This window comes from Clostridium sardiniense (assembly GCF_016907995.1).
Taxonomy (GTDB): domain Bacteria; phylum Bacillota; class Clostridia; order Clostridiales; family Clostridiaceae; genus Clostridium; species Clostridium sardiniense.
The window spans coordinates 1-57,671 of the sequence record NZ_JAFBDA010000020.1 but is presented as its reverse complement, the minus strand read 5'-3'; the positions used below and the strand labels follow the sequence as shown (position 1 = coordinate 57,671).

Sequence of the window (57,671 nt, the reverse complement as noted above, 5' to 3'; positions counted from 1 at the left end):
TTAAAGGGAAATATTAAATAAAGGATATAATACGACAATTTATAAACCTTTACATTAACTATTTTAAAAAATTAAAGAAATATTCTTTATTTTTTTCTTTTTGTAACTTATAATAATTGTATGTTTTTTTATAATAATGGGAAATAGAAACAGGAGAGATAATATGACACAAAAAGATTCATACATACTAGTTATAGGAGCATCAATTGTTGATATACTAGGCTTTACTAGAAACATATATAAAGGCAAAGATTCAAATCCGGGAAATATCAAAATTTCACTTGGAGGAGTTTGTAGAAATATTTCTGAAAACCTTGCAAGGGTTGGAGTAAATACTAAATTTATATCAATCATAGGAGATGATGAAAATGGTAGGAATATCTTATCACATTCAAAGATGGTTGGGTATGACATGGAGGAATCATTAATTCTTGAAGGTGGATGTACTCCAACTTATATGGCAATTTTAGATCATACAGGAGATATGGTATCAGCAGTTGTAGATATGGAAAGCTTAGATGAGATGGATACTGATTTTATTGATTCAAAGAAAGAAGCAATTTCTAATGCTGAATATACAATTCTTGATGCTGACGATGCGGAGATGCTTGAATATATACTTACTACATATAAGGGAAAAACAAGGTTCGTTTTAGATCCAGTATCAGCAGCCAAAGCAGAAAAAATTAAACATTTAATTAAATACTTCCATACTATAAAACCAAATAGATATGAAGCAGAAATTCTTTGTGGTTTTCCGATAAAGACTAAAGAGGATTTAGATAAGGCTGGAGATTATTTTTTATCTCAAGGAGTAGAGAATGTATTTATTAGTTTAGATGCTGATGGTATATATTATATGAATAATGAAGAAACAGGAAAAATTAAAGCTAAAAATGTAACTGTTAAAAATACTACAGGAGCAGGAGATTCATTTGTTGCAGGTGTAGGATATGGATATATGAATAATCTATCATTAAAAGATACAGTGAAATATGCAATTGCAATGTCAACTATAACTATTTCTCATGAGGATACTATAAATCCTAAGATGAGTGATGAATATGTAGAATTATATTTAAATAAGATTGAATGGGAAGAAGATACATATTAATTAATATATTACGGCTAAGGGCTATAAAGTCTTTGGCCTTTTTCTATAAATAAAGGATAAGGAGGAGTTATTTATGATGGTAATTAGTGCGTGCCTTTGTGGATGTAATTGTAAATATAGTGGGGGTAATAATGAAAATGAACAATGTGTTAAATTGTTCAAAGAAGGAAAAGCAGTTCTGATTTGTCCAGAACAATTGGGGGGGATGACTACACCGAGATTACCAGCAGAAATTTCAAAAATAGATAAAAAAATATTGGTAATTAATAAAATTGGCGAAAACGTTACTGAATTTTTTGAAAAAGGTGCAGAAGAATCATTAAAGATTGCAAAACTAGTGAATGCAAATATTGCGATTTTAAAAGAAGGGAGCCCCTCTTGCGGAAGTAGTTATATTTATGATGGTAAATTTTCTAAAAACAAGATAAAAGGAGAAGGACTTACTGCAAAATTATTTAGAAAAAATGGAATAAAAGTATTCTCAGAAGATAATATTCAAGATATTTTATTATAATATTATCATTTGATACATTTGTTTAATTAGGTTAAAGTTATTAACGAAATAAATATAAATTATTACTAGCATATAAAGTTTATTATATTTATATACTAGCGATAATAATTGCTATAGAAAAGATTTATAATAAAGGATTAATGATAAGAGGTATAAGTATATCTCTTATTTTTTGTTTGATAAGATCGAATTTTAAAAACGATGAATAAAATTCCATACTTTTAGGAATAATTAAAAAGAATTTGCAATGAAAGTAGGAGGAATTGTTATGGGCGAATTAACAATAAAAGAAAGAAATAAAGTTAGTAATAGTGGAAGAAAATCTAGAGCTAAGGGGTTAGTACCTGGAGTTATATATGGAAAAGGAATGAGTAATTTAATGTTTGAGGTTGGGTGTTTAGAACTTGGGAAAGAAATTTCAAACTCAGGAGAACACGGGATTTTAAATGTTAATTTCAATGGAGAAACTAAAAGTGCATTAATTAAAGAAGTACAAAGAGAACCAATTAATCATGATGTTATACATTTAGATTTAGAACTTTTAGATGGAAATTCACAAATAGAAACGGATATTCCTATACAATATGTAGGTGAAGGTTTCTTAACCCAAAAAGGTGCGGTACTACAAAAAGAAAAGGATTTAGTTAAAATTTCTTGTGAATCAAATAAGCTACCTAAATCTATAAAACTAGATGTGTCTAAAGGGGTAGATGGTTCAGTATATAAATTAGGCGATTTAGAATTTGGAGAAGAGATTACTTTATTAGAAAATTTAGATACTGTTATTGCAGCTATAGCAAACGAAAGAAAGTTAACTTCAGATTTAATGGCAGAAGAAAAATCAGAAGTAATAAATGATAAAGTCCATAAATAATATAATTAAAAAATAAGGGAGGTTCCTTGAGTTTGTCGAAACCTCTCTTGTTATTTTAATATAATTTGTAATAAAAAGGAAGTTATAATTGTTTGAATTTTTTTCCTTATGATGTATAATATATCTGTAAGAATAAAGGAGGTTCACAGATGAATTATAGAGAAAAATATGATAGATGGTTGACATCTGAGATAATAAATGAGGAAACAAAAGAAGAATTAAGAAATATTAAAGATGATAAGGAAATTGAAGATAGATTCTATAAAGATTTGGAATTTGGAACAGGTGGTTTAAGAGGAGTTATAGGTGCTGGAAGCAATAGAATGAATATATATACTGTTTCTAAAGCAACTCAAGGGTTTGCTAACTATTTAAATGATTCATTTGAGAATCCATCAGTTGCAATAGCATATGATTCAAGAAATATGTCAAAGGAATTTGCAAAGGCAACAGCTTTAACTCTTGCTGCTAATAATATAAAAGTTTATTTATTTGAAGATTTAAGACCAACTCCAATGTTATCATTTACAGTTAGACATTTAAATTGTACAGGCGGTGTTGTTATTACAGCTTCACATAATCCAAAAGAATATAATGGTTATAAAGTTTATGATGAATTTGGAGGTCAAGTAACAGACCTTAAAGCTGAAAAGATTATAAATTGTGCAAACGATATTAAAGATTTCTCAGAAATAAAAATGATAAGTGAAGAAAAAGCTTTAGAAGAAGGCTTATTAAATTATATTGGTGAAGAAGTAGACAAGGCTTATATTGAAAAAGTAAAAGGTCTTACAATTAGAAAAGAATTAGTAAAAGATAAAGCTAAAGATTTAAAAATAATATATACACCAATTCATGGATCAGGAAATATGCCAGTTAGAAGAGTTTTAGAAGAGCTTGGATATGAAAATTTATCAGTAGTAAAGGAGCAAGAACTTCCAGATGGAAATTTCCCAACAGCACCATATCCAAATCCAGAAGATCCTAAAGTATTTGAAATTGCTTTAGAAAGAGCTAAGAATGAAAATCCGGATATTATTTTTGGTACAGATCCAGATTGTGATAGAATTGGAGTAGTTGTTAAAGATTCAGATGGGGAATATAAAGTACTAACTGGAAATCAAACAGGACTATTATTAACAGATTATATATTAAGTTCATTAAAAGAAACTGGAAAGCTACCTAAAAATGGAACTGTAATCAAAACAATTGTTACTACAGAAGGTGCAAGAGAAATAGCAAATCACTATAATGTAGAGATACTAGATGTTTTAACTGGGTTTAAATATATAGGAGAAAAAATTAGAGAATTTAAGGAAAGTGGAAGCAATACTTATCTTTTCGGATTTGAAGAAAGTTATGGTTACCTAGCAGGAGATTTTGTACGTGATAAAGATGCTGTTATAGCAGGTATGTTAATATCAGAAATGACTCTTTACTACAAAGAAAAGGGATTAAGTTTAGCAGAAGGGCTAAATGAATTATATAAGAAATTTGGATTTTTTAAAGAAGAACTAGTTTCTATAGAACTAAAAGGAAAAGAAGGACAAGAAAAAATAGCTTCATGCATTGAATCATTAAGAAATACTGAAGTAACTGAAATTTCAGGAGTTAAAGTTAGGGTTAAATTAGATTATAAATTAAGTATTGAAGAAAATTTAGTTGAAAATACTAAAACTAACATTGAATTACCTAAGTCAAATGTGTTAAAATTTATACTTGAAAATGGTTCATCTTTTGTTGTAAGACCATCAGGTACTGAACCTAAGATGAAAGTATATCTTGCTGTTAAAGGTAGTAGTTTAGATGGAGCACAAGAAGATATGGTAAGATTTAAGGAAAATGTAATGAGCTTAATCGAAAGTAAGTTAAGTTAATTTATTATGCTACCATCTTTAAAAGATGGTAGCAATATTTTTTATAGGCGGTGAAATTGTATGGATTATAAAGCATTATTTAAAGAAAAGCTTAGTAAGCTTTTATTTTTAGAAATTGATCAAGAGGGATTTAAAAAATCAATAAACATACCTGAGTATATTTCTTTTAAAAATAAAGAATTATTTATACCAATAAGTTCAGAATACATAACAAGCAATATACAAGATAAAATAAAAATAGAAAACCTTCCAATATATTATTTTATAGAAGGTATGCTTTTGACGTTAGGAGCAGATAAGGATATAAGTTATAGTGAAGATTATAAGCTGTTATTAATGCAAATTCCTGAAAGTGAAGAGTGTGGAAAGAGTTTAGTTGCTAAAAGAGTTCGAGAGGATCGTTTAGAAGATGCGTATCTTATATTAAAAGGACTTATTCAAGTTGATGAGAATGAAGAGTATATGAAAAAGTTACTTTTAATTGGAATAAGCATTAGAGAAAAAGATAGTGGGTTTGAAGAAGTCTTATTAGAAGATATTGATGAAGCAAAAAAATTATTTAATAAAATGAAAGAGCCATATCTTTATAAAGGAATAATTTTAAAAGATAAAACAGACTATCAAGGAGCAAAAGTTGAAATTAATGAGTATTTAAGAAGAGGTGGAGAACAAACACCAGAGATTGAAATGCTTATGAATGATATAGAAAATGTAACGACTTATGAAAAGGCTGTTAAACTTATGGAAGAAGAACCTGAAAAGGCAATTGGATTGTTCTTATCATTATTAGATAAATTCCAAGAAAATCCTTTAATATACTATTACCTAGGTGTAAGCTATAGAAAGGTAGGGCAGTTTGAGAAGGCTATTTATTACCTACTTGAAAGTTTAAGAATAGAGAGTGGAATACTTGAAGTTGTTAATGAATTAGGACTAAATTATGCATGTATAGGAAATTATGAGGAAGCTATAAAATATTTTAAAAAGGCATTTGAAGCTTCTAGAGAAGTTGAAATTTGCACAAATATAATAATGTGCTATTTAAATTCTGGAAATTTAGAAGATGCAAAATTACACTTAAGAATTGCAAAAGAATTAAATAAAGATGATGAAATTGTACAAAAGATCGAAAAGCTAATAAATAAAAAAGAAAATAAATAATTATTTTCTATGATGGAATACTAATCATATAATTTATGATTAGGAGTGAATTAAATGGAATTCTTTGATGTAATAAAAAAAAGACAAAGTATTACTAAATACAAAGGTGATGAAATTTGCAAAGGTAGCTTGGATAATATGATTAATTCAGCAATGAGATCTCCATCTTGGAAGAATAGAACATCTTTTAAAATTATAATTATAGACGATTCTAAGATAAAAGAAAAATTAAGTGAGTATGTTCTTAATAAAGATAATAAAGCTGAAGAGGCTTTAATTGAAGCACCTATGGCTGTTGTTGTAATATCTCAACCGGAGAAGTCAGGAGAGATAGAAGGGAAAGAATTTTACATAGCAGATGGAGCTATAGCTATGGAACATTTTATTCTTGCCGCTACTGCTGAAGGGTATGGAACTATGTGGATTGGTGCTTTGGAGGAAGACAAGGTTAAGAGTTTATTGGGTATACCTAATGATTATAGAATAATTGGTATTTCTCCAGTTGGCGTCGCAGCTGAAGTTAAAGAACATAATGTAGAAAAAAACATAAGAGATTATGTATTTAAAAATAAATTTAATGATCCATATACAATGAATTAATAGGATAAAAGGCTCATATTTGAGTCTTTTCTTTTTAGAATATAAAATTAAATAGAAGTTAGAATGATAAGATGGTATAATTTAATATTATTATTAGGAGTGATTAATAAATGTTATTTAAAGATTATAAAATAGAAGAGTTTCTTAATGACTTATCTTCAAATTCACCATCACCAGGTGGTGGGAGTACGGCAGCTCTTGTAGCAGGACTTGCAGGATGTCTAAATAATATGGTATATTCATTAACTATAAATAAAAAGGCATTTAATAATTTAAGTGAAGAAAATAAGTGTAAAATGATATCTCTTGAAAAAGAATGTAAAAATTTTATCACAAATTGCATTGAATTTATGGAAGAAGATAGAACTTGTTTTAATGAACTTATGAATTGCTATAAGCTACCTAAAGATACTGAAGTAGAGAAGATACATAGAAAAGAAGAATTGAAAAGTAAAACATATGATGCTATGCTTTCTCCATTAAAAGTTTGTAGAGAGTGTATTAAGTTTTATGATAATATAGAATTTGCAACAGAATATGGAAACAAGATGCTTATATCTGATGCTGGAGTAGCTGCAAGTTTATTACATGCTGCAGTTGAAAGTTCAATTATAAATGTAAAAGTAAATTTAAATTCTTTAAGAGATGAGGAATTCTTTAATGAAGTAGAAACTGAAATGAATTCTTTGCTTAATGAATCTAAGACTAAAAAAGAAGATATACTTAATATAGTAAATGAATATATATATAAATAAAAAGGTGCAAGTTAACTTGCACCTTTTATTATCATTTCATCTGGAAGTTCATCTAAAGTCTTAAATTCATATCCTTCTTCTTTTAAAGAAAGAAGAACTTCTTTTAATATTTTTGTATTAGTATCAGATACAGCATGAAGTAACATGATACATCCAGGATGAACTCCTTTTTTAATTTTATCTATTGCATAACTAGGGGATGGCTGATTATCAACTAACCAGTCTTTGTATGCAAAACTCCAAAAAATAGTTTTATACCCTAAGTCCTTAGTTTTTTGCAAAGAAGCTTTTGAGTATTTACCCATTGGGGGTCTAAAATATTTTGGCATATCTTTACCAGTTAAGCTTTTGTATGCATCTTCAACTTCTTTAAATTCATTATTAAATTTTTGGGTATCCTGAATAGATGCCATGGATGGATGGTGTGAAGTATGATTGCATACAAGGTGGCCTTCTGCATCCATTCTTTTAACAGTTTCAGCTTGAGAAGTTATGTAAGGTTTAACAACAAAGAAAGCAGCTTTTACATTTACTTCTTTTAAGATATCTAAAATTGCTTCTGTGTTTCCTTTTTCGTATCCTTCGTCAAAAGTTAAATATAACTCTTTTTTTGAAGTATCTCCTAAGTAAAAGGAATAGCTATCTTTTAAAAAAGAAGCTGATTCTTTAGGTGCTTCTGGGGTTACATCCTTACCTCTGCCTACAAAATACCAATTAAGTTCTGTATTATCACCGATATTATCAGCAAATACTTTAACTCCTAAAATGCTTAAAACTATAAAAGAGGAAAACATTATTATTCTAAATAAATTTTTTTTCATAATAAAACCTCCTATCAGAACCTTCAGTATTATTATTAGAAGAATATTTTAAAATAAACATGGTAATATTTAAAGAAAATTTTCTTATCTTTGAATAAGTTGAAAATTAACAATATGTAGAGTATAATTTATTGGTATAGTTTAAATGAGAAAGGAATGTACATAATGAAGTTAGGAATCGTAGGTTTACCAAACGTAGGTAAGAGTACTTTATTTAATGCAATAACAAAGGCAGGAGCGGAATCAGCAAACTACCCATTCTGTACTATAGAACCAAATGTTGGAGTAGTTAGTGTGCCAGATAAAAGATTAGATGTATTAGAAAAAATGTATAATACTAAGAAAAAAGTATATACTTCAATAGAATTTTATGATATAGCTGGATTAGTTAAAGGAGCTTCAAAAGGAGAAGGTTTAGGAAATAAATTCTTATCACATATAAGAGAAGTTTCATCAATAGTTCATGTTGTAAGATGCTTTGATGATGGAAATGTAGTTCACGTTGAAGGTTCTGTTGATCCTATAAGAGATATAGAAACAATAAATTTAGAACTTATATTCTCAGATTTAGAAGTTTTAGAGAGAAGAATGGAAAAGTCAGTTAAACTTGCAAGATCAGGAGATAAAAATGCAAAAGCTGAATATGAGTTAATGGAAAGAGTTAAAGCACATTTAGAAAATAATTTACCTGTAAGAACTTTAGAAGTAACTGAAGATGAAGAAGCTTTTGTAAAGAGTCTATTCCTTATTACTTCAAAGCCAGTATTATATGCATGTAATGTTTCAGAGGATGATGTTGTAAGTGGAAATCCTCATAACGAATATGTTAAAAAAGTAGAAGAGTATGCTAAGAGCGAAAATTCAGGAATTGTTATAGTAAGTGCTAAGATAGAAGAGGAACTTTCAGGACTTGAAGATGAAGAAAAAGAAGAAATGCTTGGAGAATACGGTTTAACAGAATCAGGGTTAGATCAACTTATAAGAGAAGGATACAAATTATTAGGTCTTATTAGTTACTTAACAGCTGGGGTTCAAGAAGTAAGAGCATGGACTATAAAGCAAGGAACAAAGGCTCCTCAAGCTGCTGGAAAGATTCACTCAGATATAGAAAGAGGATTCATAAGAGCAGAGGTTGTTGGATATAATGATTTAGTAGAATGTGGTTCAGAAGCAGCCGCTAAAGAAAAAGGGCTTTACAGATTAGAAGGTAAAGAATATGTTATGAAAGACGGAGATGTAGTAAACTTTAGATTCAACGTTTAATATATTTAAAAAAGTGGAGAGAAATCTCCACTTTTTTTATTTCAAATTATAATGATTTAACTAAATAAAATTTAAATAACGCTTTAATTTTAAAATTTCTTAATTAAATTATTATAAATATAATAGAAAATTTATGTATAATTAGATTAATATTGGACTTCCGTTAATAATAGCTTTGTAAAGTTTTGGGTGGAATATTAAGTATATGCGAGATGAAATTAAAAAAACGATGCGAAAATTATTATACACATCGTTTGGGTTTGGCGGGAATATGTAGGAATCGAACCTACCAATGGCAGTATTAGCACCATAACACGGTTTTGAAGACCGGTAAGAACACCAGAACTTATCTATTCCCATAACTTAATATATTTTACATAACTATGAAGGAAAAGTCAAATAAAAGTAAAAAAGTCAACAAAAAAAGAAGGGAATTTATAATTATTATAGAATAGTATAAAATAAGTGGTTAAAAGTGGTGAATAGTGGTTGAAAGTAGAGTAAAATAACTGTAAAGTATAATAGGGGAGATTAATTATGTTTATAGGCGAATATCATCATAGTATTGACGGCAAAAACAGAATGATTGTTCCATCAAAACTTAGAGAAGGGTTAAATGGAAAATTCGTAATAACAAAGGGCCTTGATGGTTGTTTATATGCATACCCTATGGAAGAATGGGAAGTTTTAGAGAAAAAAATGAAATCACTACCACTTACGAATAAAGATGCAAGGGCATTTGTTAGATTTTTCTTTTCTGGGGCTTGTGAAGTAGAACTAGACAAGCAAGGAAGAGGACTGATTCCACAGAATTTAAAAGAATATGCTGGAATAGAAAAGGAAATAGTAAGTATAGGAGTATTAAGTAGAGTAGAAATTTGGAGTAGGGAAAAATGGCAAGAATACAATAATTCTGATGTTGACTTTGAATCTATTGCAGAAAAGATGAGCGACTTAGGGATTTGATGAGGAGAAAATGATATGGAATTTAAACACGTTTCAGTACTTTTAAATGAATGTTTAGAAGGTTTAAACATAAAAGCTGATGGTAAATATGTAGATTGTACATTAGGTGGTGCAGGACATTCATCACAAATATTAAAAAGATTATCAACTGATGGTTTATTAATTGGAATAGATCAAGATAAGGATGCTTTAAAGGCAGCAGGAAAAAGATTAGAAGGCTATGAGAATAAAATATTAGTTCATAATAATTTTTATAACATAGGAGAAATTATTGATACATTAGATATTGGAAATGTGGATGGGATATTAATGGATCTTGGAGTTTCATCTTATCAATTAGATGAGGGTGAAAGAGGATTTAGTTATATGCAAGATGCTCCACTTGATATGAGAATGAATAGAGAAAATGATTTCTCAGCTTATGAAGTTATAAATAATTATAGTGAGCAAGAATTATTTAAAGTAATAAAAGATTATGGAGAAGAGAGATTTGCAAAAAGAATTGCAGCTTTTATAGTTGAAAGAAGAGAAGAGAAGCCTATAGAAACTACTTTTGAACTAGTTGACATAATAAAAAGTGCAATACCTGCAAAGCTTAGAAGGGAAGGGCCACACCCTGCTAAGAGAACTTTTCAAGCTATAAGAATTGAAGTTAATGGAGAACTTAGAATATTAAATAAAGCTATTGAAGATGGTGTTAATAGATTGAATAAAGGTGGGAGAATGGCCATTATAACTTTCCACTCTTTAGAGGATAGAATAGTTAAGTTGAAATTTAGAGATTTAGCAAATCCATGTACTTGTCCAAAAGAGTTTCCAATATGTATATGCGGTAAAGAACCATTGGTTAAATTAGTAAGTAGAAAAGCTATAGATCCATCAAAAGAGGAAGTTCTAGAGAATCCAAGAAGTAGAAGTGCTAAACTTAGAGTTATTGAGAGAATATAAATTTTTTATTATTATGTTATAAATATAAGGGGATGTGAATAAAGTGATAGTGAAGGAATATGATTATGTACGAGGAAATACAGCTGTAACTCCACAGAGAAAATATGATGACATAAAGAAGGATAAAAGATACAAAAATCTTGAAGATGATAAAAAGAGAAAAAATAAATTAATTAGGCAAGAAAAAATTAAAAAAAGAAATGCAGCATTACAAATAGCATTAGTTATTTTTGTTCTTGGGGTTATAACTATATGGAGAGATACCAAAGTTTATAACTTACAAACGCAAGTTGGAAGTGTAAATGATGAAATTAAGGTAATTAATTCAAATAATGAAGCTCTAAGAGTAGAATTGTTAAAGCATGCTTCACTAATAAATATTGAATCTAATGCTAAGAATAAACTAAAAATGATTTCCCCAGTAGATGCTAAAAAGGTTGATATTGATTTATCAAAGGATTATCTTTCTGGATTAGGAAACAGAAATGAAGATAAGTAATTTTGAGTTATTAAAGTAATGGATGCACTTAATTAAATAAAGTGCATCCTAAGTGTTTTTAAGCAATTATACGGAGGAGTTAGTGTGAGAAAAAGAAGCTTCATAGATAGGGCATTATCTAGAAAGAGAATGAGATTAATTATTGGATTATTAACAGTAATTTTAGCAGTTTTAGCAGTTAGATTATCTTACATAATGATTGTTAAGAGGCAAGAATATGCAGCTAGGGCTGAAGAACAATGGACAAGTGAAGTTAAAATAGATGCTAGAAGAGGAAGGATATTAGACAGAAATGGTGAAGAACTTGCAGTTTCTGCCAATGTTTATAGAGTCGATTTTGACCTAAACTCTATAAGAGCATATCTTAATGATGGAGCTAAGAAAAATAAAGATGATAAGAGCAATGAAGATATAGCACCTAAAATAGCAGAAGCTGTTGGAATGAAACAGGAAGATGTTCTTAAGAAACTTAATACAAAACTTCCAAGTGGAGCTGATGCAGGCTCAGCTACATTAATTAGAAGAATAGAAAAAGATCAAGCTGATAAAGTTAAATCTTTAGGTATCCGTGGAGTTATAGTATCACCAGATACAAAAAGATATTATCCAAATAAAAATTTTGCAGCCCATCTTTTAGGTAGTACTAATATAGATGGTCAGGGGTTAACAGGTGTAGAACTTCAATATAACGATCAATTATCAGGTATACCAGGAATGAGAATAGCAGAATTAGATAGTAAAAGTAATGATTTACCTTATACTATCTCTAAGTTTGTTCCACCAGTTGAAGGTAAGGATGTAGTTTTAACAATAGATGAACATATTCAATTATTTGCTGAAAAAGCAGCGGAACAAGCACTTAAAGATAATAAGGCTAAGGCTGCATCAGTACTTGTAATGGATCCTAAAACAGGTGAAGTTTTAGCTATGGCAAATAAGCCTGATTTTGATCCAAATGAACCATTTAAAGGTGCAGATGAATTTACAGGAAAAACTGAATATGATAAAGTTCAAAAGATGTGGAGAAATAGATTAGTAAATGATACCTTTGAGCCAGGATCAATATTTAAGGTAATAACATCTATAGCGGCTATGGAAGAGAAAACTGTAAAGGCAACAGATAAGTTCGTATGTAATGGTTCATTAACTTTTGGAAATAGAAAAATAAAATGTTGGAAGACTAGTGGTCATGGAACATTAACTTTCCCAGAGATAATACAAAATTCTTGTAATGTAGGATTTATGGAACTTGGACAAAAGCTTGGAAAAGATAAGTTGTATGAATATATAAATAAATTTGGATTTGGTAAAAAGAGTGGAATAGACTTACCAGGAGAAGCTCCAGGTATAATAAAAAATCCTAAAAACATCTCAGCTACTGACCTTGCAACAATTTCATTTGGACAAACTAATACAGTAAACTCAGTGCAATTTATGGCAGCTTTTAATGCAGTAGCAAACGGAGGAGAATTAATACAGCCTCATGTTATGAAAGAAGTTACTCATAAAGATGATACAGGCGTTAGTGTAATAGATAATAAATTTGAGCCAACAAAGAAGACTGTTGCAGATAAAGAAACAACAGCAGAACTTAGAACTTATTTAGAAAGAGTTGTTACATCAGGTTCAGCGAAGGGAACATTTATTGAAGGATATCATATTGGTGGTAAAACAGGTACTGCACAAAAGGTAAATCCAGAGAATGGTACTTATGAATCAAATAAATATATATCATCCTTTGTAGGAATGGCACCTGTTAGTGATCCAAAGGTAACTGTAATGATTACTATTGATGAACCAAGTAATGGTGCATATTATGCAGGGGTCGTAACAAGTCCTGTTGCAAAAGTTTTATTCACAGATATATTTAATTATTTAGAAAGTGACTTCTCAAAAGAGAATGATTCTGCAATAATTAGAGATACAGTAATTCCTGAGGTTAGAGGAAAAAATATTGAAGAGGCTAAAAAGATTTTAAAAGAAGCAAAATTAGACTATAATATAGAAGGTAGTGGTCATACTGTAACAAGTATAAAACCATATCCAGGCTATTCAGTAAAAGAAGGAACTAAAGTTACATTATATACTGAAGGTAATGATAATAATAAAGAAGCTATTATGATGCCTGATATTAGAGGATATTCTAAAGATGCAGCTGATAAACTTTTAAAGAGCCTTGGAATATCTGCTAAATTTGAAGGTGAAGGCAAAGTAACCGACCAAAGCGTACCAAGTGGAGAATTGATTAATAAAGGAACAAATGTTAAATTAACTTTGAACTCAGATTATAAAGATTAAATTCTTGATTGTTATAGCATGTAGGGAGGTCCTTACATGCTATTTTAAATAGTAAATGTAATTATAAATAAGTAAATTGCATATTATTTTAAAGGAGATGGTTAGATGAGATTATCTAAGCTGTTAGAAGGACTAGATTATAAAGTAATAAATGGAGACTGTAATATTGATATTAATAATATTAATTATGACAGTAGAAAAATAGAAAATGGAGATGCTTTTGTTTGCATAAAGGGATTTGCAAGTGATGGACATAAATTTGTAAATAGTGCTATAGAAAAAGGAGCTAAAGTTATCGTTTGTGAAGATGATATTAATGTATCTAAGGATATAACAGTTATTAAATTTGCAGATACAAGAAAGGCTTTAGCTAAATTAGGTGCAAAATATTATGATAATCCTTGCGAAAAACTTAATATTATAGGAGTAACAGGAACAAATGGTAAGACAACAACTGCCTTTATGATAAAAGATATATTTGAAAGTATTGGTGAAAAGGTTGGACTTATAGGAACTATAGCAAACTACATAGGAAGTGAAAAGTTAGAAACTGAGAGAACAACTCCAGAATCATTAGAGATTCAGGGGCTTTTTAGGAAAATGGTTGATAAGGGTGTTAAATATTGTATTATGGAAGTTTCCTCTCATTCATTAGAATTAGATAGAGTTTACGGAGTAGATTTTAAAGTAGGTATATTTACAAATTTAACAAGAGATCATTTAGATTTTCATAAAACATTTGAAAATTATTACAAGGCAAAATATAAGCTATTCCAAAGAAGTGAAACTAGCATAATAAACATAGATGATAGTTATGGAGTTAGAATAACTGAAGATTTAAAGAAAGAAAATATAACTAATTTTAAAACATATAGTATGAAAGCTTCTAGTAATATAGTTGCTAAGAATGAAATTCTAGAAAGTATGGATATAATTTTTGATGCAGAATTAAATGGCGAAAAAGAAAAAATTGTTCTTCCAATACCAGGTGAATATAATATGTATAATGCATTAGGAGCTATTGGGGCTTGTTATACTTTAGGAATAAGCTTAAAAGACATAAAAGAAGGGTTAAAGGATGTAGTTGTTCCAGGTAGATGTGAAAGAGCAGCTAGAAAATACAACCTTCCATATGAAATAATAATTGATTATGCACATTCACCAGATGGACTTGAGAAGATATTAGAAACAGCTAGAGAGTTTACTAAAGGAAGATTAATATCTGTTTTTGGATGTGGAGGAGATAGAGATAAGGTTAAGAGACCTCAAATGGGTAAGATTGGAACAGATTTATCAGATATTGCAATAATTACTTCTGATAATCCAAGAAGTGAAGATCCAGAAAGTATAATAGAAGATATCTTAAATGGAATTGATAAAGATAATTATATAAAAATTACAAATAGATACGATGGAATTTCAAAAGCCATGGAAATAGCAAAAGATGGAGATGTGATTGTTATAGCTGGAAAGGGACATGAAACATATCAAATACTTAACACTGGAACAATACATTTTGATGAGAGAGAAGTTATAGAAGAAATATTAAAGAAAAACTAGAGGTGTGATTTATGGAACTTACATTTGAAGAATTACTTAAATATTGTAATGGAAAAGTTATAGTTGATAATAATAATAAAAGTTTTAATATATTATCAACAGATACAAGAAATATAAAAGAGGGAAATGTGTTTTTGTCCTTAAAAGGTGAAAACTTTAATGGAAATAAATATATTAAAGAAGCATTTAATAAAGGTGCCACAATTGCAATAGTGGATGAAGTATTATTTGATGAAAATGATATAGAAGGTGTTGTAATTAAAGTCGAAGATGGAAAAAAAGCACTTTTAAATATCGCAAAAGGATATAGAGAGAAACTTGGGTTGAAAGTTGTTGGAATAACAGGTTCTACAGGGAAAACTTCTACTAAAGATTTAGTTAGTGCATTTTTAAGTGGTAAGTATAAGGTGTTTAAAACAAAAGGTAATTTTAATAATGAAATAGGGTTGCCACTTATGGTGTTACAATTAGATAGTAGCATTGATGTTGCTGTTCTTGAAATGGGAATGAGTGATTTTAATGAAATTCATAATCTTGTAGATTGTGCAAGACCAGATATTGCAATAATTACAAATATAGGAGTATCTCATATAGAAAATTTAAAAACAAGAGATAATATCTTAAAAGCTAAAATGGAGATAACAGATTTCTTTAATGAAAATAATATTCTTATTTTAAATGAAGAGGATGATATGCTTCAAAAGGTTCGTGATAAAGAGTATGAAATAGTAAAAATTGGATATAATGAAAATTATAATTATTATGCAAGTAATATTGAATTAACAAAAGAAACAACCTCCTTTGATTTGAATTTTAAAGGAGAAACACATAGAATCATATTACCTATGGTAGGAGCTCATAATGTATTAAATGCTCTACTTGGTATAGCAGCATCATTTAAGCTTGGATTAACAGTGGATGAGATTATAAATGGACTTAAGAATATAGAAGCTACATCAATGAGATTAGAATTTATAGATGGTGATGGAATTGAAATAATAAACGATTGTTATAATGCAAGTCCAGATTCTATGAAAGCAGCTCTTGATGTATTAAGTAGTAGAGAAGGAAGAAAAATAGCTATTTTAGGAACTATGAGAGAGTTAGGTGATAAAGCAGCTAGTTGTCATAGAGAAGTTGCAGAATATGCAAATGATAAGGTTGATATGCTTATATCTTGTGGAGAATTTATAGATGATTTCAAAGAAGGTTTTGAAAAAGAGGAAATAAAATTATATAATACAAAGGTAAGTTTAATAAACGACTTAAATTCAATCATTAAACCTCAGGATGTTATTTTAGTTAAAGCATCAAGAGGAGAAAAATTCGAAGAAATAGTCGAAGCATTAAAAAATATAAAACAATAACGAAGGAGGTGAACTACCAAAGTGTTAAAAACTTTGGTGGTAACGATGGGGGATTTTTTTAGTAGTTTTATTAATCCAGTCACGCTTTTAGCATTAGGATTAGGTTTTCTTATATCAATAATACTTGGACCTATATTTATTCCTATGCTACACAAATTAAAATTTGGGCAAAATATTAGGGAGGAAGGACCAAAGAGTCACTTCAAAAAAGCAGGTACTCCAACAATGGGAGGAGTTATATTTATAATATCAGTTACTATTGTAATGCTTGTAATGAGATACAAAATATCTGATGAAGGAATGATAGTATTATATTCAATGATAGCTTTTGGTTTCATAGGATTCTTAGATGATATGCTTAAGATCATACATAAGAATAATTTAGGATTAAGAGCATGGCAAAAGATGTTATTATTACTTTTATTCTCAGTAGCTATGGCTTACTATGCTTACACAGTACTTGGAACTGAAATTATGATTCCATTCTTAGGAATGCAAATAAATTTAGGTATATTATACATTCCTTTTGTAATAATTTATTATGCAGCAGCAACAAATGCAGTAAATCTTACAGATGGATTAGATGGTTTAGCTTCAACAGTAACTGTTATAGTATTAATATTCTTTAGTGTTGCCGCATTTAATCAAGGTAATTATCAAATATCAGTATTTGCATTAGCGTTAATTGGTGCACTTTTAGGATTCTTAAGATATAATGCCTACCCTGCAAAAATATTTATGGGAGATACAGGTTCACTAGCTTTAGGTGGAGCGGTAGCAAGTATTGCTTTATTATTAAAGAATCCAGTTATTTTGGTAATTGTTGGTGGTATATATGTATTTGAAACTTTATCAGTAATAATACAGGTCATTTCATTTAAAACAACTGGTAAGAGAGTGTTTAAGATGGCACCAGTTCACCATCATTTTGAACAATTAGGATGGTCAGAAGTAAAGGTTGTTACAGTATTTTCAATTATTACTATTATCCTTTGTATTATAGGAGCTATTTCACTTTAGTATTATATAGTGGAGGAATTTTATATGAAGAAAAGAAAACCCAAAGGGAAGAGAATGGGTGAGATTGATTATGGTATATTTTGTACTATAATGTTATTACTTGCTGTAGGGGTTGTAATGGTATATTCAGCAAGTTCATATTATGCTATGTTCCATTATAATGACAGTATGCATTATTTAAAAAGACAAGTAATATGGAGCATTTTAGGAGTAGGAGCTATGATGTTTATGATGGCATTAGATTATCATAAACTTAAGAGATATACTCTTATTGCTCTTATAGTAACAGTACCTTTATTACTTTTAGTTTTTGCTTTCGAAGGAGTAAATGGTGCACAAAGATGGATTCAACTTGGACCATTTTCATTCCAACCATCTGAACTTGCAAAATATGTTGTAGTCTTATATCTCGCAATGTTTCTTGAGAAAAGAGGAGACGGTGTAAGGGACTTTAAAAAAGGAGTAATCCCATGTTTCTTTGTTGCAGGTATATTTGCAGCTTTAGTTTTAGCAGAAAAAAATCTTAGTATAGCCTCAGTAATAATGATAGTTACATTTATAATGGTATTTGCGGCTGGTGCAAGAAATGTTCATATGTTTGGTGTTGTTGCACCAACTTTAGTAGTTGCAGCACTAGGATTTGCTTTAGGGGAGCCTTATAGAAGAGCAAGAATGCTTAACTTCACAAATCCTTGGAAAGATCCAGCTGGTAATGGATATCAATTAATACAATCTTTCTATGCACTTGGTGCTGGAGGAATAACAGGACTTGGACTTGGGCAATCAAGGCAAAAGATGCTTTATATGCCAGAACCACATAATGATTTTATATTTTCTATTATTGGTGAAGAGCTTGGATTGATTGGATGTCTTATAATAATGGGGTTATTTGTTATTTTTGTTTGGAGAGGAATACGAGTTGCCATGAAAGCTAAAGATACTTATGGAAGTCTTTTAGCTATAGGTATAACTTCTGTTATAGCTGTTCAATCAATTATAAATATAGCAGTTGTAACAGGCTCAATGCCAGTTACAGGGGTTCCATTGCCTTTTATAAGTTATGGAGGTACATCTCTTGTAATTAATTTGATAGCTATGGGTATACTTATTAATATTTCTAGACAGACAGAAGGTAAAGAACCAATAAAAAAAGCAAAACAACAATAAAAATGAACTTAGTAGGAGTGTATACCTGCTAAGTTCTTATTTTTATGTGAATATAAACAACAATTAATTCCTTATTAAGAATTTTTTAATGAAAAATCATTGTAACAGTGTTATTATATTAATGGATATAAATAAAATAGTAAGGATAGGTTTAGAAAAACGCATGGGAGCAAATGGAAATAAATATATAAAGAAAGCCAAAAGAAAAAGACTTATAAAAAAAAGTATATTTATAATTATATTACTTTCAATAGCAGGTGGTTTAATAGTAACTAAATCAAATCTCTTTTTAATTAAAAATGTAAAAATTAGTGGAGAAAATCTAGTTACAAAAGATTTAATAGATGAAAAATTACAATCTATTAAAGGAGAAAACATATTTTTTATTAAGAGTAGTGAAGTCGAGAAGGTCTTAAAGTCAGATCCATATGTAAATGGTGTTACCTTAAAAAGACATTTTCCATCAACATTAGAAGTGGATATTAAAGAAAAAAATATAGGTTACTATGTTAAATATGGCGATGAATATGATGTTATAAGTTCAGATTTAGTGCTATTAGAAAAAGTAAATAAACTTAAGGGTGATGGATTGATTGAAATTAAAGGCCTTAAATCAGAGGGACGTAAAATTGGAGAAAAATATGTAGATACTAAAGATGATAAAAGGTTAGAGAACTTTTTAGAAACTCTTTATGAAATAAAAAATTCGAATACAACAAAAAATAAAATAACTATGGTTAATGTAACTAATATTAATGATATAATTGTATATTTTAATAATGATGTTAAAGTTAAAGTTGGAAATGGTAATGATTTGATAAAAAAGATAAATACTGCATTAAATATATTAGAAGATAAAAAACTTAATCTTAAAAAGGGATATATAGATTTAAGTTTTGAGGGTACTCCAGTAATTAAAGAGGAAAAATAGAGGAGGTCATATAAATGAAGAAATCCACTTCACAGATTTCTATTGCAATTGTGTGTGCACTGTTAGGTTTTCTCCTGGCATATCAATTTAAATTATTAAACAAAAATAATGAAAGTAATATAGAAAGTTACAATAAAAGTGATGTTATTGCAGAACTTGATAGTTTAAAGAAAGAAAAAGAAGGGTTACAAAACAAAAATAATTCTTTAAACGAGGAACTTAAGAAATTAGAAGAGGCAGCTTCAAAAGAAGGTAATGTTGGTAAAGAAATAAAAAATCAATTAGATTCAGCTAGAATGCATTTAGGGCTAGTTGATGTAAAGGGGCCTGGAGTAACTATTAAAATAACTCCAAAGACTTCAATATTTGGATCAAGTAACGATGATATTGGAAGAGGTATTACTGAAGAAGAGTTAATACATATAATTAATCTGCTTTGGTATTCAAAGGCAGAAGCTATTTCAATTAATGGATATAGAGTAACTCCTCAGACAGGTATAAAGAATTCAAGCAACTATATATGGATTGGAACAGCTGGAAAAGTTAGTCCGAAAGAACCAATTATTATAAAAGCAATTGGAGATAAAGCAAGATTGAATGTTGGATTGAACTTTCCAGGTTCACTAGATTTCGGGGCACTTCAAAATTATAATTGTGAAGTTGAACAAAGTGATAATCTAGTTATAGATAAAACTACTCAAACAATTAAAAGTGATTACTTAAAGCCGGTTGAGAAAAAGGAGGAAAAGTAATGGTACCTTTTATAGGATTATTGATAGGGGTGATATTTGGATTTGTATTTGATGTTAATATTCCTGATAAACTTTCCCCATATATGTCTGTTGCAATACTTGCTTGTTTAGATTCAGTTTTTGGTGCTATTAGAGCAAATTTATCAAAAAACTTTCAACCAGATATATTTATATCAGGATTTTTTGGAAATGCACTATTAGCAGCAGGATTAGCTTACCTTGGTGATAAACTTGGTATACCAATATATATAGCTGCTGTAATAGTATTTGGAGGACGTATATTCGACAACTTTGCAATAATAAGAAGACTAATTTTAGAAAAGATTAAGTCACGCAAGTAAGAGGTGAATATATGAAAAAAACTAGTGGTGGATTAATAGTATTTTTTGCATCTATTTTTGTAGGTTTATTGATAGCTTTTAATATGAATTTTGGGCAAATTATAGAAAGGTCCACTCAGCTTAGTGCAAAAGAATATCAAGATGCTATTAATGAAAAGAGTGATTTATATAAAGAAATAACGAATCTAAAAAAAAGAAATGATGATATGCAAGAAACAATAAATAAGTATAAATACGATGATAAAAAGCAGGATAAGATTTTAGATAGTATGAAGGCGCAATTAAAAGATTATGGCATGATAACTGGACTTACAGAAGTTCAAGGACCAGGAATTTTACTTAAAATAAATGATGGTAATATAAATTTAAATGAAGATAATGAGTTTGAAACTAAATCTAAGATATTCCATGACAATGATGTGGCATTAGTATTAAATGATTTAAGAAAGGCTGGTGCTGAAGCAATAAGCATTAATAATCATAGGGTAATTCCAAGCTCAGGTGTAATATGTAATTGGGCATTTATTGGTTTCGAAGATGATTCAACAGAATATGCACCATTTTATATTTATGCAATTGGAGATCCAGATGCACTTGAAACAGCATTATTAGAAGAAGGAACTCATATAAGAGAGCTTATGGTTAGACAATTATCAGTTGAAATAGAAAAAAAGGATAATATATTAATGCCAGCGGCTCCAAAATTAGGTTCTACAGAGTATATGAAGGAATATATAGAAAAATAATAAAAAATACGAAAAATTTAGAGGAAAATGCAAACTAATGAAGAATAATAATATTAAGAGTGAAAACTCTTTATTTTTAGGAGGCTTTTATGAGTATAAGTGAAAATATAAAAAATATAGAAAACATTTTACCTAATGGTGTTAAGCTTTTAGCTGTATCGAAAACTAGAAGTTTAGAAGAGATGGAAGAAGCTTATAATTATGGGTTAAGAGATTTTGCAGAAAATAAAGTACAAGAACTTATTCATAAGGAAGAGAGTTTTCATAAAGATGTTAAATGGCACCTAATAGGAAAATTACAGACAAATAAAGTTAAGTATATAGTAGGTAAAGTTCACTTAATTCATTCTCTTTCAAGTATAAAGCTTTTAGATAAAATTGAAGAACTTTATGGAAGAGAAGATCTTACAGCTAATACATTAATTCAAATTAATATAGGTAGAGAAGAAAGTAAAAGTGGAGTTTTACTAGAAGATTTAGATGAAATGATTGAAAAAATAGAAACATGCAAACATGTAAAGGTTAAGGGAATAATGGTTATTATTCCAAAAGGAGATGAAGAAAGTAATAGAAATTACTTTAAAGAAACACATAATATTTTCTTGAATTTAAAAGAAAGAAAGTTTAAGAATATTGATATGGAAATATTATCTATGGGAATGACAAATGACTATAAGATAGCCATAGAAGAAGGATCAAATATGATTCGTGTAGGAACAGGAATCTTTGGTGAAAGAAATTATAATATTTAGGAGGAAGAAGATATGGCAAATATGATATCAAAAATGAAAAATATTTTAGGATTTGGAGATTTTGATGAGGACTTTGAGGATGATGAATTTGAAGAAGGATTTGAAGAAGCAGCAGATGAAAATATGGCAATAGATGAAAGTATAGAGCCTGTTATATCTGGAAAAAGATCAAATAAGGTTGTAAATATTCATACTTCAGCTTCAGCTAAAGTTTTAATAACTAAGCCAACTGCTTATGAAGAAGCAATGGAAATATGTGATGCAGTTAGAAATAGAAGAATTGTTGTTGTAAATACAACTAATCTTGATATAAGAACAGCTCAAAGATTATTAGACTTTATTGGAGGTTCATGTTATGCATTACATGGAGATATTCAAGAAGTGGAAAAGAGAGTATATCTTTTATCACCATCAAATGTAGAAGTAACTAGTGAATTAAAGAGTGAATTAACTTCAAAAGCATTATTTAACTGGTCAAAATAACAGGAGGATATTAGATGGAAGGTATTATAGCTAATTTTATTAGCTCACTTTTTCGTATAATTGAACTTGCTATTATATTAGAATGTATTTTATCATGGGTTATTGTAGATAGAAATAATGGGATTATGGGAATATTGACAAGCTTTACTGAACCTATTTTAAGACCTTTTAGGTTTATTCAAAGTAAATTGCTTGGAAATGTTCCTATAGATGTTTCCCCTATATTTGCAATTATAGTATTGGGTTTGTTGAAACCAATCATAATTAGTTTTGTACTTGGAATACTTTAATATGAATAAAGAAATTATACTTAAAAGATTTTTAGATGAAGAAAAAAATAGTGCAATTAATTTATATGAAAAAATGATGTTATCCTATGAAAGAAATATTCCTATGTTTGGAAAAAGTTTTTATCCTCCAAACATATGGAAGTTTTTTGATGAGGAAATAAAAATAAAAGGTTTAAAAGTAGAAAGTTTTGGTGCTTTTAAAGAATCAGAACGAAGAATGATATCTTTCAATAATATTTATGATACCAAGTTTCCAATTAGGGTTTTAAAAATAAAAAACTCATCTAAATTTACTAAAGTAACTCATAGAAATTATTTGGGAAGTATTTTATCTCTAGGAATAGAGAGAGATAAAATAGGAGATTTAATAGTAAAAGAAGATATATGTTATGTAGCTGTTTATGATGAAATTGCAGATTATATATTAATGAACCTTAAAAGTATTGGGAAAACCCCATGTAAGATCACTGAATTATTTGAAGATATTGAAGAAATAACTCATGAATTTAAAGAGGAGACAATTCTTATTTCCTCCATTAGAATAGATTCAATTGTTGCTAAGCTTACTAATAAATCTAGAGGATTAGCACAAAAAATGATAGATGAAGGATTAGTACTGATAAACTATAATATAAATAGAGAAAAAAGTTTTGAAGTTGAAAAAGACGATAGAATAACTATAAGAAAATATGGTAAGTATATCATAGGGGATTGTACAGGCCGCAGTAAGAGTGGTAAATATAAAATTAATATAAAAAAATATACATAGTAGAGGTGTGAAAATAATGAAATTGACTCCAATGGATATAAACAATAAGGAATTTAAAAGAGGTCTTAGGGGATATAATCCAGATGAAGTAGATGAATTCTTAGATGAAGTCGTAGATAATTATGAGGAATTATATAAGGAAAATGCAAAGTTAAAAGAAAAGTTAGATGTCTTAGGAGAGCAAGTTGGTCACTATGCAAAAATAGAAACAACAATACAGAATACTTTAGTTCTTGCACAAAATGCAGCAGATCAAGCTAAAGAAACTTCTCAAAAAGAAGCAGAACTTATAGTTAAAAATGCTAATGAAACTGCTCAAAGAATTGTAGATAAAGCTCATAGTGATGTAATACAAATAAATGATGAATTTGATAGAGTAAAACAAGAATTTATAAAATTTAGAGCTAAGTTTAGAAACTTCATAAATACACAATTAGAAACATTTGATGATTTAGAAAAAGATATAAATAAAAACTATTCAATTGGAACTCCAGTGGATGAAGAGATAGAAATTAAAGAGATTGCATATACACAAGAGGATATGCAACCTGTAAATGAAGAAGTTTCAACTAACGAATTAGATGAAATTAAAAGTTTCTTTGCAAATAAAGAAGAGTAGTAGTATCAGCATTACAAATGTAATGCTGATTTTTTAATATATACTTTCAGTTGAGTTAATTAAAGCAATATATTATAATTGTTAAGTAATAAATGTTTAGGAGACTTAAAAATGGATGAAATTATATATGTCATAGATAGTGAAAATAAAGGTATAAGAATTGATAAATTTCTTTCAAGTGAATTTGAAGGAAAATCAAGAAGCTTTATTCAAGGATTAATCGAAAATGAAAGCGTATTAGTTAACAATAAAAAGACTAAAAGTAATTATAAACTAAGAGAAAACGATGAAATTAAAATAAACATGCCAGAGCCAACAGAGTTAGAAGTAGAAGCAGAAGATATTCCTATAGAGGTAATATATGAAGATAAGGATATCATAGTTGTAAATAAGCCTAAAGGAATGGTAGTACATCCAGCACCAGGAAATTATACAGGAACTCTTGTTAATGCACTTCTTTATCATTGCACTGATTTATCTAGTATAAATGGTGTTATAAGACCTGGAATAGTACATAGAATTGATAAAGATACTACAGGTATTTTAGTTGTTGCTAAAAATGATGAGTCACATAATAAATTATCTGAGCAACTAAAAGAACATACTATGAAGAGAGAGTATTATGCATTAGTTGAAGGTAGAATAAAACAAGATAATGGAACTGTAGATAAGCCTCTTGCAAGATCAAAGAGAGATAGATTAAAGATAGCTATAACTTCAGATGGTAAGCGTGCTGTAACACATTATGAAGTATTAGAGAGATTTAAAAATTCTAGTTTAATAAAGTGTGTATTAGAAACTGGAAGAACTCATCAAATTAGAGTTCATATGGCTTCTATTGGTTATCCGTTAGTTGGAGATCCAACTTATGGTTTTAAAAAAGGAAAATTTAAAAATGAAGGACAGATGCTGCATGCTAAAACTCTAGGATTTATACATCCTAGCACTGGAGAATATGTTGAATTTACATCAGAACTTCCTGATAATTATAAAAAGTTACTAGAGAATTTAAGAAAAGATAATATATAAATTAAAAAGGAGGATAATAATGAAATTAAAAGCCAATCTTTTAGATGATAAAGCAATAAAAAGAAGTTTAATAAGAATTTCTCATGAAATTATTGAGAAAAATAAGGGTGTTGAAGATATAGTACTTATAGGAATAAAGAGAAGAGGATATCCACTTGCAGAGAGAATATCAAAACAAATTACTGCAATTGAAGGAGTTAATATACCAGTTGGATCAGTAGATATTACTTTATATAGAGATGATTTAACTGAAGACAACGATATGCCAGAGATTAAAAGTTTAGATTTAGGGATAGACATAACAAATAAAAAGATAATATTAGTTGATGATGTTTTATATACATGCAGAACTGTTAGAGCTGCTATAGATGCAATAATAGATGTTGGAAGACCAACAGTTATACAGCTTGCAGTATTAATTGATAGAGGACATAAAGAACTTCCTATAAGAGCGGATTATGTAGGAAAGAATATACCGACATCAAAAGAAGAGGTTGTTGGAGTTAAGATAGAAGAGATCGATGGAGAAGATTCAGTAAAGATATACGAAAATGAAGTTTAGTTTAAACTTAAAGGAGAGAAATAAATGGAATACAAATTAATTGCTACTACTACCTTTGGAATAGAGGGAGTAACTGCAAAAGAATTAAAAGCTTTAGGATATGAAGGTTTAAGTACAGAAAACGGAAAGGTTCACTTTAGTGGAGATGAAATGGATATAGCAATTGCAAATATTCATTTAAGGACAGCAGATAGAGTTTTTATAAATATGGCAGAATTTGAAGCAAGAAGTTTTGAAGAATTATTTCAAGGAACTAAGAATGTTAAATGGAGTGATATAATACCTAAAGATGGTGTTATGCATGTAGTTGGAAAATCAATAAAATCAACTCTTTATAGTGTGCCAGATTGTCAATCAATAGTAAAAAAGGCTATAGTTACTCAAATGAGTGAGGCTTATGGAATAGATCAATTTAGTGAAGATGGACCAGTATACAAAATAGAAGTTGGAATACTAAAAGATAAAGTTACACTTACAATTGATACATCTGGTGCTGGACTTCATAAAAGAGGATATAGAGAAAATTCAGGGGCAGCACCACTTAAAGAGACTTTAGCAGCATCCATGGTTCTTTTATCAAGGTGGAAAGAAGATTACTTATTAATTGATCCATTCTGTGGTTCAGGAACAATACTTATAGAGGCTTGTATGATAATGCAAAATATAGCACCTGGGCTTAATAGAGAATTTGTATCAGAAAAATGGCCAACAATGCCAAATGATATATATGATCAAGTTAGAGAAGGTGCAAGAAGAGCTGTAAAAGATAAAGATTTAAAGCTATTAGGATATGATATAGATCAGAGAGTTTTAAGAACTGCAAAATCTAATGCTAGAAAAGCTGGAGTTGATAAGTATATAGAATTCCAAGAAAGAGATTTTAGAGATTTTTCAAATAAGCATAAATATGGATTTATAATATCAAACCCACCTTATGGAGAAAGATTAAGTGATGCTAGAGAAGTTAGGGAATTATATGGGATATTTGGAGGATACAAAAAGAAGTATTCAGAATGGGAATTTAATATACTTACTTCTTACGAAGATTTTGAAAAAGCATTTAAAATAAAGTCATCAAAGAACAGAAAATTATATAATGGTAAATTAAAATGTTATTATTATCAATATTTTGATAATAAACTTATAAAAAATGCAGGAGATACTGTAGTACAGTGTCTTATGGATTAATAAAAAGCTCGCATATTTTAATGCGAGCTTTTTTTATATTTCTTTTAAATTTAAATTTGTAAACTCCTTTGGTTCTGTATACATGGTATAGTTAGTATGATATATAACCATACCTGGTTTAGCACCATTTGGTTTCTTTAAATTTTTAACTAATGTATAATCAACAGGAACCTTTGAAGATGTTTTTGCTTTACTATAGAAGGCAGCAAGGACAGAGGCTTCTTCTAAAGTTTTATCTGGTACATCATTTGAACATATTATTACGTGAGAGCCAGGAATATCCTTAGTGTGCATCCACATAAAATTCTTATTTGCAAATTTTAAACTTAAATAATCATTTTGTAAATTATTTTTACCAACATATATATCTACTCCATCAGATGATACAAAATGAAGAGGCTTAGATTTACTTTTCTTTTTCTTAGAGGATTTTTTAAATTTTAAATAACCAGTTTCCATTAATTCATTTTTTATTTCTTCAATTTCATCATAAGAATCGGCATTAATAATGTTTGTAAGTACTGAATTTAAATATTTAAGTTCATCATCATTTTTTTTAAGTTGAATATGAGCTTCTTCTTCAGCTTTTTTAAATTTATTATATTTTTTATAATATATTTGAACATTTTCTGAAGGAGTTTTATTTGGATTTAATTTAATTTCTATATTAGGTGAATTCTCATCATAGAAGTTTTGTAAAATAACAGATTTATCTCCTTTTTTGAAACTATATATAAATGAAGTTAATAAATCACCTTTCATTTTAAAATCTTCTTTAGACTTACAATCCTCCAATGTATTATCTAAAATTCTTTTTTTCTTATTACATCTTTCTATATTAGTATGAATAAGTTTTTGAAGATCTTGAGATCTATTATGGAGCCTTTCTTGCTTATCTTTTTTATAGTAGAATTCATCTAACATAACAGATGGATCTGAATAATTAATAGCATTAAAATCATCTTTAAGTGATAAAAAGTTTAATGCATGGAAATCTTTGAAAAATCCGTTATTATCGACATATATATTAAATGATGGATAATTTTTTATATTGTTAAATAAATTTGTAACAAATTTGTATAACCTTTCTGTATCCTTTACGCTATAATTATAGTTAGAAAGATTGAAATATAATTCTTTAGATAAGACTTTACTAACACCAGTAAAACTTTTAAAGAAGAAATCCTCATTTATATCATAAGAACAATTTTCTAATGTATTAATGAACTCTTCTTTAGAAAAATTAAAAGGATTTAATTTGTTGGATTTAGGAGGATAAACATAAGTCACTCCAGGATATAATACTCTGTAAGTATTAATATCAGGAGTTATGTGTTTAATAGATTCCATTACCTTTAAATCTCTTTCACGAACAAGAGTTATATTTGAATGTCTTCCCATTATTTCGATAATTAATAAATATTTACTATCAAATCCAAGCTCATCTCTAGAAGATACATGGATTGTTGTAACTCTATCACCATCTTTTTGAGTGATATTAGTTATTAAACCTCCAAGCAGATATTTTCTAAGAACCATTAAATATAGTGGAGCTTGAAGAGGATTTTCTTTTTGTGTATTAGTTATGTGTAATCTTGAAAATTGTGAAGAGGCTGAAATTAGAAGTTTAATATTAGTTCTATATTTTCTTAATTGAAGTATTATTTCATCCTTTTCAGGTTGGTTTATTTTATCTATTTTAGAATCTATAATTGATTCTTTTAAATTAGTTAATAAACTATTTAAAAATATGCCATCTAGTGCCAAAGGTATCATCCTTTCTTTTGTATAATTTAAAGATAGTATAACACTAAATTAAGGTAATAATCAATTTAATATATAAGTACTTTAGGAGGAGCAATTATGAAATTTACAAAGATGCAGGGAATAGGAAATGATTTTATTTTTATAGAGGATTTAGATAATAAGTTTTTAGATAATGAAACTGAAATTGCGAAAAAACTTTGTAATAGACATTTTGGAATTGGAGCTGACGGATTAATTATTGTAAGAAATTCTATTATAGCTGATATGAAAATGACTATTATAAATAGCGATGGATCAAGAGCAAATATGTGCGGTAATGCAATAAGATGTTTTGGAAGATACATTTATGATAAAGGATATGTTAAAGATATAAAATTTACAGTAGAGACTGGAGACGGAATTAAAGGTATAACTTTAATTTTAGAAAAAGATAAAATAACTGGAGCTAAAGTTTATATGGGGATACCTTCATTTTCTGGAAAAGATATTCCTTTAAGTAATAAAAAAGAGCTGATAAATGAAGTGACAAATATAAATAATAAAGATTATAAGTTAACATCTGTATTAGTTGGGGTGCCTCATACTATTGTAATAAAAGAAGATAAGGAATATGATGTTAGTGAAGGAAAATTTATAGAGAAATTTGAGTGTTTTAATGAAGGGACTAATGTAAATTTTGTTGAAGTTATAAATAGAGATCATATAAAGGTGGAAACATGGGAAAGAGGTGCTGGTGCAACTCTTGCATGTGGTACCGGGACTTGTGCATCAGCAGTTGTCGCCCATAAATTCAATTTAATTAATAAAAAAGTATTAGCAAGTCTTCCAGGTGGAGAATTAATTATAGAAGTTGAAGAAGATGGAGTATATATGACGGGTAATGCTGAATATATTTGCGTAGGGGAAACTTTATAAAATATAATTAAAAGAGGGAATAGAATGAATGTTATTAAAAAAAGACCAATATATATAGTAATTCTTTTAGGTTTTTCATTTATTCTAACTGCATGTGGTCAAAAAAAAGTGCAAAATAATGAGCTTATAAGTAATAACGTAGAAGCAATAAAAGTACAAAACGGGGCAGTGTTATTAGAAGAAAACGGAAAATACAATATTTTAAATTTAATTGATGGTAAATACAGTAATTTAAAAAATAAAGATATTGTAATTGAATACAATAAAGAGAGTGGAACTTATATTTTTATGAGAGACGGCAAGCATTATATCTATTATAAAGGTAAAGAAAAAGAAATTGCTGATTCAAATTATAATTTTATAAAAATATCTCCAGATGGAAACTATGTTTCGTATATGGTTTATAATAATGGATATAATTTAAAAGTGGTATCTTTAAAAGATGATAAGGAAATTAAGATAACTTCAAAAGTAGCTATATCAGGGGAATTTTATGATTTTATAGATAAAGATAATATTGTTTATTATGGAGTGTCTAGTGACAATATAAACGGAGTATTCACATTTAATTTAAAAACAGGTAAGGAAGAACTTTTATATAAACTAGATAGTGGATATGCTGAATTTTTAAAAGGTGGAAATGATGAAGTGATAATACTTCAGCAAACAGCAGATAATAAAAGAGTTTTAAAGAAAATTAGCAAAGAAAACAAAAGAGTGGAAGATATTTCGAATAACTTTGAGGATGTTAAAGATATTATAGATGTATCAGGTACTTATTATGTTTTAGGAAGTGCAATTAATGATGCACCATCAGTGTATAAAATTAATAAAGGAAAAGTTGAAAGATTGGTATATTCTTTTCCAAGTAGTATTGATTTAAAGAAAGGGTTATCTGTTGATCCAAAGGGAAATATATTATTTATAGGCTCTAATAGCAATGAAAATAATCAAGAAGTATTTTCATATAAAGATGGAAGTGTCTCAATTATAAGCAGTAAAGAAGGAAGATATGATTTTATAAAGATTAATTAAAGTTTTGATAATATTATCAAAACTTTTTTTGTTGCAAAAGATTAAATATACATAAATTGGAAATAATATAATTGAGGTGAAAAATGAAAGAATTAATTAGAAAAGCCAATCTAGACTGTGTATATAAAATTAAAAAAGACAAAATGAAAGAATTCAAGATAATACCATTATACGAGAATGGTAATAAGGTTTTTGTAGCAACTTATGAAGAAAATGATGAAGGAAAAAATTTTATTGAATTTTTGTTTGGAAAAGAAGCTAAATTTATAAATCTAGATAAAAATAAATTTAATAAGCTTATTTCTTCAATAAGACCAGATGTAGGAGAAGATATAGAGGAAAAAATAATTTATAAAGTAATAACCCAAAATGGAAGTGATGTCCATTTTGAACCATCAAAAGATTTTGTAATTATAAGAGCAAGAATAGATGGGGGATTAGTACTTATAGGAAAATTAAGGATTAGTGATTATAATCAAATACTTTCAAGAGTCAAGCTAAATGGGAATATGGATATAGCTGAAAAAAGGAAACCTCAAGATGGAAAAATATTAATAAATAATAATTTAGGAACTTTTGATTGCAGAATATCAACTGTACCAGTAATTTATGGAGAAAAGATGGTAATAAGAATATTGTATCAAGAAAAATTAGATTATAGCATAAAGGGATTAAAATTACTTGATTATCAATTAGAAACTTTAAAGAAAATAGTAAATATAAAAAATGGGATGGTAATAATAAGTGGACCGACAGGAAGTGGAAAAAGTAGTACATTGTACTCTATTATATCAACTATTAAAGAAAAAGATATAAATATAACAACAATAGAAGATCCGGTAGAGTGTAATATTGAGGGGATAAATCAGATCAATATCAATAGAAAAATTAATTTAGGTTTTGCAGAGGGATTAAGAAGTACACTTAGGCAAGATCCAGATGTGATAATGGTTGGAGAAATAAGAGATGAAGAAACAGCCAATATGGCTATAAGAGCTTCTATTACAGGGCATAAAGTATATTCCACAATTCACACTAAATCTAGTAGAGAGGTATTTTTAAGACTTGAAGATATGAATGTTAAAAGCTACTTAATAAAGGACTCACTTGTAGGATTGATATCTCAAAGATTAATAGGATGTCTTTGCAGTAATTGCAAAAAAGTTTGCAAAGAAATATTTAATGGCAAAGAATATTTCTTTTATGAAGAAAGTGGATGTGAGGAGTGTAATTTTACTGGAATCAAAGGAAGAAGATTAGTTTGTGCTGTTCACTTTATAGATGAAGATATTAAAGAACGTTTAAAAAATATATATTTAGATATAGAATTACTTTCTAATAAGCAAATGTATGAAGTATGTAAAACTATGCTTTTTGATGGCATTATAAGCTATGGGCAATATAAAAAATTTATTGAAGGAGAAGACCTAATAAAATATGAAGGATGTAAAGAAATACTCTTATAGGGATATAAGTATTATATGTGAAAATTTATGTACTCTATATAATAATGGTCTTCAAATAACTAGATCTATAGAATTATTAGAAGATTTTCCCCTTAGAAAAGATTATAAATTATCTATAAAAAAGATAGCATATGAAATAAAGAAAGGCTCTAGCTTAGAACAAGGATTTTCTATCTTTAAACCCTTATATCCATCATTTTTTCTTGGTATGATTTCTATTGGAGAAAAAACTGGAAGGCTAAGTGATGTTTTTAGAGAAATGAGTATCTACTATAAAAGAAAGGATACAATGAAAAAAGAAATAATAAATGCATCTATATATCCGATGTTTTTAATAGGCGCAATGATTTTTATGAGTATATTCTTTATACTTTTTATAATTCCACAATTAGAGGATGTATATCTATCAGTAGGTTCAGAATTGCCTTATTTGACTAAGGTTTTATTAAACACTTCTAAATGGGTAAATGATTCACCTATAATTGCTTTTTCCTTTATAGCTATATGGGGAGTGTTGGTTCCGATTATAGTTATTAAGCCATATTTTAAAAGAATAATTGAATTTATAAGAAATAGAATAAATATATTAAAAGAAATAAGAGAATATGAAATGATATTGCTTATAAAAGTTATTATTTCAAGTGGGATTAATATATCATTAGCCTTAAAATATTGTGAGGAAGAAAATAGTGGAAATAAATTATATAAAAAACTAAATGATAGAATTCTTAAAGGTGATGAATTATCTAAAGCTATTGATGAGGTGATTAATCTTTCAAAGTATACTATTGCAATGATTAAGTTAGGTGAAGAAAGTGGATCATTAGATGAAAGATTAGAAGATTTAACGGAGACATTAAGTAAAAGATGTAACGAGAGATTTAAAAAAATTGCAGCGCTACTTCAGCCTACTGTAATAATATTAATGGCATTTTTAGTGGTATTTTTTCTAGGAGTATTTGTATTACCGATGTTTGATGGAATGTATGGAGGCATAGCTTAAAGATGAGGAGAGGAGTTACAATAATTGAAGTAATTGCTGTTATAGCTATATTATCTATTATATTTGTCTTTGGCGGATCATCTATAAGTTATTACAAGAGGTTGAATAGAGATGTTGAGGTAGAAAATTTTCTATCCTCATTTAAACATATAGTTACTGAAGGTAAAATAAGTGCCATAGATACAGAATCAAATTTAAAGATAAAGATAGAGAACTCAAATAAAAAGATAAAATTAATGAATGGACATGAGGAGATAAACTCTATTGAGATGCCAGAATATATACAGTTAAATAGAAATGGAATTATAGATATAACATCAGAAGGTCAAGTTAAAGCAGGTACTACTATACTAGATAATACTAAAGATAAAGAAAAATATTTTATAAGTATTAGAGTAGGAGTTGATTATATAAATATTGAAAAAAAGAAGATTTAAAATAAAGCATAATGGTTCTATGCTTTTAGAATGTATTGCAGCAATATTTATAATTACAATGGTTTTTATATTGTTTATAGATATGAATAGATCAGATCATAAATCTTTTAAAATTAGAAATGATATGAGAGTAAATAGCATATTACTTAACAATGTAATAAATGAAATAAAGTTTAATACAAGTATAGATGAATTGAAAGATTTATTTTTAGATAACAAGATTACAATAGGAATTAATGAGAATATTTTTGAAGAACTTAAAACAAAAGATATATTAGGTATAAATGATATATTCTCAGATAAGATAATTCAAGTAGAAAAAATTAAAGAAGAGGAAGATGGTATTTTACTAGATTTTGCACTTATTGAAAATGGAGAGGATATAGTTTTAAAGGAAGAGGTAAAGAAAGAGATTTGGATGGGAGAAAGAGATTTAAAAAAGGATATACAATAATTGAATGTATTGCATATATTTTTATTTCCTCAGTATTAGTTACATTAATTATGAATACGACATTAGAGATATATAAATATACATCTAGACGAACTGAAATGATCAATAGAGAAGATGAGATAGATAATGCAATATTAAATATTAGAAAAATATTTAATGAAGTAGGTAATACAAAATATATTGTAAATAATAACAAGATAGAAATAATAAAAGAAGAACAAGGTAAGGAACAAGTAGATAATAATTCTAGTTATATTAATGTAAATTCTAAAGAATTTGAAGTTATAAGTAGGAATTTAAGAGTTAAATATTATTCATTTAATAATGGAAATAAAGAGTATAAAACATCAAACCTAATTTTAGAGAATGTGAAATCATTCAATGTATATAAGAAGGAGAACCTAATATATATGGAAATTGTAGTTGATGATAGGAGTTACTTAGTATGTTTATAAAGAAAAGAGGGTATGTATTGATAAGCTCTTTTGCATTAATTACTTTTATAACTATAGTAATTTTAGGTGGAGTAACTATATTTAAGATGAACCTAAAATATAGTAGTAAATATAAAATACATGAAAGTATGATGGACTTAAGGTCAACACAACGAACTATACTTGATATAGTTAATAAGTGGGCTTTGGATAATAGTGAACAGTTAATAAAAGGTATGGAAAATGATATATATTACAATATAAGGGATAGAGATTATAATATTAAATTAACTTATTTAAAAAATGAGGATACATTTAAGATAAATTATGGAATAAAAAATTTAGATAATTATATGTATTGCACTTATATAAAGTCTTTAATTTCTGATGATGAAATTAAAGATACAACTGAAAAATTTAATATAATTCTTATTTTAAAAAGAGAGGTTATAATTGAATGATAAAAAGTAAAAAAGAAATACTTATATTTAAAAACAAATATAAATATGGTAAAGAAATTTTAGGTATAGAAGACATCAAATCAGAAGTTATAAAAAGTAGAAATAGTAAATTTTTAATATTAGATGAAGAAATTTATATAAAAGAATACAATAAAACAAAAATAACAGATATAAAGATCCTTATAGAGAATGAGATAAAACAAGAATTTAGTTCTGATGATTATTTAATAAATTTTAGTGTTGATTATAAAAATAAAAAGACACTTATTTATGCTATAAAAGGTGGAGTGAAGATATTACCTTTTTTAGATTACATTAAAAGAATAGAAGTAAATCCAATTCAGTTTTTAATATTAAAGTATGTAAGAAAAAAGATAAGAAAACAAAATTTTGAATCTATTATAGAAATAGAAGGTAAGTATTATTATATAAAGGTAAGAAATAATAGAATAATAAGAAATTTAGTAGCTATATCTAAAGATGAGATTGGAAAAATAGATAATGTAGTTTTTGGAAAGTTTGAGTTTCCATTTAAAAGTAAGAATTTAATTATTGGAGAGAAATAATGAATAAAAATTTTATACCTGAAAAATTTATTGAAAAACAGGATAAGAAATATAAAAGAAGTATAAATAGAGGATTATTAATGATATTAATTTGCAATTTACTTATATTACCTATAAACATAAGTAACATTATAGAAAATAAAAAGAATATTAATAATGTAGAAATAGAGAATAGTATTGATAATAAAATTTCGTATTCCAAGAAAGAAATACTGAAGTGGATAGAAGTATTAGATTTATATACAAGCTTTGGAGAAATAAAAAATAATTCTGGAGAGATACTTATGATAAATGATAAGTACTTAAAGGATATTAAGGAAAATTTAGATATTATTAAGATTAATAATTATGATGAGGGGTATTCTTTAAATGTGGTTGGTGATAATAAATGAAAAAAACGTATATTAAATACATAATATTAATTATTTTATTAGTAATACAAGGTTCTATATTAATATCCTCAGAAAAGAAAAAAGAAAAAAAGAACTTTATTGATGCTGTAAAAGTATCTTCTACTGAAAGTACAAAGGATATAAATGAAATATTTAATGATTTTAAAAAGATAAATGGTGTAAAGATTAATAGTATAGATAATGAAGATGGTATAAAAATAGATATAACTTTTGAAGGAAACAAAAGCGATGTATCGACATTTATGGATAATATATTAGGATATTGTATATCAGAATATGAAATAAGTTATCAAAATGAAAAATTTTTACTAAAATTATTGCTCCAAGAGTATAAAAATAAAGAAAATATATAATAATATTTAGAGAAAGATTTTAAATATATAAAAATACTGTTAAATTAACAGGTTAAATAATTGCATTTAACAGTGACTTTTGATAAAATAGCATTGTATGTCAGAAGAAACCAAATTATGATTATATATGATTAAAAGTTAATAGTATAACTTATTTGGAATTGAATTTATACTTTTGGAGGGATATTTAATGATATCAGCAGGAGATTTAAGAAAAGGTACAACTTTCGAACACGAAGGACAAGTATTTACAGTTGTAGACTTTTTACACGTTAAACCAGGAAAAGGTGCAGCTTTCGTTAGAACGAAGTTAAGAAACGTTATATCAGGAGGAGTTACTGATACAACTTTCAACCCAACAACTAAGTTCCAAGAAGCTGTAATTGAAAGAAAAGAAATGCAATATTTATACACTGATGGAGAGTTATACTACTTCATGGATCAAGAAACATATGATCAAATTCCTTTAAACTATGAAAAGGTTGAAGATGCTATAAAGTACTTAAAGGAAAATATGTTTGCTATTATTAAATTCTACAAAGGTGATGCTTTCTCAGTTGAAGCTCCAAACTTTGTTGAATTATTAATAACACACAGTGAACCAGGTGTTAAAGGAAATACTGCAACAAATACATTAAAACCAGCTACTGTAGAAACAGGTGCAATCATAAACGTTCCAATGTTCGTTAATGAAGGAGACACTATAAGAATTGACACAAGAACTGGCGAGTACATGGAAAGAGTTTAATAGTATAACAAATTGCTAAGTTCTTAGAACTTAGCAATTTTAATATAAAAGGAAGTGTTGATGTGAATCATATAAGAGAAGAAATCCAAGAGCTAAATGATTATATAGATAAAATAGATATTAACGAAAATAAAGAAGTGTTAAATAAAGTTTCTAATATATTAAGTAAGATGACTGATAAGATTGAGGAACTTACAATAAATCAAGAAACAATGCAAGAGAATCTAGAATATATGGATGATGATCTTTCAGGAATTCAAGAAGAATTATTTGAGGAAGTTTCATTAGAAGAATTAACTGAGATAGAAGATGAATATAAAGAAGTAAAGTGTATTCATTGCAATAAACCAGTATTTATTGAAGCTTCTGCAATTGAAGAAAATAGTAATATACCATGTCCATATTGTAATAAAAATATAATGAATTAGTTGTTTTAAGAGTTTTGATTTCAAAGCTCTTTTTTTTATGCTCATTTTACATATTTTTTTTGAAAAGAGTAATATTTGTTAAGTGAAATAAATATTAATTATAGAGAATAAAAGAAGTTTTACTATATTAGGAGGTAGAGTGAGTGTTGAAGGAAGAAAGTAGATTGAATATTTTTCCTGAAAAGATTGCTGACACAATTGATAAATATAAAAATGAAAAAATTCAAGAAATACGTATAAAGATAAATAAACCTATTATCATATATACAAATGAGGGGGAGGTAATATTATCTAATGAGGTTACAAAGGAAGAATTTAAATTTATTCTTCAAAGGATATCAAATTATTCAATATATGCCTATGAAGAGGAAATAAAGCAAGGCTTTATAACATTAAAGGGAGGACATAGAGTTGGAATAGCTGGTGAATGTGTTATGGAAAATAATAAAATTAAAACTATTAAAAATATTTCATCTCTAAATATAAGAATATCTAAAGAAGTAATCGGATGTGGAAAAAAGGTCCTTAAGTATATAACAAATAATAATGTTGTTAGAAATACATTAATTATATCTCCACCTAAATGTGGGAAGACAACTATATTAAGGGATATAACAAGAATATTATCATCAGGAGATATGAAAGAAAATTTAATGGGTAAAAAAGTTGTGGTAATAGATGAAAGAAGTGAAATTGGAGCAAGTTATGTTGGTATTCCACAAATGAATTTAGGAATTAGAACTGACATATTAGATAATTGTCTTAAAAAAGAAGGTATGCTCATGGCTATTAGATCATTATCACCAGATGTTTTAATATGTGATGAGATTGGAACTGAAGAAGATATAAGTGCATTAAATACAGCATTTAATTCAGGGGTTAATATTGTAGTTACTGTACATGGATCTAATCTTGAAGATATCAAAAAGAGGAAAGCTTTTGATAATCTTTTATTAAGTGGAATTATAGAAAGAGTAATAGTTCTAAGCAATAGATTAGGAGTTGGAACAATTGAGAATGTGTATTCCATAAAGAGAGATGTTGAAATAGTATGTTTAGGCTAATGCTTCTATTATTAATATTTTGCTGCTTTTGTTATGGGGGATATATTTTAGGAGAGAAATTTAACAAAAGGCACAAAACTCTTCAAGAAATTTTAAAGAGTATATTACTTCTTCAAAATGAAGTTGTGTATAATACAACTCCTCTACCAGAAGCATTATTTTCAATTGGAGCAAAATGCAGGATGCCACTAAGTGAATTATTTACAAAGGTTGCAGACTTATTATTACAAGGAAAAAGAGAGAGTGTGTATCATGCTTTTAACAGTGTTTATAAAAATGAAAAAGATAAGTTATATCTAAATAAAGAGGATGAACGAGCAATTTCAGATTTTTTAAAATCGTTAGGTGAACTTGGAGTATATGGGCAAGAGAAGATGTTTAATTTAGTTATATCTAATTTAAATATAAATATAAAAGAGGCAGAATTAATAGCAAATAAAAATACAAAATTATATAGATATTTGGGTATATGTATAGGGGCAATGGTAATTATATTTTTACTATAAGTTAGGAGGGGTGAAATGTTAGATATAAGTATATTATTTAAAATTGGTGGTGCTGGAGTATTAATAATAATATTAGATAAAGTTTTAAAAAGTAGTGGAAAGGATGACATAGCAGTAATAACTAATATAGCTGGAGTAGTTATTCTATTACTTATGATTGTTTCACTTATTGGAGATTTATTTCAATCAGTTAAAACTATGTTTATGTTATAGGTGATTTAATATGGTTATTTTAAAAGTAGTTTCCTTTGCACTAATTGCATTGTTTATTTATCTGTTATTTAAAGATAGAAGAAGCGATTTAGCTGTTTTAGTTTGTCTTGCAGCAGGAGTAATGATTTTTGTTTTTATGTTAGGTGAGCTTCAGAATATAATTTCATTCTTAAGAGATATTGCAAATAGAGCTGGAATTGATATGGTTTATATTGGAATAATAATGAAAATACTTGCTATTGCATATTTGGCATCTTTTGCGGCAGAGGTATGCAAAGATGCAGGTGCATCAACAATAGGTTCTAAAGTAGAGTTTGCAGGAAAGATTATGATCTTAGCACTTGCGATACCAATACTTATGGCGGTATTAGACTCTATTTTAAAGATCTTGTAGGTGAGTATTTATGAAGATAAAATTTAAAAAGACAGTAATTATAACTATTCTTACAATAATATTTTCAATTATTCCAATAATAACATCATTTTCTGGAGGAAGTGTTGCAAAGGCTGAAAATAAAACAGTAGAAATTAATAAGGAAGAGGTCTTAGATGGCGAAACTAAGGAAGGGCTTAATAATTTATATGAATATATAAATAAGATGAAAACAGATGTTGAGTTAGTAAATGAGCTTGATCCTATTGAATATGTAAAGTCATATATTGAAGAAGGACATGGTAATTTAAGTTTTTCAGTAGTTTTTAAAGCTATAATAAGTTTATTATTTAGAGAAGTTAGAAGTGTTCTGAAACTTGTTATATCAGTTATAGTCATAGCTATATTATGTTCGTTACTTAAAAACTTACAGGATGCTTTTAAAAATGAAAATATATCGCAAATTGCTTTTTTTGCATGTTACTCAATATTAGTTATGATACTTTCAAAAAGTTTCATGATATCAATAGCAGTTGCAACAGATGCTATTAATGAAATTGCAAACTTTATGGCAGCATTATTGCCTATCTTAGTTACAATGATTGCTTTAGCTGGAGGATTTGTACAAGCGGCTACATTAGATCCAATAATTTTAGTCGCTGTTACAATGATACCTAGAATATATATTTCTATAATAATACCTTTAATATTAATAGGCTTTGTAATGGAATTTGCAAATAATATATCAACTGAGCATAAGATAGATAATTTGTGTAAGCTAGTAAAACAAATAATAATGTGGTCTCAAGGAATAATCATAACTGTATTTATTGCAACTTTAACTATAAGAGGGATTACAGCAGATACAATGGATGCAGTTGCACTTAAAACTACTAAGTTTGCAGTTGATAATTTCATTCCTATAGTTGGAAAAACATTCTCAGATGCTATAACCTCAGTTGCAGGCTATTCTTTAATAATTAAAAATGCAATAACAGGTGTAGGGCTTATTGTAATTGTATTAGTACTTTTATATCCAATAATAAAACTAGTTCTTATGTCATTTATATATAAGTTATCTGCAGCATTAGTTGAACCTATAAGTGATAAAAGAATAACTTCATCTATAGCAGCAGTTGGAGATGCCCTTATACTATTACTCTCATGTGTAATAAGTATAAGTTTTATGTTCTTTATTTTATTAGGAATTATGGCATCAGCGGGTAAATTTGTAGTAGGAGGATAAGGAATTTGGAATTGTTAAATAATTTTGTAATAACACTAGTTACAACATTAATATTTATTGCTGCTGTTGAATTAATTGCACCAGATAACAATATGAAGAAATATTTGAAGTTTGTTTTAGGGTTAATACTTATAGCAGTTATTTTAAATCCTATCTTAACAATAATTTTAAATGGTGAAGAAGAGTTAAAAGATGCAATTAGTTCCTATGATGGTGAATATAATACTAATAAAAAAATAGAAAAGAATGATGACGAACTATCAAAGGTCAAAAATGAAAGCTTTAAAAAAAATTTTAATAAAAATTGTGAAAATATATTAAAAAAAGAATTTAAAGATTTAGAGTTTAAATGTGAAGTGGATTGTGAAGTTGATTTTAATAAGACTGATTTTACAATAAATAGGCTAGATATAAGAGTTAAAGATAAAAATATTCAAAAAATAGATAAGATAGATAAAGTAGATATAAAGCCTAAGGAAGAGAATAAAGAAAAGATAGAAAATGTTAAATATAAAGAAGTAGTTAAGTTTATTTCAAAAGAATTAGATATTGATGAAGGGAAAATTAACATATATAAAATGAAGTAAAGGAGATGGTAGAGTGGATGGAAAAAAGATTAAAAAAATCATAGATGATTTTTTGAAAAATAAGAATATAAACAGGTTAATTATTATTATTGTTATTATTGCATTTTTACTTTTAGCATTAAATGTGCTAAAACCTTCTAAAGAAAAATATAGTAACCAAGAGACTGCAACATCAAGTGGATTAGAAAGTGAAGGTTTAAATAATAACGCGACTGAAAGTAGTGTAAAAGATGAATATGAAAGAGAGCAAAAGGAACAATTAACAACAATATTAAAAAAAATGGATGGCGTTGGAAGTGTGGATGTAATGATTTCTTTTGAAAGTGGAGAGAAGAAAGTTCCGGCATATGATGAAGATACGCAAACCTCAGTTACAGAAGAAACAGATAGTGAAGGAGGAAAGCGTGTAAATGAACAAAAAAATGACGGTTCAAAAGTTGTTATGACAACCAAAGACCAGGGTAATGAGCCTTTTATACTTCAAACATATAAGCCAAAAGTAATAAGTGTTTTTGTTGTGGCAGAAGGAGCGGAAAATAGTAAAACAAAATATGAAATCCAAAAAGTTGTATCAAATTTATATGACCTTTCTATAGATAAAGTTAATGTATATTCCATGAATAGTTAGCATATAATTCAATAGGTAAAGGATGGGAGGAGAATAAAATGAATAAAAAACAATTTGGTATTATTTTCACTTTGCTAGGACTAATAATATGTGTTGGTCTTCTAGCGACGAAGCTTAATGAAGGTGGACTAAATGATCCAACTGATTTAAGTCAGGTACTTTCAGCAAATGAAGAAGAAAAGGATAAAGATAAAGAAACAGTGGCTCAAAAGGATTTCTTCTATGATTCTAGAACAGAAAAAGAAACAAGCGATGCTGAAACAATTACAAACTTAAAAGCAATAATTGAGGATAAGAATACCTCAAAAGATCAAAAAGCTAGTGCTCAAAAACAACTTTTAGAAAAGACTAAGCAAAAGGATAATGAAAATAGAGTTGAAATTAACATAAAGAATAAAGGGGTAAAGGATGTATTATGTACTATTGATGGTAGTAAAGCGAAGGTGTTTGTAAAGACTGATGGTATTGATGAAAAAATGAGTTTACAAATACAAGAAATAGTGCAAGATGTTGCAAATATAAACGATATCTCAATAGAAGTAAAAAAATAAATGCATTGTAATGTAAAATCATATTTGATATAATAAGCATAAGATAATAGTTTCGCAAAGTGCGAAGCCTAGGAGGTCGAAGTGAATGGAAAACTTCAATAATGAAAACATTGGAATCGTAAAGATTTCAGATGAAGTTGTATCAGTTATTGCTGGTATTGCAGCAGAAGAAATTGATGGAGTTATGGAATTCCAACATGGAGTTACAAACAACATATCACAGCTACTTAAAGGTAAGAAGTCATCAGGTAAGGCTGTAAAGGTTACTTTAGAAGAAGATAGAGCAAGAATTGAGATGGCAGTTACTGTAGAGTATGGTGTGAAAATACTAGATGTTATAGGTGCAGTTCAAGAAAATGTTAAGAAGACTGTAGAAGCTATGACAGGATTAGTTGTAAGTAGTGTAGATGTGTATGTTCAGAACATATATCTACCAAAGAGTTCAGAAAAAGAATCAAAGGAAATGTAGTTTCACCCTCTGATATTCAGAGGGTGTTTCCTTGCTTGAATATATAATGTTTAACACTATTAGAATAAGTCTATAATAAGATTAGAAGAGGAATCATTAGGAGGAAAAGATGAGTAGAAAAGTATCAAGAGAGAAAGCAATGGAATTAATATTTAGCACAATGTTAACAAAGGAATCATATAACGAGGCGATGGAAACATTTGTTGAAAATTATGAAGGCAATATAAAAGAAGTAGATTTAGAGTACATAAAAGAAGTTTTAAAAGGTGTAGAAGAAAATAAAGATTCAATAGATAATTTAATAAAAGAAAATTTACAAAAGTGGAAAATAGAAAGAATATCAAAAGTAAATCTTGCAATACTAAGACTTGCAGTTTATGAAATGAATTATGTAAATGATGTACCTGAAAAGGTTGCTATAAATGAAGCATTAGAAATAACAAAGAGATATTCAGATGAAAAGTCAGTTTCATTTGTTAATGGAGTTTTAGATAAGATATATAAGAATAAATAGGGGGATTTATCTTGGATAAGATTATTGATGGTAGAGAGGTTTCAAAAAACATTAAAGAAAACATAAAGAATTTTATAGAATATAGAAAAGAAAATGGGCAGATAGTTCCTAAAATTGCATCTATATTAGTTGGTGATGATGGTGGATCAATATACTATTTAAATTCACAAGAGAAGGTAGCAACTTCTCTTGGAGTTTTATTTGATAAGATTATGTTAGATAGCACTATAATGGAAGAGGAGCTTGTTTCATTAATTGATAGCCTAAACAATGATGAGAATGTTCATGGGATAATGCTTCAATTACCATTACCAAAACATATTAATGAAAAAAGAGTGCTTAATGTTATATCTCCAAAGAAAGACATTGATTGCTTAACATATGAAAGTGTTGGTAAATTATATCTTGCAGAAGATACATTTATGCCTTGTACACCTAATTCAGTAGTAACATTATTAAAAAAATATAACGTTGCTTTAGAAGGTAAAGAGGTGGTTATTCTAGGAAGAAGTAATATAGTTGGAAAAACTGTTTTTCAAATGCTTTTAAATGAAAATGCAACAGTTACAATATGCCATTCAAGAACTAAGGATTTAGAAAAAGTTTGTAAAAGAGCTGATATATTAGTTGTTGCTATTGGAAGTCCAAAATTTATTACATCTGAATATATAAAAGAAGGTGCAGTGGTAATTGACGTTGGTACTTCATCATTTGAAGGGAAAATAACTGGTGATGTTGATTTTGATGATGTTTTAGAAAAAGCATCTTTAATAACTCCAGTCCCAGGTGGAGTAGGAGCACTTACAACTACACTTTTAATTAATAATGTTTGTGAGGCAATTAAGAAAAATGAGAATTAAAATATTAAATGTTTCAGAGGTTAATAATTATATAAAAAAAATTATAGATAATGACTTCATATTAAATAATCTCTCTGTAAAAGGAGAGATTTCTAATTTAAAGTATCATTCAAGTGGCCATATATATTTTTCTTTAAAAGATGATAATGGGAAAATAAATTGTATTATGTTTAAAGGAGATACTTTAAACTTAGAGTTCAGATTAAAAGAGGGGATGGAGGTAATTGTTAAAGCAAGAGCTTCTTTATATCCAGCTAGTGGAAGTCTTCAATTATATTGTAGAGAAATTGAACAAAGTGGAATTGGAGAACTCCATATTAAATTTGAGAGACTAAAAGAGAAACTTCTAAAAGAAGGAATCTTTGATGAGAAATACAAAAAAAATATACCAGACAACCCAAAGAGAATAGGTGTTATAACTGCGAAAACAGGTGCAGCTATACATGATATATTAAATGTTTCCAGAAGAAGAAACTCATCAGTTGATATTGTATTATACCCAGCTAAGGTACAAGGTGAAGGTGGATATAAGACAGTAATTGAAGGCATTAAATACTTTAATATAAAAAAATCAGTTGATGTTATAATAATTGGAAGAGGTGGAGGTTCTATTGAAGAGCTTTGGAATTTTAATGAGGAAGAATTGGCTTATTCAATATTTAAATCTAAAATTCCTATAATATCTGCTGTAGGTCATGAAGTTGATTATACTATTTCAGACTTTGTTGCAGATTTAAGAGCAGCTACTCCATCACAAGCAGCAGAAATGGCTGTAAATAATAAAAGTGAAATGACAAATGAACTATTAAGTATTAGAACTTTACTAAATAAAAATATTGATAGTATAATAGGATTAGAAAAAAGTAACATAAGTTCTTTAGAAAGAATATTATTATTAAATTCACCTATTTCAAAAATAAGTAATAGTTACTTAGAATTAGATTCAATAAAAAAGAACTTAGAAAAAGTTATTAAGAATAGATTAGATAAAGAAAATAATAAATTACAAGAGTTAAATTCACTGTTAATAGCAAATAATCCTTTAACAATCTTAAATAAAGGATATACAGTTGTTAAGAGTGGTGATTTAATCTTAAAAAGTAAAGATGAATTGATTAAAGATAGAGATATAGAGATATTATTTAGAGATGGTAGTATAAAAGGACAATTTAAGCCTAATTAAAAAAGGAGAGAAATATGGCAAAAAAAGTTAGTTATGAAGATATGCTTCAAAATTTAAAAGATATTTTAGATAGTCTTGAAAAAAATGAGTTAAGCTTAGATGAAGCTATGAAAGAATATGAAAAAGGAACTAAGCTAGTAAATAAACTTTACAAAACTTTAAATGAATATGAGGGCAAAATATCTATAGTAGAAGATAATGAAGAAGTGGAGCTTGAGAATAGCAATGAATATTAATGATTTAAAATATAAAATAGACTTATATCTACAAAATTACTTTTGTGGAAAAGATGGTTATAATAAATTAATATATGATGCGGAAAGTTATAGTTTAAATGTAGGTGGTAAGAGAGTAAGACCTATATTAGCAATACTTACATACAATGCTTATAAAAAAGATTGGGAAAAAGCATTGAAAATGGCAAGTGCTATAGAGATGATACACACATACTCCTTAATACATGATGATCTTCCTTGTATGGATGATGATGATTTAAGAAGAGGGAAACCTACGAATCATAAAGTATATGGTGAAAATATAGCGGTACTTGCAGGAGATGCTCTTTTAAATGAAGCTATGATTTTACTTATGGAAAGTGCAAAAGAAAATGGAATTTATGCACTAGATGCATCAATTGAACTTGCAAGGGCATCAGGATCAGAAGGTATGATTGGAGGTCAAGTTGTTGATATTATAAGTGAAGGAAGAACTATACCAGTTGATGAACTAAAATATATGCATCTTAAAAAGACTGGAGAACTTATAAGAGCTTCAATAGTATCTGGCGCTTTGCTTGGAGAAGCACCTAAGGATGATCTAGATAAACTAAATAGTTTTGGAGAAAAATTAGGTCTTGTATTTCAAATAAAAGATGATTTATTAGATGTTATTGGAAATGAAGAAAAACTAGGTAAAAAGACTCATGCAGATGAAGTAAAAGACAAAACAAATTTTGTTTCTGTATATGGAATAGATAAGTGTGAGAATTTGTGCAGAGAACTTACAGAGGATTGTATTGAATTATTAAGAAGTTTAACGGTGAATAGCGATAATTTAATAGAATTAACAAAAAACCTTTTAATAAGGGAATTTTAAAAAGAGGGTTGGGATAGTATGAAGGATATTTTAAGTGAAATAAAATCTCCTGCGGACGTAAGAGTTTTGACTACACCTGAAATGTATGAATTATCAAATGAAATAAGAGATTTTTTAATAGATTCAGTGTCTAAAACAGGAGGACATCTTGCATCTAATCTTGGAGTTGTTGAATTAACACTTAGTCTATTTAGTGAGTTTAATTTAGATAAAGATAAAATAATATGGGATGTTGGACATCAAACTTACATTCATAAGATATTAACTGGTAGAAAAGATAGATTTAAAGAGCTTAGAAAGCATAATGGAATGAGTGGATTTCCAAAGAGAAATGAAAGTGTTTATGACTTTTTTGACACTGGACATAGCAGTACATCTATATCAGCGGCATTAGGATTTGCTAGAGCTAGAGATTTAAAAAATGAAGATAATAATGTAGTAGCTGTTATTGGAGATGGAGCTTTAACTGGAGGAATGGCTCTTGAGGCATTAAATGATTTAGGCTTTAAAAAGACAAAAATGATTGTAATTTTAAATGATAATCAAATGTCAATATCAACTAATGTTGGAGGGTTATCATCTTATCTAAATAAAGTAAGAATGGAACCTGAATATAATAAGTTTAAAAAAGGAATAAACAATAAATTAAATAACAGTTCAGCTGGTAAACGTATTGCAAAAAAATTAAGTAAAATAAAGGATAGTATAAAGCAATTAGTAGTGCCATCTATGCTATTTGAAGATATGGGACTTAAATATTTAGGGCCTATAGATGGACACAATATAGAAGCTATGAAGAATGTATTATCTAAAGCAAAGAATATAGATGAACCTGTAATAATTCATGTTGTAACTCAAAAAGGTAAGGGATATGAACTTGCTGAGAAAAGTCCTGATAAATATCATGGAGTTTCCCCTTTTAATTTAGAAAATGGAGAACCTATAAATACTGCAAGATGTAATTATTCTAAAGTTTTTGGTAATGCACTAATGAAATTAGCAGAAAAAGATGAAAATATTGTGGCTATAACAGCTGCTATGCCAGATGGAACCGGATTAAAAGGTTTTATGGAAAAGTATCCTAAAAGATTCTTTGATGTAGGAATAGCAGAGCAACATGCTGTGACTTTATCAGCGGGAATGGCATGTTCTGGATTAAGACCAGTATTTGCAGTGTATTCAACATTTCTCCAAAGAGCTTTTGATCAGGTTTTACATGATGTATGTATTCAAAACCTTCCGGTAGTATTTGCTATAGATAGAGCGGGACTAGTAGGTGAAGATGGAGAAACACATCAAGGTATATTTGATATATCATATCTTTCCATTATACCTAATATAACAATAGTTACACCTAAGTGTTTGGATGAAATAGAACCACTTTTAGCTTGGGCTTTAAAACAAGAAAGACCAATAGCTATACGATACCCAAGAGGTGGAGATATAATACCAGAACTTAAAGCATTAGAAAAAATTGAGTTTGCAAAATGGGAAGTTCTAGATGAGGGAAAAGGTTCTAAATGTGCAATAATTTCAACTGGAAGAATGACTCAACATTCTATGTTAGCAAAAGAACTTTTAAATAAAGAAGGAATATATCCTAAGTTAATTAATGCAACATTTATAAAACCACTTGATGAAGGAATAATTAAGAAATTATCTAATGAAGGATATGATATAATAACAGTAGAAGATAATGTAATTAAAGGTGGATTAGGATCTAATATATTACTATCACTTAATAATTATGGATTTGAAGGGACTTTTAAGGCATTAGGTTATAATGATGAGTTCGTTGAACAAGGTGATACTACAATTCTTTACAGTGAGTGGAATTTAGATCCAAAGGGAATAAGAGATGAAGTATTAAAATTGTTAAAAACAAGGAGATAAAAATGGCAGATAAGAAAGAGAGACTTGATGTATTATTAGTAGATAGAGGGATAATTTCATCAAGAGAAAGAGCTAAAACAAATATAATGGCTGGAAAAGTATTTGTAGATGGACAAAGAGTTGATAAAGCAGGAGCAAAAGTTAGTGTAACTTCGAATATTGAATTTAAAGGTGACACTATACCCTATGTAAGTAGAGGCGGACTTAAGCTTGAAAAAGCCATGAAGGAATTTCCTTTAGTTCTAGATGGCAAAGTTTGTATGGACATAGGAGCATCTACAGGTGGATTTACAGATTGTATGCTTCAAAACGGTGCTAGAAAAGTATTTTCAGTTGATGTTGGATATGGGCAATTTGCATGGAAACTTAGAACTGATGAAAGAGTCGTTTGTATGGAGCGTACTAATATTAGATACGTAACTCCAGAAGATATAGGAGAAAAGCTTGACTTTGCATCAATAGATGTTTCATTTATATCATTAAAAACAATTATGCCAGCTACTATAAATCTTTTAAAAGATGATGGTGAAGTTGTAGCTTTAATTAAACCTCAATTTGAAGCTGGAAGAGAAAAGGTAGGTAAAAAGGGAGTAGTTCGTGAAGAAAGCACTCATAAAGAAGTAGTAAACTCCATAGTAAACTATCTATTAGAGCATGATTTAAATATATTGGGGGTTAGTTACTCACCTATAAAAGGACCAGAAGGAAATATAGAGTATTTAGTATACTTTACTAAGAATAAAGAAAAAGTTAGCAACTTTAAGATGGAAGATATAGGAAATGTAGTATCTGCTTCACATTCAGAAATATAAAAGGCGGGATATTTATGAGACATATAGGTATTGCAATAAATCCATCTAAGGATTGCGAAGGAATTATTGTAAATTTAGTTATTGAAAAATTAAATAAAGCATTTGATAAAGTAAAAATAGATATATTCAATACATATGAAATTAAATGCAGTGATCTTTCAAAAAATATAGAATTACTTATTGTGCTAGGTGGAGATGGAACATTACTTGGTGTTGCAAGAAAGATATCTAATAAAATGGATATACCACTACTCGGAATAAATATTGGTAATCTTGGATTTTTAAGTAGTATTGATATATCAGAGATAGATAAAGCTATATTTAAACTTAAAAATGATCTTTTTAAGGTAGAAGAAAGAATGCTTTTAAAATGTAAGATAAATGATGTTAAAAATGATGAACAAATAGCATTAAATGACATTGTAATTGCAAGGGGTACGTTATCAAGAATGACTAAGTTTAATATATATGTTGATGGAAAATATTACAGTTCCTTCAAAGGTGATGGTCTTATTATTGCAACACCTACTGGTTCTACAGCATATTCATTTTCAGCAGGTGGACCATTTATATATCCAGACTTAGATGTTATATTAATAACACCTATTTGTCCCCATACAAAAAGTATGCAAACTATGGTTCTTAGAGGAGATAGTAAAATAACAATTAAAACATTCCATGAAGAGGAAGAGCTTTATCTAACTGTTGATGGTCAAAAAGTATATGAAGTAGACAAGAAGGCTATAATTAAAATAAGTAGAGCTGAGAGGGAAGCAAAGCTAATACAATTTGATGATTATGACTATTTTGAAGTATTAAGAACAAAAATTTTAAATAAATAATAGAATGAGATGGTGAGGTACATTGAAATCAAAAAGACATGAAAAAATATTAGAAATTATTAAAGAGAAAGATATAGAAACTCAAGAAGAGCTTGCAGAAGAGTTAAAAAAATCTGGATTTGATGTTACTCAAGCAACTGTTTCAAGAGACATTAAAAATTTAAAACTATTAAAGATGCAGTCAGTTGCAGGAAAATATAAGTATGTTGTTCCGACAAAAGAGTCATCAAATATTATTGACAAACTTGCAAATATATTAACAAATGCTGTTGTGCATGTTGAGAATGTAGATAAGATGGTAGTTGTAAAAACTTTTACAGGTGGAGCATCTGCGGCAGCTGAAGCAATTGATAGCTTAGGATTCGAAGATATAGCAGGTACTGTTGCAGGTGATAATACAATATTTATTTTAGTTAGAAGTCTTGAAGGGGCAGAAGACCTTGTAACTAGTATACAAAGTAGAATTAATGAGTAATTATAGGTGGTATAGATGTTAATACAATTAAATATTAAAAATTTTGCGCTTATTGAAGAAATATCAATAGATTTATGTGAAGGATTTAATATACTATCTGGAGAAACTGGGGCAGGTAAGTCAATTTTAATAGATGCAATAGATTACGTGCTTGGCGGGAAGTTTTCAAAAGATTTAATTAGAACAGGGGAAAGTAGAACTCGGGTTGAAGCTATATTTGATATTAAAGATAGTAAACTTTTTGATGTATTAAATGAATTAGAAATAGAATTTGATGATACATTAATAATATCAAGGGAAACATTATTAAGTGGGAAAAGTATCATAAAAGTAAATGGTAAAAGTATAATTGTAAGTCAATTAAAAAGAATAAGAGAAAAACTTTTGGATATTCATGGACAACATCAAAATCAGAGTTTACTTCAAAAAAGTAGTCATGTTAATTATTTAGATAGTTATATTGGTGAAAAAATAGAAAATGAATTAGATAAATTTTTAATTTTAAGAGAAGAGCTATTAAAAACCAGAGAAAAGATAAAAAATATCAATGGAAATAAAGATAGAGATAAATTAGTAGATTATATTAAATTTCAGATTGAAGATATTGAAAAAGGTAAATTGAAAATAGGTGAAGAAGAAGACTTAAAAGACGAATATAATATTCTATCTAATGCAGAAAAAATAACTCTTGCAATTAGTAATAGCTATAATTTTTTAAATGGTATGGAATCTTCAAGTGTACTTGATTCTCTTTCAAAAGTAATATCAGAGTTAACTTCTGTTGAGGAGCATTTTTTAAAAATAAAAGGAAAAAGAGAAGTTATAGAAGAAGCTTTTTATAATATAGAAGAAGCATCAAGAGAACTTAGAGATATGTCTGATGATATACATTATGATGAAGAGGAACTGGCAAGAATAAATGAAAGATTATTTACTATAAATAGCTATAAGAAGAAATATGGTGGATCAGTTGAACTAGTTATATCTAATTATAATGATTTGAAAAAACAATATGAAGAATTAGTGCATGCTGAAGAAATAATTAAAGAACTTGAAGAAAAAGAAAAAGAAATTTTTGCTAAAATGAAAAAAGTTGGTGAAAAAATTTCTTCTATTAGAAAATCTTATAGTAAGGAACTTGAAGATAGGATTTTATTAGAATTATCTTATGTTGGATTAGATAAATCAAGAATGAACATACTGATAGAACAACAAGATGACTTTAATGAAAAAGGTTTTGATGACGTTACATTCATGATTTCAACAAATCCAGGAGAACCACTAAAATCGCTTGAAAAAGTTTTATCAGGTGGAGAATTATCTAGAATAATGCTTGCACTAAAATGTGTTTTTGCGGATAAAGATGATATTCCAACATTAATTTTTGATGAAATAGATACTGGTATTAGTGGGCAAGTCGGACAAAGAGTTGGAGAAAAGATGTATCAAGTATCTAAGAATCATCAAGTTTTATGTATAACACATTTACCTCAAATAGCTATATTATCTGATCATCATTATTTTGTGTCTAAAGAAGTTAAAAATGAGAAGACATTTACAAAGATAAGATTATTATCAATTGATGAAAAAATATATCAAGTAGCTACAATGTTAGGTGGAGATAGTGTAACTAATGCAACATTGGAAAATGTAAGAGAGATGTTTGAAAACTCAAATACAAAAAAAACAGAATTAAAAGCAATATAATACATATCTGAGAGGATAAAAGGAAAAAATAAAATCACGGTAACTCTGTGGTTTTATTTTTTTGTTTTAAAAAAATTTGTCTATTATAGTAAAGTTAATACAGAATATATGGCATGTCTTCAGGGTAACTTAAGAACAGAGGCAAAGGAGGAGAAGAGATGAAAAGGAAAATAATAAAATCTATAAGTTTCTTAATGACCTTGATAACTATATTGGTATTAACAACAATTTTTACTATTAAAGATATGCCAGATAAGGTATACACAAGTAATGAAATAGAAACAACTTCTATATTTGATGACATTAGCCCCTTAAATCGTTTAACTTATAATGGTGATACTGTAGATATAAGCTTCATGGGATTAATTCCTCTTAAGTCTGTTTCTGTACAAAATATAAAAGATTTAAAATTATATCCTGGCGGAACTAGTGTTGGTGTAAGATTATCATCTAATGGAGTATTAGTTGTAGGATTTTCAGATATAATGATAGGTGATCAAAAAAGTGAAAGCCCATGTAAAACATCTGGAATAGAACTTGGTGATTTAATTACTGAAATTAATGGTAAAAAAGTGTATACTACTAAGGAAGTAATGAATATAGTAAGAAATTCAAAAAAAGATAAAATAGACTTAGTTATAAATAGAGATGGAAAAGATATAAAGAAATCAATTAACATGAAAAAAGAAAAAGATGAATATAAGCTAGGACTCTGGATAAGAGACTCTACAGCGGGAGTTGGTACTTTAACATTTTATCATGAAGAAACAGGGAAATTTGGAGCATTAGGACATCCAATTACAGATGGAGACACAAATACTAAATTTACTGTAAAATCTGGGGAATTATTAGAGGCATCTGTAATTAGCTTAAGAAAAGGAGAAAAAGGAGCGCCAGGAGAACTAAAAGGTATTTTTACAAATGAAGATACTCCAATAGGAAGTATTCAAAAAAATACTCAATGTGGAATATTTGGATCAAAGAAAAATGATTATTTGCAAGAAAAAACTGTGACTCCACTTTCAGTTGGTTTTAGGGATGAAATTGAAGTTGGTAAAGCTAAGATTATAACTACAATAGATGAAACTGGTCCAAAAGAATATGATGTAGAAATTGTAAAAAAGTTAAATCAGGAAACTCCAAGTCCAAAAAGTATGATTATAAAGGTTACTGATGAGGAACTTTTACAAAAGACAGGTGGTATTATTCAAGGCATGAGTGGTAGTCCTATTATACAAAATGGAAAAATAATAGGAGCAGTAACACATGTTCTTATAAATAAACCAGATGTTGGATATGGAATATATATAGATTGGATGTTAGAAGATGCAGGGATTATTAAATAATATAGTTTAAAAGGTAAGGCACAATTTGTCTTACCTTTTTTAATTATAGATATAAAGGTATGAAATAATATAAAAAGCAAAGAAAATGGAAAAAATTACTAAAAACTATAGACGAATTACTATAAATAGTGTATAATTTACAAATAGTGGAAGGTGAAACTTGCCGTTAAAATAAAAATATATAAATTATTTCTATTATAAAATTAAGTGTTATCTTATAAAAGGATTTTCCAAATAAATGTCGAATACTTATAAAGTAAGGGAAAATTAACCTTCTTTGAGATAACATACAAAGTTTTGTGGGTAGATATAGTTGTACAATATAAAATGGATAAAGGGGAGAAAAACATGGAAGATTCAAAAATATCTGTACTTATAGCTGATGATAATAAAGAGTTTTGTAGTATTTTGAATGATTATCTATTAAATCAGAAAGATATTATAGTAACTGGTATAGCAAAAGATGGAAGGGAGGCTCTAAGTCTAATAGAAGCTAAAAAACCAGATTTAGTAGTACTAGATATCATTATGCCTCATCTAGATGGATTAGGAGTATTAGAAAAATTAAATAATATGAATTTGGATAAGATGCCAAGAGTTATTGTCCTATCTGCTGTTGGTCAAGATAAAATAACTCAACAAGCAATTACATTAGGAGCAGATTATTATGTTGTAAAACCATTTGATATGGACATATTTACAAAAAGAATAAGAGAAATGTTTAATACTGGTGCACCTAGAGTAAATACAGTAAATAGACAAACTATAAATTCTCAAAATAATGATATGATTTCTCATAATACATCAATATCACACAATGAACCAGTTGATTTAGAAACTGAAATTACAAGTATAATACATGAAATAGGAGTTCCAGCTCACATAAAAGGATATATGTATTTAAGAGAAGCAATAACAATGGTAGTGAATGATATGGAATTATTATCAGCAGTTACTAAGGAATTATATCCATCTATAGCTAAAAAATATAATACTACTGCATCAAGAGTAGAAAGAGCAATAAGACATGCTATAGAAGTTGCTTGGGGTAGAGGACAAATAGACGCTATTAATAAGTTGTTTGGATATACTGTTCATAATGATAAGGGTAAACCAACTAACTCAGAGTTTATAGCAATTATTGCAGATAAATTAAGATTAAAAAATAAGGTATCATAAATGTTGTAGTTGAGCCAAAGTTTAAAATACTATGGCAATAAGCATTGTAAAAATAATTATAAAAAAACGTTATTTATAATAATAAAGTGAATATTAAAAAGTTTTAAAATATCTTTTATTTATGAAGTTACAAAGCTCTATAGATAGAAGATATTTTTTTATGACAAGAATAAAGAAAGTAAGTAATTTAGAAATGTGAGATTTTGTTAGGAATGTATCTCTTGAGGAATCAATTAAGTTTAATATAGGTGTAGAGCTAGTAGATTTTTTAGTGGAATAATTTGCTTATATTTATAATTAGATGTATAATATAAAACTATAATTTTTAAACAAAGGAGGAATAGTTATTAGTATATATTTATCAGTACTTATTTTTTTAATTATATTTATAGGTATATTCGGGAATCGGAATTATAGAAAAATGAAAAGAGAGTATAAAAATCAAGGGTTAAACTTTATTAACTATTATAATAATGTTGACCATTATGGAGGTGTTAAAGACTTAGGATTTATTGCTGGGGGAAGTGTATATTTATTTGAAGATAGGGTTAGAGTGTATGGAGAAGATATATTTATAAAGGATATCGAATATTGTAGAGTAAAAACAGAAACGGAATTATTTGAACTTATATCACTTAGTAAAGTAATAGCATTTATAAAATTAGCATCATCACTAAAGAAAAAAGAAAAGAGAACTAGACATTATATTTTAATCAAATGCAAATTAAAAGGTGAGATAACAAGACTTGATCTTAGTTTTAAAGATGAAAATGAAGATTTTGTTAGAAGAATTAATGAGTTAATTAATCAGAAAAAAATTGATGAAGAGTTAGCAAATAGTATTAGATTATATAATTATGGTGAATAATATATGCTGAGAAGTAGTAATTTACTACTCTTTTTTTGTGAAAGAATTTATTTTTATTTATCATGGATTAAATAATGAGAACGGATTCTTTATGATATTCTAGATAGAAATATCTAGTCTTTTTGGGTAGGAGGAAATTGTATGGAAAGCATAATCAATAAATTAAAGTTAATCTTAAATAATATACTCGTAAATGATTATATGTTTGAACAAAAAGTTAGTGCATAAGCTTTTAATTTTAACAGAAACAAAATAAAAGATACTTAAGCAATTATAATACTTAGGGCTCAGATTTTATATATAAGTATTAAATAAACCTATTAGAGTATATTTTTAAATAACAAGAATCATAGATTTATTTAACTATGTAATAAATTACATTTTAGCTTGATATTATATTAAGTAAATACACTCTCATAATATATATCAAATGTAGGAAAGTTTAAAGAAATTTAAAAGGATTTTCCATATTAATACTTAATATGATGATATCATTTTAAGTATTAAAGTTATATTATGATTAAAAGGAGATTATATGTTTAATTTAAAAAATGAAATAAATTTCTATAAATTAATCTGGCTTTTTATGGTAGGATCTGTCTTAGGATATGCAGTAGAAATGCTTTGGTGCTATATTAGAAATGGTTATTTTGAAAGTAGGCAAGGGTTATTATATGGACCGTTTAGTCCCGTATATGGTATAGGATGTGTTCTTCTTACTATAGCATTATATAGATTTGCTAAATTTAGTGGATTAATAATATTTCTTATAAGTGCTATTTTGGGTGGAATATTTGAATATGCATGCTCATGGGGACAACAGAAATTAGTAGGTACAATATCTTGGGATTATACGAGTAATGCTCTTAGTATTAATGGAAGAACAAGTGTTGAGTATTGTGTATTTTGGGGAATATTGGGTGTGTATTTTATAAAAGAGATATATCCTTTATTTAACAAGCTTATGGCGCATTTTTCTAATAAATCTATAAAAGTTTGGACATACATATTTTTAATAATTATGATACCTAATATTACTTTGTCTGCATTAGCTGTAAGAAGAGAAGTTGCGAGAATAAATCATGTTAAAGCTGATAGTGTTATTGATAGATTTCTAGATGAACATTATCCTAATTCATATATGAAAAAAGTATATCCTAATATGATTTTCCCAAAACCTAAAAGTTAGGTCATTAAAAAAATGTATACAATGGAGGATAAATAGAATATAAAAATTCATGAAAAGCATTAGGTTAATTCCTGATGCTTTTTTATTGTATATTAAATTAAAAAATAAACTAAAAGTAAATATTTAAATCTTAAATAAAATACTCGTAAATGATAATTAAAAAAGAAAAAATAAATACCATATATTTACAAATAGTAAAATATGTCATATAATATTGATATAGAATGAAATTTATTTAATAAAAGGAGACGGTAATGAGATTTGATAAAGAAATATCTACATTTATAAGAAATGAAATAAATGATTTAGGAAATGATATTTTTAT

At 27.8% G+C, this 57,671-nt stretch carries 66 protein-coding genes and 1 tRNA gene; 64 read left to right on the top strand and 3 right to left on the bottom strand.

The genetic code is table 11. From position 1 onward, the window contains the following. Positions 1-163: 163 nt before the first annotated feature. The 7 genes from JOC62_RS14470 to JOC62_RS14440 all read left to right on the top strand — a co-directional run bounded on the left by JOC62_RS14470 (position 164) and on the right by JOC62_RS14440 (position 6,895). Entirely contained in the window at positions 164-1,114 is a 951-nt protein-coding gene (locus JOC62_RS14470) for a carbohydrate kinase family protein (RefSeq protein ID WP_204595996.1), read from the top strand. A 73-nt stretch (positions 1,115-1,187) separates the two neighbouring features. Next, positions 1,188-1,628 (top strand): 2-thiouracil desulfurase family protein, encoded by a 441-nt coding sequence (locus JOC62_RS14465; RefSeq protein ID WP_204595995.1) that lies wholly within the window; start codon positions 1,188-1,190, stop codon positions 1,626-1,628. 268 nt (positions 1,629-1,896) lie between these two features. Continuing rightward, a complete protein-coding gene (locus JOC62_RS14460; RefSeq protein ID WP_204595994.1) occupies positions 1,897-2,502 on the top strand; it encodes a 50S ribosomal protein L25 in 606 nt (201 codons plus the stop codon). Between the two features lie 149 nt (positions 2,503-2,651). Further along, complete coding sequence (locus JOC62_RS14455) at positions 2,652-4,379, top strand: phospho-sugar mutase (protein ID WP_204595993.1); 1,728 nt, start codon at positions 2,652-2,654, stop codon at positions 4,377-4,379. Positions 4,380-4,439: 60 nt separating this feature from the next. After that, positions 4,440-5,540, top strand: coding sequence for a tetratricopeptide repeat protein (locus JOC62_RS14450; protein WP_204595992.1), 1,101 nt, complete (start codon positions 4,440-4,442; stop codon positions 5,538-5,540). Between the two features lie 54 nt (positions 5,541-5,594). Further along, a complete protein-coding gene (locus tag JOC62_RS14445) occupies positions 5,595-6,140 on the top strand; it encodes a nitroreductase family protein (protein ID WP_204595991.1) in 546 nt (181 codons plus the stop codon). Between the two features lie 110 nt (positions 6,141-6,250). After that, positions 6,251-6,895 carry a cyclodeaminase/cyclohydrolase family protein gene (locus tag JOC62_RS14440; protein WP_204595990.1) on the top strand — a complete coding sequence of 215 codons (645 nt, stop codon included), beginning with the start codon at positions 6,251-6,253 and terminating at the stop codon, positions 6,893-6,895. A gap of 11 nt (positions 6,896-6,906) precedes the next feature. On the opposite strand, the gene pdaA is transcribed toward JOC62_RS14440, so the two are convergent. Beyond that, positions 6,907-7,716: a delta-lactam-biosynthetic de-N-acetylase gene (gene pdaA, locus JOC62_RS14435; RefSeq protein WP_204595989.1), complete on the bottom strand. Its 810-nt coding sequence runs from the start codon at positions 7,714-7,716 to the stop codon at positions 6,907-6,909. Positions 7,717-7,881: 165 nt separating this feature from the next. Between pdaA and ychF the strand changes: the two genes are divergently transcribed. After that, positions 7,882-8,979, top strand: a complete 1,098-nt coding sequence (gene ychF, locus JOC62_RS14430; protein WP_204595988.1) for a redox-regulated ATPase YchF — start codon at positions 7,882-7,884, stop codon at positions 8,977-8,979. A gap of 261 nt (positions 8,980-9,240) precedes the next feature. On the opposite strand, the gene JOC62_RS14425 is transcribed toward ychF, so the two are convergent. After that, positions 9,241-9,337, bottom strand: a tRNA-Sec gene (locus JOC62_RS14425). Positions 9,338-9,516: 179 nt separating this feature from the next. Here JOC62_RS14425 and mraZ point away from each other — a divergent pair. From mraZ to JOC62_RS14325, 20 genes are all read left to right on the top strand, one after another. Continuing rightward, the gene (gene mraZ / locus JOC62_RS14420) at positions 9,517-9,945 is read left to right on the top strand and encodes a division/cell wall cluster transcriptional repressor MraZ (protein WP_204595987.1); all 429 of its coding nucleotides are present in this window, start codon (positions 9,517-9,519) and stop codon (positions 9,943-9,945) included. A gap of 15 nt (positions 9,946-9,960) precedes the next feature. Beyond that, on the top strand, positions 9,961-10,893 hold the full coding sequence (rsmH, locus tag JOC62_RS14415; protein WP_204595986.1) for a 16S rRNA (cytosine(1402)-N(4))-methyltransferase RsmH: 933 nt from the start codon (positions 9,961-9,963) through the stop codon (positions 10,891-10,893). Positions 10,894-10,936: 43 nt separating this feature from the next. After that, positions 10,937-11,392: an FtsB/FtsL family cell division protein gene (locus JOC62_RS14410; RefSeq protein WP_204595985.1), complete on the top strand. Its 456-nt coding sequence runs from the start codon at positions 10,937-10,939 to the stop codon at positions 11,390-11,392. An 84-nt stretch (positions 11,393-11,476) separates the two neighbouring features. Then, the gene (locus JOC62_RS14405) at positions 11,477-13,690 is read left to right on the top strand and encodes a stage V sporulation protein D (protein WP_204595984.1); all 2,214 of its coding nucleotides are present in this window, start codon (positions 11,477-11,479) and stop codon (positions 13,688-13,690) included. 105 nt (positions 13,691-13,795) lie between these two features. Next, a complete protein-coding gene (locus JOC62_RS14400) occupies positions 13,796-15,250 on the top strand; it encodes a UDP-N-acetylmuramoyl-L-alanyl-D-glutamate--2,6-diaminopimelate ligase (protein ID WP_204595983.1) in 1,455 nt (484 codons plus the stop codon). An 11-nt stretch (positions 15,251-15,261) separates the two neighbouring features. Beyond that, positions 15,262-16,617 (top strand): UDP-N-acetylmuramoyl-tripeptide--D-alanyl-D-alanine ligase, encoded by a 1,356-nt coding sequence (locus tag JOC62_RS14395; protein WP_204595982.1) that lies wholly within the window; start codon positions 15,262-15,264, stop codon positions 16,615-16,617. A gap of 45 nt (positions 16,618-16,662) precedes the next feature. Further along, positions 16,663-17,637, top strand: coding sequence for a phospho-N-acetylmuramoyl-pentapeptide-transferase (gene mraY, locus JOC62_RS14390; protein WP_204595981.1), 975 nt, complete (start codon positions 16,663-16,665; stop codon positions 17,635-17,637). A 24-nt stretch (positions 17,638-17,661) separates the two neighbouring features. Next, a complete protein-coding gene (spoVE, locus tag JOC62_RS14385) occupies positions 17,662-18,804 on the top strand; it encodes a stage V sporulation protein E (RefSeq protein WP_204595980.1) in 1,143 nt (380 codons plus the stop codon). An 88-nt stretch (positions 18,805-18,892) separates the two neighbouring features. Further along, entirely contained in the window at positions 18,893-19,735 is an 843-nt protein-coding gene (locus tag JOC62_RS14380; protein WP_204595979.1) for a cell division protein FtsQ/DivIB, read from the top strand. A 14-nt stretch (positions 19,736-19,749) separates the two neighbouring features. Beyond that, positions 19,750-20,487, top strand: a complete 738-nt coding sequence (locus JOC62_RS14375; protein ID WP_204595978.1) for a DUF881 domain-containing protein — start codon at positions 19,750-19,752, stop codon at positions 20,485-20,487. Further along, on the top strand, positions 20,487-20,828 hold the full coding sequence (locus tag JOC62_RS14370; RefSeq protein ID WP_204595977.1) for a small basic family protein: 342 nt from the start codon (positions 20,487-20,489) through the stop codon (positions 20,826-20,828). Before JOC62_RS14375 ends, JOC62_RS14370 begins: the two co-directional genes overlap by 1 nt. Positions 20,829-20,839: 11 nt before the next feature. Further along, positions 20,840-21,574, top strand: a complete 735-nt coding sequence (locus JOC62_RS14365) for a DUF881 domain-containing protein (protein WP_204595976.1) — start codon at positions 20,840-20,842, stop codon at positions 21,572-21,574. Positions 21,575-21,663: 89 nt separating this feature from the next. Further along, a complete protein-coding gene (locus JOC62_RS14360; RefSeq protein WP_204595975.1) occupies positions 21,664-22,326 on the top strand; it encodes a YggS family pyridoxal phosphate-dependent enzyme in 663 nt (220 codons plus the stop codon). 12 nt (positions 22,327-22,338) lie between these two features. Next, positions 22,339-22,809, top strand: coding sequence for a cell division protein SepF (locus tag JOC62_RS14355; RefSeq protein WP_204595974.1), 471 nt, complete (start codon positions 22,339-22,341; stop codon positions 22,807-22,809). Positions 22,810-22,823: 14 nt separating this feature from the next. After that, positions 22,824-23,099 (top strand): YggT family protein, encoded by a 276-nt coding sequence (locus JOC62_RS14350; protein ID WP_204595973.1) that lies wholly within the window; start codon positions 22,824-22,826, stop codon positions 23,097-23,099. 1 nt (position 23,100) lies between these two features. After that, on the top strand, positions 23,101-23,868 hold the full coding sequence (locus JOC62_RS14345; protein WP_204595972.1) for a YlmH family RNA-binding protein: 768 nt from the start codon (positions 23,101-23,103) through the stop codon (positions 23,866-23,868). A gap of 16 nt (positions 23,869-23,884) precedes the next feature. Continuing rightward, positions 23,885-24,487, top strand: coding sequence for a DivIVA domain-containing protein (locus JOC62_RS14340; protein ID WP_204595971.1), 603 nt, complete (start codon positions 23,885-23,887; stop codon positions 24,485-24,487). Between the two features lie 111 nt (positions 24,488-24,598). Further along, the gene (locus JOC62_RS14335; RefSeq protein WP_204595970.1) at positions 24,599-25,516 is read left to right on the top strand and encodes an RluA family pseudouridine synthase; all 918 of its coding nucleotides are present in this window, start codon (positions 24,599-24,601) and stop codon (positions 25,514-25,516) included. A gap of 19 nt (positions 25,517-25,535) precedes the next feature. After that, the gene (gene pyrR / locus JOC62_RS14330) at positions 25,536-26,078 is read left to right on the top strand and encodes a bifunctional pyr operon transcriptional regulator/uracil phosphoribosyltransferase PyrR (protein WP_204595969.1); all 543 of its coding nucleotides are present in this window, start codon (positions 25,536-25,538) and stop codon (positions 26,076-26,078) included. A 24-nt stretch (positions 26,079-26,102) separates the two neighbouring features. Then, complete coding sequence (locus JOC62_RS14325) at positions 26,103-27,266, top strand: THUMP domain-containing class I SAM-dependent RNA methyltransferase (RefSeq protein WP_204595968.1); 1,164 nt, start codon at positions 26,103-26,105, stop codon at positions 27,264-27,266. A 33-nt stretch (positions 27,267-27,299) separates the two neighbouring features. Here the strand turns inward: JOC62_RS14325 and JOC62_RS14320 are convergent, their stop codons facing one another. Continuing rightward, complete coding sequence (locus tag JOC62_RS14320) at positions 27,300-29,033, bottom strand: Rqc2 family fibronectin-binding protein (protein ID WP_204595967.1); 1,734 nt, start codon at positions 29,031-29,033, stop codon at positions 27,300-27,302. Between the two features lie 96 nt (positions 29,034-29,129). On the opposite strand from JOC62_RS14320, the gene dapF reads away from it, so the two are divergent. The 36 genes from dapF to JOC62_RS14140 all read left to right on the top strand — a co-directional run bounded on the left by dapF (position 29,130) and on the right by JOC62_RS14140 (position 57,346). After that, a complete protein-coding gene (gene dapF, locus JOC62_RS14315) occupies positions 29,130-29,948 on the top strand; it encodes a diaminopimelate epimerase (RefSeq protein WP_204595966.1) in 819 nt (272 codons plus the stop codon). Positions 29,949-29,972: 24 nt separating this feature from the next. Continuing rightward, complete coding sequence (locus tag JOC62_RS14310) at positions 29,973-30,983, top strand: hypothetical protein (RefSeq protein WP_204595965.1); 1,011 nt, start codon at positions 29,973-29,975, stop codon at positions 30,981-30,983. A gap of 83 nt (positions 30,984-31,066) precedes the next feature. Next, the gene (locus JOC62_RS14305) at positions 31,067-32,449 is read left to right on the top strand and encodes a GspE/PulE family protein (RefSeq protein WP_243425082.1); all 1,383 of its coding nucleotides are present in this window, start codon (positions 31,067-31,069) and stop codon (positions 32,447-32,449) included. Then, positions 32,421-33,452 carry a type II secretion system F family protein gene (locus JOC62_RS14300; RefSeq protein WP_204595964.1) on the top strand — a complete coding sequence of 344 codons (1,032 nt, stop codon included), beginning with the start codon at positions 32,421-32,423 and terminating at the stop codon, positions 33,450-33,452. The genes JOC62_RS14305 and JOC62_RS14300 overlap by 29 nt, the downstream gene beginning before the upstream one ends. Positions 33,453-33,454: 2 nt before the next feature. After that, positions 33,455-33,889 carry a prepilin-type N-terminal cleavage/methylation domain-containing protein gene (locus tag JOC62_RS14295; protein WP_204595963.1) on the top strand — a complete coding sequence of 145 codons (435 nt, stop codon included), beginning with the start codon at positions 33,455-33,457 and terminating at the stop codon, positions 33,887-33,889. Next, on the top strand, positions 33,870-34,343 hold the full coding sequence (locus JOC62_RS14290; RefSeq protein ID WP_204595962.1) for a hypothetical protein: 474 nt from the start codon (positions 33,870-33,872) through the stop codon (positions 34,341-34,343). The genes JOC62_RS14295 and JOC62_RS14290 overlap by 20 nt, the downstream gene beginning before the upstream one ends. After that, positions 34,304-34,798, top strand: coding sequence for a type II secretion system protein (locus tag JOC62_RS14285; protein WP_204595961.1), 495 nt, complete (start codon positions 34,304-34,306; stop codon positions 34,796-34,798). Before JOC62_RS14290 ends, JOC62_RS14285 begins: the two co-directional genes overlap by 40 nt. After that, positions 34,789-35,238, top strand: a complete 450-nt coding sequence (locus JOC62_RS14280; RefSeq protein WP_204595960.1) for a hypothetical protein — start codon at positions 34,789-34,791, stop codon at positions 35,236-35,238. Before JOC62_RS14285 ends, JOC62_RS14280 begins: the two co-directional genes overlap by 10 nt. Next, a complete protein-coding gene (locus tag JOC62_RS14275) occupies positions 35,235-35,804 on the top strand; it encodes a hypothetical protein (protein WP_204595959.1) in 570 nt (189 codons plus the stop codon). The genes JOC62_RS14280 and JOC62_RS14275 overlap by 4 nt, the downstream gene beginning before the upstream one ends. After that, positions 35,804-36,196 (top strand): hypothetical protein, encoded by a 393-nt coding sequence (locus tag JOC62_RS14270; protein ID WP_204595958.1) that lies wholly within the window; start codon positions 35,804-35,806, stop codon positions 36,194-36,196. Before JOC62_RS14275 ends, JOC62_RS14270 begins: the two co-directional genes overlap by 1 nt. Continuing rightward, on the top strand, positions 36,193-36,570 hold the full coding sequence (locus JOC62_RS14265; protein WP_204595957.1) for a hypothetical protein: 378 nt from the start codon (positions 36,193-36,195) through the stop codon (positions 36,568-36,570). The genes JOC62_RS14270 and JOC62_RS14265 overlap by 4 nt, the downstream gene beginning before the upstream one ends. A 190-nt stretch (positions 36,571-36,760) precedes the next feature. Then, positions 36,761-37,318 (top strand): elongation factor P, encoded by a 558-nt coding sequence (gene efp, locus JOC62_RS14260; RefSeq protein ID WP_204595956.1) that lies wholly within the window; start codon positions 36,761-36,763, stop codon positions 37,316-37,318. Between the two features lie 62 nt (positions 37,319-37,380). Then, positions 37,381-37,746: a CD1247 N-terminal domain-containing protein gene (locus JOC62_RS14255; RefSeq protein WP_204595955.1), complete on the top strand. Its 366-nt coding sequence runs from the start codon at positions 37,381-37,383 to the stop codon at positions 37,744-37,746. 146 nt (positions 37,747-37,892) lie between these two features. Next, positions 37,893-38,810, top strand: a complete 918-nt coding sequence (spoIIIAA, locus tag JOC62_RS14250; protein WP_204595999.1) for a stage III sporulation protein AA — start codon at positions 37,893-37,895, stop codon at positions 38,808-38,810. Then, complete coding sequence (locus JOC62_RS14245; RefSeq protein WP_204595954.1) at positions 38,798-39,316, top strand: stage III sporulation protein AB; 519 nt, start codon at positions 38,798-38,800, stop codon at positions 39,314-39,316. The genes spoIIIAA and JOC62_RS14245 overlap by 13 nt, the downstream gene beginning before the upstream one ends. Before the next feature lie 15 nt (positions 39,317-39,331). Beyond that, positions 39,332-39,529, top strand: coding sequence for a stage III sporulation protein AC (gene spoIIIAC / locus JOC62_RS14240; RefSeq protein ID WP_204595953.1), 198 nt, complete (start codon positions 39,332-39,334; stop codon positions 39,527-39,529). 10 nt (positions 39,530-39,539) lie between these two features. Next, positions 39,540-39,923 carry a stage III sporulation protein AD gene (gene spoIIIAD / locus JOC62_RS14235; RefSeq protein ID WP_204595952.1) on the top strand — a complete coding sequence of 128 codons (384 nt, stop codon included), beginning with the start codon at positions 39,540-39,542 and terminating at the stop codon, positions 39,921-39,923. A 10-nt stretch (positions 39,924-39,933) separates the two neighbouring features. Beyond that, positions 39,934-41,148, top strand: coding sequence for a stage III sporulation protein AE (gene spoIIIAE / locus JOC62_RS14230; protein WP_204595951.1), 1,215 nt, complete (start codon positions 39,934-39,936; stop codon positions 41,146-41,148). A 5-nt stretch (positions 41,149-41,153) separates the two neighbouring features. Then, positions 41,154-41,735: a stage III sporulation protein AF gene (gene spoIIIAF / locus JOC62_RS14225; RefSeq protein ID WP_204595950.1), complete on the top strand. Its 582-nt coding sequence runs from the start codon at positions 41,154-41,156 to the stop codon at positions 41,733-41,735. A gap of 13 nt (positions 41,736-41,748) precedes the next feature. Beyond that, a complete protein-coding gene (gene spoIIIAG, locus JOC62_RS14220; protein ID WP_204595949.1) occupies positions 41,749-42,363 on the top strand; it encodes a stage III sporulation protein AG in 615 nt (204 codons plus the stop codon). Between the two features lie 38 nt (positions 42,364-42,401). After that, the gene (locus JOC62_RS14215; protein ID WP_204595948.1) at positions 42,402-42,914 is read left to right on the top strand and encodes a SpoIIIAH-like family protein; all 513 of its coding nucleotides are present in this window, start codon (positions 42,402-42,404) and stop codon (positions 42,912-42,914) included. Positions 42,915-42,999: 85 nt separating this feature from the next. Then, positions 43,000-43,383 (top strand): Asp23/Gls24 family envelope stress response protein, encoded by a 384-nt coding sequence (locus tag JOC62_RS14210; protein ID WP_204595947.1) that lies wholly within the window; start codon positions 43,000-43,002, stop codon positions 43,381-43,383. A gap of 109 nt (positions 43,384-43,492) precedes the next feature. Further along, on the top strand, positions 43,493-43,897 hold the full coding sequence (gene nusB, locus JOC62_RS14205; protein ID WP_204595946.1) for a transcription antitermination factor NusB: 405 nt from the start codon (positions 43,493-43,495) through the stop codon (positions 43,895-43,897). Positions 43,898-43,908: 11 nt separating this feature from the next. Continuing rightward, on the top strand, positions 43,909-44,757 hold the full coding sequence (locus JOC62_RS14200) for a tetrahydrofolate dehydrogenase/cyclohydrolase catalytic domain-containing protein (RefSeq protein WP_204595945.1): 849 nt from the start codon (positions 43,909-43,911) through the stop codon (positions 44,755-44,757). After that, positions 44,747-45,940 carry an exodeoxyribonuclease VII large subunit gene (gene xseA, locus JOC62_RS14195; RefSeq protein ID WP_204595944.1) on the top strand — a complete coding sequence of 398 codons (1,194 nt, stop codon included), beginning with the start codon at positions 44,747-44,749 and terminating at the stop codon, positions 45,938-45,940. The genes JOC62_RS14200 and xseA overlap by 11 nt, the downstream gene beginning before the upstream one ends. A gap of 14 nt (positions 45,941-45,954) precedes the next feature. Then, complete coding sequence (gene xseB, locus JOC62_RS14190; protein ID WP_204595943.1) at positions 45,955-46,176, top strand: exodeoxyribonuclease VII small subunit; 222 nt, start codon at positions 45,955-45,957, stop codon at positions 46,174-46,176. Further along, on the top strand, positions 46,166-47,035 hold the full coding sequence (locus tag JOC62_RS14185; protein WP_204595942.1) for a polyprenyl synthetase family protein: 870 nt from the start codon (positions 46,166-46,168) through the stop codon (positions 47,033-47,035). Before xseB ends, JOC62_RS14185 begins: the two co-directional genes overlap by 11 nt. Positions 47,036-47,053: 18 nt before the next feature. After that, positions 47,054-48,928: a 1-deoxy-D-xylulose-5-phosphate synthase gene (gene dxs / locus JOC62_RS14180; protein ID WP_204595941.1), complete on the top strand. Its 1,875-nt coding sequence runs from the start codon at positions 47,054-47,056 to the stop codon at positions 48,926-48,928. 2 nt (positions 48,929-48,930) lie between these two features. After that, on the top strand, positions 48,931-49,740 hold the full coding sequence (locus JOC62_RS14175) for a TlyA family RNA methyltransferase (protein ID WP_204595940.1): 810 nt from the start codon (positions 48,931-48,933) through the stop codon (positions 49,738-49,740). 14 nt (positions 49,741-49,754) lie between these two features. Beyond that, positions 49,755-50,582 carry an NAD(+)/NADH kinase gene (locus JOC62_RS14170; RefSeq protein WP_204595939.1) on the top strand — a complete coding sequence of 276 codons (828 nt, stop codon included), beginning with the start codon at positions 49,755-49,757 and terminating at the stop codon, positions 50,580-50,582. 22 nt (positions 50,583-50,604) lie between these two features. After that, a complete protein-coding gene (locus JOC62_RS14165; RefSeq protein WP_204595938.1) occupies positions 50,605-51,057 on the top strand; it encodes an arginine repressor in 453 nt (150 codons plus the stop codon). Between the two features lie 15 nt (positions 51,058-51,072). After that, positions 51,073-52,764 carry a DNA repair protein RecN gene (gene recN, locus JOC62_RS14160; RefSeq protein ID WP_204595937.1) on the top strand — a complete coding sequence of 564 codons (1,692 nt, stop codon included), beginning with the start codon at positions 51,073-51,075 and terminating at the stop codon, positions 52,762-52,764. Between the two features lie 158 nt (positions 52,765-52,922). Beyond that, entirely contained in the window at positions 52,923-54,110 is a 1,188-nt protein-coding gene (gene spoIVB, locus JOC62_RS14155; protein ID WP_204595936.1) for a SpoIVB peptidase, read from the top strand. Positions 54,111-54,458: 348 nt separating this feature from the next. Next, positions 54,459-55,289, top strand: coding sequence for a sporulation transcription factor Spo0A (spo0A, locus tag JOC62_RS14150; RefSeq protein WP_204595935.1), 831 nt, complete (start codon positions 54,459-54,461; stop codon positions 55,287-55,289). A 421-nt stretch (positions 55,290-55,710) separates the two neighbouring features. After that, positions 55,711-56,157, top strand: a complete 447-nt coding sequence (locus tag JOC62_RS14145; RefSeq protein ID WP_204595934.1) for a hypothetical protein — start codon at positions 55,711-55,713, stop codon at positions 56,155-56,157. Positions 56,158-56,692: 535 nt separating this feature from the next. Then, the gene (locus JOC62_RS14140) at positions 56,693-57,346 is read left to right on the top strand and encodes a putative ABC transporter permease (protein WP_204595933.1); all 654 of its coding nucleotides are present in this window, start codon (positions 56,693-56,695) and stop codon (positions 57,344-57,346) included. The last annotated feature ends 325 nt before the right edge of the window (positions 57,347-57,671 follow it).

What these genes read in the sequence shown, in the direction of transcription:
- JOC62_RS14470 (WP_204595996.1), top strand. Translation starts at nt 164, where the DNA reads ATGACACAAAAAGATTCATACATACTAGTTATAGGAGCATCAATTGTT.
- JOC62_RS14465 (WP_204595995.1), top strand. Translation starts at nt 1,188, where the DNA reads ATGATGGTAATTAGTGCGTGCCTTTGTGGATGTAATTGTAAATATAGT.
- JOC62_RS14460 (WP_204595994.1), top strand. Translation starts at nt 1,897, where the DNA reads ATGGGCGAATTAACAATAAAAGAAAGAAATAAAGTTAGTAATAGTGGA.
- JOC62_RS14455 (WP_204595993.1), top strand. Translation starts at nt 2,652, where the DNA reads ATGAATTATAGAGAAAAATATGATAGATGGTTGACATCTGAGATAATA.
- JOC62_RS14450 (WP_204595992.1), top strand. Translation starts at nt 4,440, where the DNA reads ATGGATTATAAAGCATTATTTAAAGAAAAGCTTAGTAAGCTTTTATTT.
- JOC62_RS14445 (WP_204595991.1), top strand. Translation starts at nt 5,595, where the DNA reads ATGGAATTCTTTGATGTAATAAAAAAAAGACAAAGTATTACTAAATAC.
- JOC62_RS14440 (WP_204595990.1), top strand. Translation starts at nt 6,251, where the DNA reads ATGTTATTTAAAGATTATAAAATAGAAGAGTTTCTTAATGACTTATCT.
- pdaA (WP_204595989.1), bottom strand. Translation starts at nt 7,716, where the DNA reads ATGAAAAAAAATTTATTTAGAATAATAATGTTTTCCTCTTTTATAGTT.
- ychF (WP_204595988.1), top strand. Translation starts at nt 7,882, where the DNA reads ATGAAGTTAGGAATCGTAGGTTTACCAAACGTAGGTAAGAGTACTTTA.
- mraZ (WP_204595987.1), top strand. Translation starts at nt 9,517, where the DNA reads ATGTTTATAGGCGAATATCATCATAGTATTGACGGCAAAAACAGAATG.
- rsmH (WP_204595986.1), top strand. Translation starts at nt 9,961, where the DNA reads ATGGAATTTAAACACGTTTCAGTACTTTTAAATGAATGTTTAGAAGGT.
- JOC62_RS14400 (WP_204595983.1), top strand. Translation starts at nt 13,796, where the DNA reads ATGAGATTATCTAAGCTGTTAGAAGGACTAGATTATAAAGTAATAAAT.
- JOC62_RS14395 (WP_204595982.1), top strand. Translation starts at nt 15,262, where the DNA reads ATGGAACTTACATTTGAAGAATTACTTAAATATTGTAATGGAAAAGTT.
- mraY (WP_204595981.1), top strand. Translation starts at nt 16,663, where the DNA reads ATGGGGGATTTTTTTAGTAGTTTTATTAATCCAGTCACGCTTTTAGCA.
- spoVE (WP_204595980.1), top strand. Translation starts at nt 17,662, where the DNA reads ATGAAGAAAAGAAAACCCAAAGGGAAGAGAATGGGTGAGATTGATTAT.
- JOC62_RS14380 (WP_204595979.1), top strand. Translation starts at nt 18,893, where the DNA reads ATGAAAAATCATTGTAACAGTGTTATTATATTAATGGATATAAATAAA.
- JOC62_RS14375 (WP_204595978.1), top strand. Translation starts at nt 19,750, where the DNA reads ATGAAGAAATCCACTTCACAGATTTCTATTGCAATTGTGTGTGCACTG.
- JOC62_RS14370 (WP_204595977.1), top strand. Translation starts at nt 20,487, where the DNA reads ATGGTACCTTTTATAGGATTATTGATAGGGGTGATATTTGGATTTGTA.
- JOC62_RS14365 (WP_204595976.1), top strand. Translation starts at nt 20,840, where the DNA reads ATGAAAAAAACTAGTGGTGGATTAATAGTATTTTTTGCATCTATTTTT.
- JOC62_RS14360 (WP_204595975.1), top strand. Translation starts at nt 21,664, where the DNA reads ATGAGTATAAGTGAAAATATAAAAAATATAGAAAACATTTTACCTAAT.
- JOC62_RS14355 (WP_204595974.1), top strand. Translation starts at nt 22,339, where the DNA reads ATGGCAAATATGATATCAAAAATGAAAAATATTTTAGGATTTGGAGAT.
- JOC62_RS14350 (WP_204595973.1), top strand. Translation starts at nt 22,824, where the DNA reads ATGGAAGGTATTATAGCTAATTTTATTAGCTCACTTTTTCGTATAATT.
- JOC62_RS14345 (WP_204595972.1), top strand. Translation starts at nt 23,101, where the DNA reads ATGAATAAAGAAATTATACTTAAAAGATTTTTAGATGAAGAAAAAAAT.
- JOC62_RS14340 (WP_204595971.1), top strand. Translation starts at nt 23,885, where the DNA reads ATGAAATTGACTCCAATGGATATAAACAATAAGGAATTTAAAAGAGGT.
- JOC62_RS14335 (WP_204595970.1), top strand. Translation starts at nt 24,599, where the DNA reads ATGGATGAAATTATATATGTCATAGATAGTGAAAATAAAGGTATAAGA.
- pyrR (WP_204595969.1), top strand. Translation starts at nt 25,536, where the DNA reads ATGAAATTAAAAGCCAATCTTTTAGATGATAAAGCAATAAAAAGAAGT.
- JOC62_RS14325 (WP_204595968.1), top strand. Translation starts at nt 26,103, where the DNA reads ATGGAATACAAATTAATTGCTACTACTACCTTTGGAATAGAGGGAGTA.
- dapF (WP_204595966.1), top strand. Translation starts at nt 29,130, where the DNA reads ATGAAATTTACAAAGATGCAGGGAATAGGAAATGATTTTATTTTTATA.
- JOC62_RS14310 (WP_204595965.1), top strand. Translation starts at nt 29,973, where the DNA reads ATGAATGTTATTAAAAAAAGACCAATATATATAGTAATTCTTTTAGGT.
- JOC62_RS14305 (WP_243425082.1), top strand. Translation starts at nt 31,067, where the DNA reads ATGAAAGAATTAATTAGAAAAGCCAATCTAGACTGTGTATATAAAATT.
- JOC62_RS14300 (WP_204595964.1), top strand. Translation starts at nt 32,421, where the DNA reads ATGAAGGATGTAAAGAAATACTCTTATAGGGATATAAGTATTATATGT.
- JOC62_RS14295 (WP_204595963.1), top strand. Translation starts at nt 33,455, where the DNA reads ATGAGGAGAGGAGTTACAATAATTGAAGTAATTGCTGTTATAGCTATA.
- JOC62_RS14280 (WP_204595960.1), top strand. Translation starts at nt 34,789, where the DNA reads ATGTTTATAAAGAAAAGAGGGTATGTATTGATAAGCTCTTTTGCATTA.
- JOC62_RS14275 (WP_204595959.1), top strand. Translation starts at nt 35,235, where the DNA reads ATGATAAAAAGTAAAAAAGAAATACTTATATTTAAAAACAAATATAAA.
- JOC62_RS14270 (WP_204595958.1), top strand. Translation starts at nt 35,804, where the DNA reads ATGAATAAAAATTTTATACCTGAAAAATTTATTGAAAAACAGGATAAG.
- JOC62_RS14265 (WP_204595957.1), top strand. Translation starts at nt 36,193, where the DNA reads ATGAAAAAAACGTATATTAAATACATAATATTAATTATTTTATTAGTA.
- efp (WP_204595956.1), top strand. Translation starts at nt 36,761, where the DNA reads ATGATATCAGCAGGAGATTTAAGAAAAGGTACAACTTTCGAACACGAA.
- JOC62_RS14245 (WP_204595954.1), top strand. Translation starts at nt 38,798, where the DNA reads ATGTTTAGGCTAATGCTTCTATTATTAATATTTTGCTGCTTTTGTTAT.
- spoIIIAC (WP_204595953.1), top strand. Translation starts at nt 39,332, where the DNA reads ATGTTAGATATAAGTATATTATTTAAAATTGGTGGTGCTGGAGTATTA.
- spoIIIAD (WP_204595952.1), top strand. Translation starts at nt 39,540, where the DNA reads ATGGTTATTTTAAAAGTAGTTTCCTTTGCACTAATTGCATTGTTTATT.
- spoIIIAE (WP_204595951.1), top strand. Translation starts at nt 39,934, where the DNA reads ATGAAGATAAAATTTAAAAAGACAGTAATTATAACTATTCTTACAATA.
- JOC62_RS14215 (WP_204595948.1), top strand. Translation starts at nt 42,402, where the DNA reads ATGAATAAAAAACAATTTGGTATTATTTTCACTTTGCTAGGACTAATA.
- JOC62_RS14210 (WP_204595947.1), top strand. Translation starts at nt 43,000, where the DNA reads ATGGAAAACTTCAATAATGAAAACATTGGAATCGTAAAGATTTCAGAT.
- nusB (WP_204595946.1), top strand. Translation starts at nt 43,493, where the DNA reads ATGAGTAGAAAAGTATCAAGAGAGAAAGCAATGGAATTAATATTTAGC.
- xseA (WP_204595944.1), top strand. Translation starts at nt 44,747, where the DNA reads ATGAGAATTAAAATATTAAATGTTTCAGAGGTTAATAATTATATAAAA.
- xseB (WP_204595943.1), top strand. Translation starts at nt 45,955, where the DNA reads ATGGCAAAAAAAGTTAGTTATGAAGATATGCTTCAAAATTTAAAAGAT.
- JOC62_RS14185 (WP_204595942.1), top strand. Translation starts at nt 46,166, where the DNA reads ATGAATATTAATGATTTAAAATATAAAATAGACTTATATCTACAAAAT.
- dxs (WP_204595941.1), top strand. Translation starts at nt 47,054, where the DNA reads ATGAAGGATATTTTAAGTGAAATAAAATCTCCTGCGGACGTAAGAGTT.
- JOC62_RS14175 (WP_204595940.1), top strand. Translation starts at nt 48,931, where the DNA reads ATGGCAGATAAGAAAGAGAGACTTGATGTATTATTAGTAGATAGAGGG.
- JOC62_RS14170 (WP_204595939.1), top strand. Translation starts at nt 49,755, where the DNA reads ATGAGACATATAGGTATTGCAATAAATCCATCTAAGGATTGCGAAGGA.
- recN (WP_204595937.1), top strand. Translation starts at nt 51,073, where the DNA reads ATGTTAATACAATTAAATATTAAAAATTTTGCGCTTATTGAAGAAATA.
- spoIVB (WP_204595936.1), top strand. Translation starts at nt 52,923, where the DNA reads ATGAAAAGGAAAATAATAAAATCTATAAGTTTCTTAATGACCTTGATA.
- spo0A (WP_204595935.1), top strand. Translation starts at nt 54,459, where the DNA reads ATGGAAGATTCAAAAATATCTGTACTTATAGCTGATGATAATAAAGAG.
- JOC62_RS14145 (WP_204595934.1), top strand. Translation starts at nt 55,711, where the DNA reads ATGAAAAGAGAGTATAAAAATCAAGGGTTAAACTTTATTAACTATTAT.
- JOC62_RS14140 (WP_204595933.1), top strand. Translation starts at nt 56,693, where the DNA reads ATGTTTAATTTAAAAAATGAAATAAATTTCTATAAATTAATCTGGCTT.